The sequence below is a fragment of the Zobellella endophytica genome (assembly GCF_003012775.1).
In the GTDB taxonomy this organism is placed as follows: domain Bacteria; phylum Pseudomonadota; class Gammaproteobacteria; order Enterobacterales; family Aeromonadaceae; genus Oceanimonas; species Oceanimonas endophytica.
Genome location: NZ_PXYG01000002.1, coordinates 392,561 through 448,583, shown reverse-complemented (window position 1 = coordinate 448,583; position 56,023 = coordinate 392,561). Strand labels below are relative to the sequence as shown.

Genomic DNA, 56,023 nt, shown 5'->3' with positions numbered 1-56,023 from the left:
GGCGATATCGAGTCGGTCGCCGACCGACAGCGCCGGCCGCGTCGGCTCGGGTGCCAGCGTGAAGCCCATGGTCATGCCCGGCCAGCCGAGCTCGGGGATGTCCGGATGCGTCAGCGTCAGGGTCTCGCCGTCGATGGCCTCCAGGCGGGCGCGGGTGCGGTAAAGGGGGTCCGCGTTCGCGGCCACATCCGGTTCGGTCGTCCCGAGCCGGGCCTCGATGCCCTTGAGGCTCGCCTCCGAGTCGATCAGGAACTGGCCGGAGAGCACGATCTGTTGCCCCTGGTCGAGGCCGGCGAGGATCTCGGTCATGCCGTCCTGCTCGGCACCGGTGGTCACTTCCAGCGGGCGGAAGTCGTCGCCCTCTACCGCCATCACCAGGGTGCGCTGCCCGGTACGAACCAGGGCTTCGGTCGGCACCAGCAAGGCCGTGCGCGCCTCGGGGGCGGCCAGTGTCATTTGCACGAACATGCCCGGCACCAGTTGCCCCGTCGGGTTGTCCAGCTCCACGCGCGCCTTGCGCGTCCGGGTGGCGGAGTTCACTTCCGGCAGCAACGCCTGCACGGTGCCGGTGAATACCTCGCCCGGCAAGGCGGGCGTGCGGGCGCTCACCGGGCTGCCCCGGTGCAGCATCGTCGCCTGGCTTTCCGGCACTTCGGCCTCCACCCACACCGTCGCCCATTCATTGATGCGGGCGAGCAGCGTACCCGGCATGACGGTGCTGCCTTCGCGAGCCGGGAGTTCCGTCACTATGCCGCTGGCCGGGGCGATCAGGGTGAACCGGGGTTGTATCTGGCCGGTGCGCTCGACCAGGGCAATCTGCTGGTCGTTCATGCCCGCCTGGCGCATGCGCTGGCGGGTGGTGTCCACCAGCCCGGCCAGATCCTGCCCCTGCATCCGGCGCAGGCCGAGGTAGTCTTCCTGCACCGCTACCCAGTCGGGCACATAGAGCTCGAGCAGGGGCTGTCCTTCGGTGACCGCATCCAGGGTGGCGCGCACATGGAGCCGCTCGACAAAGCCGGTGGCGCGGGCCGTCAGGGTGAACTGGCCGCGTTCGTTCCAGCTCACCTTGCCCACCGCCGAGACCGTCGGTCGCAATTGCCCTTCGGACACCTCGCCGGTACGCAGCCCCAGGTTCTGCCGGATGCGCGGACTGACCGTCACGGTGCCGTCGTCGGCGTTCTCGCTCCCCGCATAGGCGGGGATCAGCATCATGTCCATGAAGGGGGATTTGCCGGGGGCGTCGAATTTCCTGCCCGGGACCATGGGATCGTGGTAGTAGAGGATGGTCCGGCCGGTACGGGGATCAACATCGCCGGCCTGCAGGCCGGCCTCGATATGCCGGCGGGTGGCGGCTTCGCCCTGCGGGATGCCCCAGGTCGAGGGATCTTCCGTGGCCGCCATGGGCGCGGCCCCGTCCACGGCGGCTTCGCCGCGGGACAGGCCCTGCTCCAGGCCCAGCCGATAGAGGCCGGCACCGGCGGCGCTCAGCACGGCGGCGGCAAGCAGGCTGAGTACGAGGGGGGTCTTGTTCATGGGTTCTGCTCCTCGGCAATCGATTCGGTATGCCCGTCAGGGCCGGGGTACGCCTCCGGGATCAGGAAGGCCAGCTCGGCCCAGAGGGCGGCGGTCTGCATCTCGATGCGCAGCCGCTCGATGCGGGTGTCGACGGCCATGCGCCGGGCCTCCAGCACCGCGGCCAGTGAGCCCTTGCCGCCGCGATAGGCGGCCTGGGCCGCCTGGGTGCGGGCCTCGGCCAGGGGCAGCAGGGTGCGGTCGTAGTCGTCCAGCCGGCTCAGGTTGCTGCGCCAGCTTTCCCGCAGGCGCCGTACCTCGAACAGGTGTTCACGACGTATTTCCTCCCGCTCGTTGCGCCGCTGCTCGACGCTGGCCAGCCTGGCGGCCAGCTCCCGGTCCTGCCGGTTTTTCCGATCCCACTGCAGGGGGATGGCGACGCCCAGCGACACCATGTCGCCGAAGGCGTCATCCCGTCGGCTGTACCTCAGCGACCAGGTCCAGTCGATGCTCTTTTCCTGGCGGGCCACTTCCACCTCGGCCTCGGCCACCCGGGTCCGGGCATCCAGCAGGGCGAGTTGCGGATGGGCTTCTATCTCGTGGACAGGCGCCAGGGCGGTGCCAGGCACCTGCCTGATGTCGGGGAGGTGGCCCAGGGTGGTCGTGGCGTCATCGCCCACCCAGCGGGACAGCAGGGTATCGGCGTTGTTCAGGCCCGCACGGGCTTCCAGCAGCCGGTCGTCGAGTCGGGCCACCGCCGAGCGGGCCAGGAACAGCTCCGACTGGGTGGCGCTTCCGCCCCGGTAGCCGGCCTCGACCGCCTCGACCACGAGGTTGGCCTCCTTCCGTTGTCGTTCCAGCAGCGCGAGCAGTTGCTGCTGGTAGTGGCGTGCCAGCCAGGCACGGGCGGTTTGGGTGCGCAGCGTGGCGAGCTGCAGCCGCCGGGTGGCGGCGGCGGCATCGGCCTCGCGTTCGAAGCGAGCCCGGCGAGCCAGCCGTTTGTCCGCATCGGTAAAGGTCTGCGACAGGCCGACGGACTGCATGGTCATGAAGTCGTCGTCCAGGCTGAAGCGCATGGGGCCCTCTGCCGGTACATTGTCCAGCGACAGGCGCAGCTCCGGGTCGGGCAGGCGGCCGGCGGCCACGGCCTGCTCGCGCAAGGCGCGGGCCGAGGCATCCTGGGCCAGCAGCCCGGCCGAGTGCATCTCCGCCGCCTGCAACGCGGCCTCGAAGGTCAGGGGGGCGGGCAGCGGCGACTGCGCCACCACCGGCTGGGTGGTGCCCGAGATCAGCGCCACAGCCAGGGCTGCCATGCTCAGGCGGGAGCGCCGGCGCCGGACGGCGTGGCGCAGGAGAAGCCGTTTGGCTTCGCCAGGATGAGAATAGGAGTACATAGGCCAATTCCATGTGTAAGGGTGCCCGCGTGCAAACGACGCGGACAAGGCACGGCAACAGGCCCAGCCTGCTGCCGCATCAGGTCAACACAGGGTCAGCCGATGCTGGGCGGTCGCCAGACGGAGGAGGGTTCGCGGGATCTTAACTGAAGCAGCGGATGGCCCGCCGGTTCGGTGGCAGTGGGGGGCGATGCGGTCAGGTTAACCGGGGCGAAAAGACAGGATCCGGACGAACCGCAAGGCATGTCGGTTTTGCACGGCTCGCCCGTTTTGACCTGGGTGTCGGCCTCGTTGCAGCAGGGGTGCTCCTCGGCGGACATCGCCATCGGGGACGCCGGTTGCTCATGCTCCATGGGGCAGGGAAGCATGGCGACGCGCGGGGCCGCGATGCCCTGGAAGGCAACGAATAAACTGATGAGCAAGGCCAGGAAGGTGCGTGTCATGGGGCGATTCTACACAATTGGGTCTCGAAAAAAATCTTTTTAAGAGGAGGCAGTATTGATATATGTCATGGCTCCGCGGCCTTGTATCCGGTGGCGGCCCGGCTCACACTATCTTTCCTTTGCTGGAAGACAAAAAAAACTTGACCTTACCCTTATGGTAAGGATGAAAGTAGAGATCGGATACACTACCAACGAGGATTCCATGATGCTGACCTTTACCCTGCCCGAGATGAGCTGTGGCCATTGCACCGGTGCCATCAGCCGTGCCCTGAAAGAGCTGGATCCGGCGTGCGAGCTGGAATTCGACCTGCCGGCGCACCGCCTGCGGGTGCAGAGCTCCGCCGACCGGGACGAGGTGATCGAGGCGCTGATCGACGCCGGTTACCGGCCGGCCTGAGCCGGACAAACGCCGCCGTTTGCAGCTTTTTGCACCTTGCTGGGGGAGCGCAGGCGGCTCGCCTGCTTCCCCGCGCAGCGGGAACCCCATGCGGGCGGGCCGCCCGCCCCAGGGTGGCAGGCAATATTCAAGCCATGGCGGCATCCCCTGCACCAAGCATCGTCGCTGGCCAGTTTTTAAACCAAATGATCCATGACGGAGGTTGCCATGAATATCGGTGAAGCGGCGCAACGGGCCGGGGTGTCGGCCAAGATGATCCGCCACTACGAACAGACCGGGCTGCTCAAGCCGGCGGCCCGCTCCGCCGCCGGCTACCGGCAGTACAACAGCGAGAACGTCGAGGTGCTCAGGTTTATCCGCCAGGCGCGGGTGCTGGGCTTTTCCATCCGCCAGATCGATGACCTGCTCAGGCTGTGGCAGGATCCGCTCCGCTCCAGCCGGGCGGTGAAGCAGGTGGCCCAGCAGCACCTGCTGGAGGTGGAAAACAAGATGCGGGAGCTGGCGGCGATGAAGGCCACCCTGGAGCGGATGATTGCCGCCTGTCCGGGCAACGAAGACCCGGACTGCGCCATCCTGGAGCAGCTGTCCGCGTCGGAACAACAAGCGGCGAAAAAAGACGGCCGGGAGCCTTGACCTTGCCATCATGGCAAGCTTGATAGTGAAGGCAGCTTAACAACGGAGACGGATCATGACAGCACTACCTCACGCCCGGCCCGCCGCCGATGGGCAGGATGTTTTTCATCTGAAACTGCCGATCGAAGGCATGACTTGCGCTTCCTGCGTGCGGCGGGTGGAAAAGGCCCTGCTCGGTACCCCCGGGGTGCGCTCGGCCTCGGTCAACCTGGCATCGGAAAGCGCCGAACTGGCGCTGGCGGCGGGTACCGAAGTGGGCGAGGTGATAGCGGCACTGGAAAAAAGCGGCTACCACAGCCGCACCGAGCAACTGGAACTCGCCATCATCGGCATGAGCTGCGCCTCCTGCGTGGGCCGGGTGGAGAAGGCGCTCGCCCGCCTGCCCGGGGTGCTGTCGGCCAGCGTCAACCTGGCCGCCGAACGGGCCCGCGTCGAACTGCTGGCCGGCAGCCAGGATGCAGGCGCGCTGATCGACGCCATCCGCGAGATCGGCTACGAGGCCCGTCCGCACGCCGCCGGGGGGGAAGACGACGGTGCGCGCAAGGGCCGTGAGCAGGCCGGGCTAAAGCGGGCCTTCTGGCTGTCGGCGGGACTGACCCTGCCGGTGTTCGTGCTGGAGATGGGCGCCCATTTCGTGCCCGGCATGCATCACTGGATAGCGCAGACCCTGGGCCAGACCCTCAACTGGAACCTGCAGTTCCTGCTCACCAGCCTGGTGCTGTTCGGCCCCGGCCTGCGTTTCCTGCACAAGGGCCTGCCGGCGCTGATGCGCGGCGCGCCGGACATGAACTCCCTGGTGGCGCTGGGTACCCTGTCGGCCTGGGGTTTCTCGGTGGTGGCTACCTACGCCGGCCACTGGCTGCCGGCGGGTACCCGCCACGTCTACTTCGAGGCGGCGGCGGTGATCGTCACCCTGATCCTGCTCGGCCGTTACCTGGAATCGAGGGCCAAGGGCCGCACCGGAGAGGCCATCCAGCGACTGCTGAGCCTGCAGGTCAAGACCGCCCGGGTGTGGCGCGGCGATGAGGCGGTGGAAGTGCCGCTGGCCGAGGTGCGGGCCGGCGACCGGGTGCAGGTGCGCCCGGGGGAGCGCATCCCGGTGGACGGGCGGGTGCTCGAGGGCAGCTCCTACGTGGACGAGTCCATGCTCACCGGCGAGCCGGTGCCGGTGGCCAAACAGGCGGGCGACGAAGTGGTGGGCGGTACCGTCAACAAGAACGGGGCGCTGGATTTCGAGGCCACCCGGGTGGGCGGCGACACTCTGCTGGCCCAGATAGTGCGCATGGTGGAGCAGGCCCAGGGGGCCAAGCTGCCGATCCAGGCGCTGGTGGACAGGGTCACCGCGGTGTTCGTGCCGGTGGTGATGGGCATGGCGGCGCTGACCTTCGCGCTCTGGCTGTGGCTGGGCCCGAGCCCGGCGCTGACCTTCGCCCTGGTCAACGCCGTGGCGGTGCTGATCATCGCCTGTCCCTGCGCCATGGGCCTGGCCACGCCCACCTCCATCATGGTGGGCACCGGGCGCGCCGCCGAGCTGGGGGTGCTGTTCCGCAAGGGCCAGGCGCTGCAGACCCTGCGCGAGGCGAAGGTGATCGCCCTCGACAAGACCGGCACCCTGACCCTGGGCCGGCCCGAGCTGACCGATCTGCTGGTGCAACCGGGCTTCGACGAGGCCGAGGTACTGGCGTTGGTGGCGGCGGTGGAGCAGCGCTCCGAGCACCCCATCGCCGAGGCGGTAGTGCGCGCGGCGAAGGCGCGGGGACTGAGCCTGGCCGCGGCCGCCGAGTTCGAGGCGCTGCCGGGGCTGGGGGTGAGCGCCCGCGTTTCCGGCCGGCGGGTGGAAGTGGGCGCCGATCGCCTGATGCAGCGCCTGGATCATGATCCGCAGGCGCTGGCCGGGCCGGCGGCGGAACTGGCCGGGGCGGGGAAAAGTCCGCTCTATGCGGCCATCGACGGCAAACTGGCGGCGATCATCGCCGTGGCCGACCCGGTCAAGGAGGGTTCGCACGAGGCCGTCGCCGCCCTGCACCAACTGGGGCTGAAGGTGGCGATGATCACCGGCGACAACCGCCGTACCGCCGCGGCCATCGCCCGCCAGCTGGGCATCGACGAGGTGGTGGCCGAGGTGATGCCGGACGGCAAGGTGGCGGCGCTGCAGGCGCTGCGTGAGCGCTTCGGCGCCGTGGCCTTCGTCGGCGACGGCATCAACGACGCCCCGGCGCTGGCCGAGGCGGAGGTGGGGCTGGCCATCGGCACCGGTACCGATATCGCCATCGAGGCGGCGGACGTGGTGCTGATGAGCGGCGATCTGCGCGCCGTGCCCAATGCGCTGGCGATAAGCCGGGCCACCCTGCGCAACATCCGCCAGAACCTGTTCTGGGCCTTCGCCTACAACGCCAGCCTGATCCCGCTGGCGGCCGGCGCCCTCTACCCGGCCTTCGGCCTGCTGCTGTCGCCCATGGTGGCGGCCGGCGCCATGGCCCTGTCCAGCGTCTTCGTGGTGGGCAACGCCCTGCGCCTGAAAAGGGTGAAGCTGTGAGCCGGCAGCCGCTTGCTGGCACTGCTATCAGACGGCATCGGGGCTTGAAAGAGGCAACAGGGATGGCCTCTTCTCTACGTAAAATCAGACAGCCAGGGTTGTGACTAGAAAGTCAGGCCGTGCGGCTACAGCCAGAACCCCGACAGCATAAAGGCCGGGATCAGCACCAGTAGCGGACACTTGAACACCCGCAGGGCCAGCAGGCCCAGGGCGGCGGCGGCCAGGGCCGGGGCGCCGGTCACGCTGGCGACAAACACCGGCTGGTACAGCGCCGCCAGCAGCAGCCCCACCACCGCCGCGTTGATCCCCGCCACGGCGCCGGCCAGCCGCGGGCGGGCCGCCAGCGCCTGCCAGCCGTGCTGCAGCGCCAGCACCAGCAGGAAACCGGGCAGGAAGACGCCGAAGGTGGCGACCAGGGCGCCCAGCACCGGGGTGGCGGGCAGCAGCCCGGCGCCCAGAAAGGTGGCCAGGGTGAACATGGGGCCGGGCATGGCCTGGGCCGCCGCGTAGCCGGTGAGGAAGGTTTCCTGGCTGATCCGGTCGGCCAGCAGCCCCTGCAGCAGCGGCAGCACCACGTGGCCGCCGCCGAACACCAGGCTGCCGGCCTGGTAGACGTCGGCGAAGAGGGCGGCGCTGCCGCCGAGCGACAACAGCGGCAGTACCAGCAGCAGGCCGGCGAACAGCAACAGGAAGGGCCAGTTGGGGCGGATAGTCCGGTGCTGATCCGGGGTTTCACCTGCCGCCCGCCGCAGCCAGAGGGCGCCGGCCAGGGCCGCCGCCAGCAGGGCGAGGAACTGGGCGAACAGGCCGGACAGCAGCCACAAGAGCGTGGCGGTGAGCACGGCGATGGTCAGGGTCAGCCGCTGGCGGCAGAACTGGCCGGCCATGGTCAGCACCGCATCGGCCACCACCACCAGGGCGAACAGCTTGAGGCCGTTGATGATTACCAGGGTGGCGGGCTGGCTGGCCCAGGCCTGGCCGGCCAGCGCCAGGGCGAGCATCAGCAGGAAAGAGGGCAGGGTAAAGCCGATAAAGGCGGCGACGGCGCCGCCCAGGCCGGCACGCTGGTAGCCGATGGCGAAGCCGAGCTGGCTGGAGGCGGGCCCGGGCAGGAACTGGCACAGGGCGAGGGTGGAGGCGAAGCGATCCTGCGGGATCCAGCCGAGTTGTTGCACGAAATGACGTTGAAAATAACCGATATGAGCAGCTGGGCCACCGAAGCTGACCCAGCCCAGCTTGAAGAACTGCCAGAACACCTGAAACATGCGCGCTACCCGTTTTTAGACATCTGTCGCCATGATAATGGCTAAGTGTTGAATTTCTATGATGATGTTGCACGTATTCCGACGGAATACCCTGAGTGGAGTGAGGCCGGGGACGGTTGAAAAATGTTTTGTTGTTGATATGCGTCAATAAAATCTTTCTTTAACAATGCGGGGGGGGACCCCCTTGGGTATAGTCTGCGCTTTGGTAACAAGGAGACTACCCAACCATGGCCGGACGTCCGACCACGATCAGGCGCTATTTACTGAATCGTACCCTGCTGTTCTCGGTGATCGGCTTCCTGTTGCTGCTGCTGGTTGCCAACCAGGCCTACCAGAGCAGCATCCGGGAAAATGCCCGGCAGGTGGCGGCCTCGGTGGCGGAGAACACCTTCAATTCCATGTACCTGATCATGAGCCAGGGCTGGACCCGCAACCAGCTGGAGTCCTTCCTCGGCCAACTGGCGGACGGCAACGACGGCGGCAGCTTCCATATCGGCCTGTACCGGGGCGAGCTGGTCAACGAACGTTTCGGTGATATCGATCAGCCGACACCGGATGTGGCGCTGCAACAAGTGCTGCAAAGCGGCAACATCGCCGCCTTCGACCGGGGCGAGCACCTGCGCTACCTCTATCCGCTCAACGCCAGCGAGAACTGCCTGGCCTGCCACACCAACGCCCGGGTGGGGGATACCCTGGGGGTGATCGAAGTCGGCCAGGATCTCTCGCCCCAGCTCGGGCTGGCCAACCGCAACCTGCTCTATTACCTGCTGCTGCTGTCGCCGCTGCCGCTGCTGTTCGCCTTCTGGGCGGTGCGCCGGGTCAGCCTGCATATCAACGACTCGGTGCAGCACCTGTCCCGCAGCATAGAGCAGGTGGAAACCCTGTCGGACCTGTCGCGCATGGGGGAGGATCGCCGCCAGTTCCGCTTCAAGGAGATGAACAACATCTTCGGCCAGGTGGAGCAACTGGCGGACAAGCTGCGCAACATAGCGGTGGACAAGGATCTGCTGGAATTCGAGATCCGGCTGCTGGAAAAATTCGTGATCACCTCGGAAGTGGTGCGCGACTGGCGGGAATACGTCAACGTGCTGATGCTCGACATCAACCGGGTGCTGGACATCTACACCATGTTCTCCATCTTCAAGGTGGACGACGAGCTGTTCGACCTGGAGATTTTCTGGCTGCGCCCGCCCAGCCCCCGCACCCGCGACATGATGGAACAGGCGGTACTGGCCCGGCTCAGGGCCCGGGATTCCTTCTTCAGCCACAGCGAGTTCAAGCTGCACCACAACATGGTGCAGGGAGGCGGCGAGGCCGTGATCGAGCTGGACGCCCGCGACATCGAGCTGCAGACCAAGTCGCTGCTGGTGGAAACCCCCAAGATCGGCGGTATCGTCGGCATCGGGGTGCAGGCGGACATCGTCAAGGACAAGACCAAGGTACTGGTACTGGAGAGCATCCTCTCCACCCTGCTCAACGTGGTGGGCTCGGTCAAGGCCATCTACAAGTACACCCGGGATCTGGAGTACTACGCCACCCGGGATCCGCTCACCAACCTCTACAACCAGCGCATGTTCTGGGAGCTGCTCGACTACGAGCTGGATCGCAGCCGCCGGCACGGCTACCCGGTGGCCATGCTGCTGCTGGATCTGGACAACTTCAAGTCGGTCAACGACGGCTACGGCCATGCCTGCGGCGACCGGCTGCTGACCGAGCTGTCACTGTTGCTCAAGCGGCAGCTCGGCAACGGCGACGTGCTGGCCCGCTACGGCGGTGATGAGTTTGTGATCGTGCTGCCGGAGGCGGATCTGGACAAGGCGGAAAAGGTGAGCCAGCAGGTGCTGAAGGCGCTGGACGGCTTCGTGATGGAGCACGAGGGCGGCGCGCTCAAAACCACCTGTTCCATCGGGGTGGGCATCTACCCGGATCATGCGGATCACGCCAAGGAACTGTTCATGTTCGTGGACAACCTGATGTACCGCGCCAAGGCCCAGGGCAAGAACCGGGTTAGCCTGCCGAAAGAGCAGGATGTGGCGGACATCTTCCGCGACATGAGCGAAAAAACCCAGTTGGTGAACCAGGCCATCGAGCAGCGTACCCTGCTGCCGGTGTTCCAGCCCATCCTGCCCATGGACGACGGCGAGCCGGGGGCGGTGGAGGTGTTGAGCCGGATCCGGCTGGCGGACGACAGCCTGATGAACGCCGGCGAGTTCATCGAGATCGCCGAGTCCATGGGCAAGGTGCACCTGCTCGACTACATCGTGATGGAAAAGGCCTTCGGCCAGGTGCGCGACACCGGCTACCGGGGCCTGTTGTTTATCAACCTGTCGCCCCGGGCGGTGCTGGTCGGCGACTTCCTGGCCCGGGTCAACGCCCTGGTACAGCAGTACGCCATGAGCCCGGGGCGGGTGGTGTTCGAGATCACCGAGCGGGACACGGTGAAGAGCATGACGCTGCTGGAGAAGTTCATCCGGGCCCTGAAGGATGCCGGATTTTTACTGGCGATCGACGATTTTGGCTCAGGTTTTTCCTCATTTCACTACCTGAAGCACCTGCCCATCGACTTCGTCAAGATCGAGGGCGAGTTTATCGCCAACATGGCCAACGACAGCCGGGACATGGCCTTTGTCAGCAGCATCACCCAGCTGGCGCGCCAACTGGAGGTAAAGACGGTGGCCGAATACGTGGAAACGGAAGAGGTGCTGGCGCTGGTGCGGACTACCGGCATCGACTATGCCCAGGGCTTTTATATCGGGCGGCCGAACCCGAGCCTGGCGGCGGTGATGGCGAGCCGGGGCTGAGCCGTTCTGGTTGCGCAATTGAGTCTATACTTCTGAATTGTCATTTACCCAGCGAGAGGAAGGCGATGATGATGAAGACACTGTTGGCAGCCCTTATTGCCGTCGGCCTGGCGGGGTGCAATACCTTTGCCGGCGCCGGCCAGGATATTCAGCGCGGCGGACAGGCGGTGGAAGAAGCCGCCCGGGATGTGCAAAGCGATATGTAACAAGCGGGGGCGGTGAATACCGCCCCGCGCAGCCCACCGTACCAGAGATCTCCCCCGGAAGACCCGGCCACCACTCCCGCCCCGGGCTAACCGGCCTCGATATGCTGCAGTATGCGTCTGGCCCGGGCCATGACCGGCGCATCCACCATGTTGCCCCGCACCGCCACCACGGCGCCGTTGACCCGTCGTTCGGCCTCCAGGATGCGCCTGGCCCAGGCGATTTGTGCCGTGGTCGGTGCCAGGGCGGCCCGGGCCGGCGGCACCTGCTTGGGATGGATCAGCAGCACGCCGCCGAAGCCTTGCTTCATGCTCTGGCGGGTATAATCCGCCAGCCCCTGCTGGTCGTGAATGTCGGTATAGACGGCGTCCAGCGGCGCCGCCAGGCCGTTGGCCCGGGAGTGCATCACCAACTGGCTGCGGGCGAACAGGAAGGGCGACTCGTCGTGGGGCTCGCCTTCCGGCGGCGGGTAGTCCATGCCCAGGTCCACCGCCAGATCCAGCTTGCCGAACAGCAGCCGTACCACGCCGGTGGCCGAGGCGATGTCATCCAGGCGGGCGAAGGCCTGGGCCGATTCGATAAAGGGCAGCAGGGGCTTGTCGGTGATGTTGGCGAGCTCGCTCAGGGCGCCGGGATCCTCGGCCTTGGGTACCACGATGGCGGCGATGGCCGAAGAGCGGCAAAGAATGGTGTCCTGGTTGAACCAGGGGCTGCCGGTGCCGTTGATGCGCACCAGCACCGAGGCGGCGGGGCGGCTTTCCAGCCAGCCGGCCAGGGTATTGCGGGCGCCGTCCTTCTCCGCCGCCGGCACCGCGTCTTCCAGATCGATGATGACCGCATCGGCACCCGAGGCCATCGCTTTCTCATAGCGTTCCGGCCGGTTGGCCGGCACGAACAGCAGGGTTTGCAGGGTATTAAGATCCATATAGTTGCCCCTGTACCCGGGCAGGATGGCCCGGGGGCTGTGCAAAGGTGCTTTCTATTTAGACCCAAGCTTGGCCGACTGTAAACACCCGGATGGGTGTTGTGCGATCGGCGCGGCTGTTTGACTTTCGTCTGGAACCTGTTTGAAATCTTTCGTAGCGGGTTATGAGGGGGATATAGCAAGGCCGGCTGCTACCGCGGCGAGGATCTGTGTGTCGAGTCGGTCGGGTTGGCGAGCCTATGAGTCACATCCTCTGTGTATCGAGGTCATCATGGCGGTTGATGGTGGCTGCAATGATCGACCGGCCTCTCGGCCGGTCGACTCCTCACCCGTTAATCAAGTGGACTTTCAGGTGTCGGCTGGTGCCATCACACGCTGACGTTCGTGCATTGCCTGCCGGTCCTGCCTGTCGGTAGGCACCAGCCGGATGTTGAATTCCACCTCGGTGACCGGACCGGTCACGCCATGGCGTTCGCCTTCCGCTGAATGTGCTACCGGGCGTGCTGCTACAACCAGCTCATCGCGCGTGGCAAAGGCGAAATCGTCATAGGTGTATTGATCGCCGGCCAGGTTGATTTGGGTGGTCAGGTGCTTGTGACCGGATGCTGAGATGAAAAAGTGGATGTGTGCCGGGCGCTGACCGTGACGACCCAGTTGGGTAAGCAGGGCCTGGGTCGAGCCCTGGGGCGGGCAGCCGTAGCCGGACGGGATGATGGACTGTGCCACGTAGCGCCCCTCGGCGTCGGTCTTGATGCGACGACGCAGGTTGTATTCGCTTTGCGAGGAGTCGAAGTAGGAGTAGGCGCCCTTGCTGTTGGCGTGCCATACATCGACGATGGCATTGGCCAGCGGTTGGTTGTTCTCGTCGGTGACCACCCCCTTGAGCAACATGATCTCTGCACCGGTCTCGGTACCGTCGTCCAGGCGGGCGAAGCCTTCACTCATTGGCGCGCCGGCCACGTACAACGGACCTTCGATGGTGCGCGGGGTACCGCCGGCCAGGCCGGCTTGTTCGTCTTCGGCATCCATGCGGATGTCCAGATACTTGTCCATGCCCAGACCCGGTGCCAGCAGGGCGGCTTCGCCGTTTTTACCCAACTCGTTGAGGTAGTACACGGCACTCCAGAACTCCTCCGGGGTAATGTCCAGATCTTCGATGATCTGAAAGACATCGTGCACCACACGGTGGATGATGGTCTTGACTCTGTCGCGACCACCGGACCGATCGAACCCTGCTACTTTTTCCAGCAGCTCGATGACTTCTTGAGTTTCCATGATTTTGACTGACATTGCTCTAGCTCCTTGCGTGTTTGTGACTTGTTTGGTCGTGGAATAGGACCGATGGTTTAGCGGTCATCCTCGTGAATGGACGAGGGATGCCGGCACAAGGGGGCAACACCGATGTCCATATAAGGGAACAGGGGCAGCCCGCTTATCAGCTCCTGCAGTTCGGCGTTATCGGCCACATCGAAGATGCTGACGTTGGCGTAGCTGCCGGCTATCCGCCACAGGTGGCGCCACTTGCCCCGGGCCTGCAGCGCCTGAGCGTAGGCCTTCTCCCGCGCCTTGATGTCGGCAATAACGTCGGCCGGCATGTCATGGGGGATAGTTACCTTCATCTCGACTTTAAACAGCATGATTCCTTCTCCGTCTGGACATCTTTGCGTCGGTGTTTATTTCCGGCGGTACTCATTTTTTTCTGCTGTAGTAGGCCAGCTTGTCTTCATCTATCTCCATGCCCAGGCCGGGGCCGGCGGGCAGTTCGACGCCGTTGTCATGAAAGTTCAATCGCCTGACCACGATGTCGTCCTTCATCAGCAGCGGGCCGAACATCTCGGTGCCCCAATGAATTTTTTCGAGCGTGGACCAGGCATGCAGCGCGGCAACGGAGCCGATGGTGCCTTCCAGCAGGGTGCCGCCATAGAGGCCGACCCCCGCCGCTCTGGCCACGGTCGCCACTTCCAGCGCCTGGAGCGGTCCTCCCGCCTTGGCGATCTTCAGGGCCACCGCGCCGGCAAAACCGGCGGAGGCCAGGCTGAACATGTCGGAGGAATCGGCCACGGCTTCGTCGGCCAGAATGGGAAGGTGGAACTTTTCCGACAGGCGCACCAGCGCCGCCAGATCCGTCATCGGGGTCGGCTGCTCGACCAGGTCGATGCCGGCCGCCTGCAGCTCGGCCATGCCTTTGGCGGCGCTCGCTTCATCCCAGGCCTGGTTGACGTCGACCCGTACGCTGGCGCTGTCGCCCACGGCGGCCTTGATGGCCGCCACATGGCGCACGTCGTCCATCAGCGCGCGGGCACCGATCTTCAGTTTAAAATCGCAGTGGCGCCTGGCCGCGATCAGGCCCAGGGCTTCATCGATATCTTTTGCGGTATCGCCGCTGGCCAGGGTCCAGAGTACGGGAATATGCCGCTGTACGGCGCCGCCCAACAGGTCGGAAACCGGGCGGTTCAGGCGCTTGCCCTGCATATCCAGCAAGGCGGTCTCGATGGCGGACTTGGCCAGGTTGTTGCCTCGGGTGTGGCGATTCAGCCTGACCCTCAGGGAGTTGATGTTGTCTGTCGGCTGGCCGAGCAGAAGGGGAGCCAGATAGGTATCTATGGTCAGCTTGACGCTTTCGGGGCTTTCCGGGCCGTAGGCCAGGCCGCCGATGGTGGTGGCCTCACCCAGCCCTTCGAGACCGGCAGAGTCTTTCATCCGTACGATAACCATGGTCTGGACGCCCATGGTGGTCATGGACAGCTGGTGCGGGCGTATGGTCGGGATGTCGACCAGGATGGCCTCAACAGACTGAATAGTTGCCGACATGTCGTCTCTCCTGTTCGCTTTTTAATTTATTCATGGCCAGTTTTCCTTATATACGCTTGAACAGGGCGGAACGGGGCTGCTCCTGGGCGCCGTCGGCGGCGGTGAAGAAGCGTTCCATATGGATGTCCCGCTCGAACAGCCGGCTTTGCATCAGGGTGGTGATGGCGGCGTCGATCATCGGCGGCGGCCCGCACAGGTAGGCCTTGTTGCCGCCGCAGCGCTGCTCGAAATAGTCGGCGACCGCTTCATGCACGAAGCCGGTGAAGCCCTGCCAGTCGTCCTCCGGCAGCGGGGCGTTGAGCGCCGGTATGTAGTGGAAGTGGTCGTGCTCGGCGGCCAGCCGCTCGAACAGTTCCCGGTTGTAAAGCTCGGCGACGTTGCGCGCGCCCTGGAACAGGTAGAGGGGGCGCTGGTCGCCCTCGGCCAGCAGATCCAGGATCATCGACTGGGGGCTGGACAGGCCGGAGCCGCCGGCGATAAAGATGGCGCCCCCCTCGTCGGACTTGCGCACGAAGAACTGGCCATAGGGGCCGGATAGGCTCAGCCGGTCGCCCACCTTGAGCTCCTCGTGCAGCCAGCTGGTGGCGGCGCCGCCCTCGACCTTGCGCACATGCAGTTCTATCTCCCGCCTGGCGGCGGGCGGGTTGGCCAGGGAGAAGGCGCGGCTGCCGGTTACCCCGGGCACCTGCAGGTTGATGTACTGGCCGGCCTGGAAAGTCATGTCCCGATCCAGCTCGATGCGGATGCCGCGGATGGTGGGGGAGAGGGCGGTGATCCCGGTGACGGTGCCCTGGTAGTCCTCCACCGGATGGCCGGCGAAGTCGGGATCCACGTCGATGTCGGCCTCGATCACCAGATCGGACTCGGGCTTGCAGCAGCAGGCCAGCACCTTGCCTTCTTCCCGCTCCACGTCCATCAGGGCGAAGGGCGAGGCCTCGCCCACGTCGGCGAAACCGTCGACCACCTGCACCTTGCAGGTGCCGCAGGTGCCGTGGCCGCAGGCGAAGGGCAGCCACACCCCCTGACGCAGGGCGGCATCCAGTATGGTTTGTCCTTCTTCCACCTCGATCACATCGCCGGTGGGCTCTATGGTGACTTCGTAGCTCATAAGTCCTCCTTAAACACCTGTGCCCTTGTAGCCGTTCAGCCCCGGGGTCCTGAACCGCAGCAGCGATTTGTGATCGAAGCCCAGCTGCTCCAGGGTCTGCTCCCGGGAGGGATGCAGCGGCTCGCCGTTGAGCCGCCACTGCACCCGGCTCCAGTCGATCTGTTCGAAATCCGGATGCTGGCCGAAGCCTTCCGGCATCACCTTGTCCAGCAGATCGCCGAAGCTCATGGCCGGGGGCAGGGGAAAGGTCTTGGCCGAGCAGAACAGCAGGTGCTCATCCCAGCCGATGTACACCAGGATATTGCCGCCGAAGTTGGCCCGGGCGTCCCTGACTTCACCCTTGTAATCTTGCTTGAGTGCGATAACCGCCATGATAACTGTCTCCTTGTTGGGGGGCCGTGGCCCCCGGTTGCCGGGCCCGGGTCAGGCCACGCCTTTCCACTGTTTCCAACGACGCTCGTCGGGCGAGTCCTTGATGTCCATGTTGTCGGCGCCGACATTCATGCGGTAGTACTCGCTCAGCACCTCTTCCAGGCCCGGACCGCCGCAGTTGCCCTGCAGTATCTGGTGCACCGGCAGCCAGGACTGCACGAACTTTTCGGGCTCGTCGCAGAAGATGTCGTGGCAGCCGTCGGAGCACATGTGGTAGCGCTCGCCTTCGTGCATGGCGGAGCGGTAGCTGATCTGGCCCGGATCGCTGTCCATCTCGGTAAAGGTCATGGGCACCTGGCACACCTGGCACAGTTGCGGCAGGCCGTTGCTGTAGAAGCGCTTGCCCTCGGCCTCCATCTGTTTGGCCAGCTCCCAGCGGGGGCGGTAGTACTTGTCGAAGGTGTCCGGGTACTTCTCGCTCAGCCAGTCCAGCTCCTCGTCGGTGGGGATCCAGGTATGGAAACCGGCGGCGTGGCCGAAGTTGTAGAAGATCCACCAGGCCTGGTGGGAGATGTGCTCTTTCTCCTTCTCGATCACTTCGCTGTACTTGGGCATGCGGATGCCGTAGCGGGCCAGATCCTTGAACAGGGCGCCGCCGGCTTCCTCGAAGTAGACCTCCCAGGCCTCCTTCCAGGACATCACCTTGTTGGGCAGCATGTAGTCCATCATCATGGCCACGATGGACAGCAAGCGGGTGCCGCGCCAGAACCATTTGTCGATCCACTTCTGCACTATGGGCAGGTTGTCTTCGTGCTGCTCCAGCAGGAACTTGATGATCTCCAGCCCCAGGGTCATGTGGCGGGCTTCGTCGGACTGGGCGCTGAAGCCGAAGGTGACGGTGGCCATGTCGCCGTTATGGGCGGCGCCGGACATAAAGGGCACGAACAGCAGGTTGGTCAGCACATATTCGAACGAGAAGCTGATCGCCAGCAGGAACTCGAATGGGCCGGCGGAGCGGGCGTCCTCGAAGAAGGACTTGGGCACCGACAGGTACCACACCCGGTCGTGCATGTGGGTCCAGTCCTGGAAGCCGTCGAAGAACTTGTTGTAGTGGCTCATGGCGTGGATCTGGGTCTGCACATGGCGCAGTTCGTCGATGGACTGCATCTGACAGGCGATGCGCGCGCCGATGCCGCCGAACTGGCGCCCCACGTGGGCGTAGCCCTGGTACGCCTGGTATTCCAGCGGGCTGACCCCGGTCAGGAAGATCTTGATGGCGTTGACGTAGCGCGGATCCGAGATGTTGAGCTGGCCATTGTTCTGGGCGAAGGCGTCGAAGATGGCGTACAGCTTCTTCTCCTTCTCGGCCTGGTATTTCCAGTAGGCGTCCATGGTCAGGCGGAAGGGGTCTTCCCACTTCGACCAGTCGGTGATCTTGATGCCTTCGAACTCCTCGAAGGGAAAGGCTTCCTTACGGTCCTGGTAGGAAAACTCCCAGTCCAGATCCCGGGTCAGCAGACGGTACTTGTCCTTGATGTTCAGTTTTTTTGCAGCCATGAGTCGTTCCTCCCTTAACTGTTCCAGCTCAGCGTGAGCTGCTCGTCGTCTTCATCCACATTGCCGCCCAGGGTGATCAGGTTGAGGTGCAGCTCCTGCACGTCCCAGTCCCGGCCCAGCTTGTCCTCGACGGTGGCCCGCTTGATCACCAGCCGATCCTCGTTTTCGATGCGGATCATCGCCGGCTGATGGTTGATGGTGGCCTCGGGGTTGTCTTCCTCTATGGCCTCGACGATGTAGCGGGACATATCGTTGTCCTGCAGGGCGAGATAAACCTTTGACATGGTCTTGCTTCCTTTACTGGTTAAGGCCGGCTTTGGCGATGCGTTTGTCGAGTTCGGCGAGGGCGGCATCCAGGGCGCCTTCGCCCAGCATGTCACCGGCCAGGGGGGCCAGGGCTTCGGCGGCCTTGCTCCGCCAGTGATGGGCCCATTGCTGCAGCTGCTGGCGGTTGTGCTCGCTTTCGCCGGCGGCGACCTTGAACACGCTGTCGCTCCAGCGGCCCAGATCCTTGTGGCAGTCCTGCATGAATTCGGTGAGCAGGCCCAGGTCGCGGCCGCCGTTGGCCACCAGCCAGGCGTCGAGCCGGCGGTAGAACAGTTCGTTGAGCAGGGTGTCCAGCACCAGGGCCTGGGCCACGAACAGCTCGAACCAGTCCTTGGTGACCAGGGTTTCCTCGCACAGGGCGCGTACCCCCTGCCAGGCCGGATCCTTCATCCAGTGCTCCTTGGCCCGGGCCAGGGCCAGGGCATCGCCGCTGTTGTCGTCCAGCAGCAGGCCGATGCGGGACAGGTACTGGGCCATGCCTAAGCGATCCATGCCGGCGAACAGCTGGGCCTGGGTGATGGCGGTGCCGTAGCCGTAGTCGGCGCCGTACATGTGGTTGAGGTTGGCGGCCTGCTCCACATGGCGCAGGGGCAGCAGGAAGCGGGTGATGGCGGCCTTCAGCTCGTCGCCCAGGTTGGCGGCCAGCTCGCGTTTTTCGAAGAAGGCGTAGTTGTTCTCGGCCCCTTCCTGCATGCGGGCCCGTTGCTGCACATAGGCGCCGTAATAGAACTGGCGCGGATCCCGGAAGCCGTACCAGTCGGCCATTTCGATGGCGGTGCGGCTTTTGTCGTTGAGCTCCTTCTCCGGCTGCCACAGGGGACGGTAGTGGAAGTTGGCCTCGGCCTGCACATCGTAGGTGGCTTCCTGATAGCGGGTCGCCGGCTTGTCGCCGAAACGGCGGCTGATATTGGCGAAGGTCTGGCGTATCGGCTCCACCGATGCGGTTTTGATTTCCAGTGTCATCTGCTTGCTCCTTGCTGGGGATTGGTTACTGGGCCTGGTCGCGGTTGCGGCTCATCAGGGTTTCTTCGCCGTAGCGCCACTTGTCCAGCTCGGCGTCGATGGCCTCGGTCTGCTCCCGGGTCATGGTCACCACCCGGTTGACGGCGCAGAAGGTGTCGAAGGCGTCCCGCGGCAGCACCAGTTCGACGAACAGGCCGGGATCGTCGATGGCGAAGTCGAACTCGACAAAGCGGGCGTCCGGGGCACTGCGTACACGGATGTACTTGGTCAGCCTGCCGCTTCCGTCCTGGCTCTGTGCTGACGGTAATGGGGTCGTCATCCTTACACCTCCTGTCTGTCTCTTGGCCTTGGGCAACCTTTTGTTAACCCATGCCCCAATAGAGCAACGCTTGTGCCAAACCGTGAGGTACGCAGGGTTATTTATTTATGTTTTTGATTATTATGATTTTATTTTTATTTCCGGTGTTGTTGGAGCGACATGGGAAACGGGGGTAAGGAGCGCTGAATTAATCATTTGATTAACTTTGTTGCTTTGGTGTTAGTTATTTAATCAATTGATAACCTGGGGTCGGCCCCATACACTAGCCGGCAACAGACAGTGCCGGCCACCGCCCCGGACGGGGGACTGATCGCAGCCATGGACAGGGAGCAAAGTGCCCGATGAGAGATCTTGAAAGCCTGAAGATCCCCGAAGCCGGAGACCTGATCGCCGGTATCCGCTTCGATGGGGAGCAGGGAAAAATCTGGTTCAACGAACAGCGCATGCTGTTGATCCACGCCACCGTGATGGGGTTGTTGCGAAAGGAGTTGATTGAGACCCTTGGGGTGCAGCGGGCCAAGCGCTTCCTGATGCGCTTCGGCTATCACTCCGGCATGAAGGACGCCGAAATCGCCCGTAAGGTACGTCCTCATATCGCCCGGGAAGAGTGCTTTATGGCCGGGCCCCAGATGCACGGCATCCGGGGCATGGTCAAGGTGGTGCCCACCCGGCTGGAGCTGGACATGGACTCGGGCCACTTTCTCGGCGAGTTCGACTGGTTCAACTCCTACGAGGCGGACGTGCACCAGAACGAGTTCGGCCACGCCGATGAGCCCATCTGCTGGACCCTGCTCGGTTACGCCAGCGGCTACACCAGCTATTTCATGGGACGGACCATCATCTACAAGGAAGTGCGTTGCGTGGCCATGGGCGACGCGCACTGCAGCATCGTCGGCAAGCCGGCCCAGGAATGGGAAGACCAGGCGGAAATCGAGAAATTCATGCTGCCGGACCCGGTGGCGGAAGAGCTGTTCGCGCTCAGGAGCGAGCTGGTCAAGCTGCGCGACAGCGTGGGCGACGAGTCCGAAGACGACTACCGGGTATTCAACTCCATCGGCCAGTCGGCCGCCTTCCGCCAGGTGTGCAAACTGATCCAGCGGGCCTCCCACAGCCGGGTGACGGTGTTGCTGCTGGGGGAAACCGGGGTCGGCAAGGAGGTGTTCGCCCGCGGCCTGCATGTGGCCAGCGACCGGGCCGACCAGCCCTTCGTGGCGGTGAATTGCGCCTGCATACCGCCGGACTTGATAGAGGCGGAGCTGTTCGGGGTGGAAAAGGGCGCCTATACCGGCGCCACCCAGAGCCGGGAAGGCAAGTTCGAGCGGGCCGACGGCGGCACCATCTTCCTGGACGAGGTGGTGGAGCTGTCGTCCCGGGCCCAGGCCAGCCTGCTGCGGGTGCTGCAGGAAGGCGAGCTGGAGCGGGTGGGGGACGTGCGTACCCGCCGTATCGATGTGCGGGTGGTCACCGCCACCAACGAAGATCTGCAGCAGGCGGTGCGGGAGGGGCGCTTTCGGGCGGATTTGTTCTATCGGCTGAATATCTTTCCGGTGCATATTCCGCCGCTGCGGGAGCGCAAGGAAGACATACCGCTGCTGGTGCAGCATTTCCTCAATCGCTACCAGGCCATGTACAACAAGCGCATCCTGGGGGTGACCGACAAGGCGCGGGAAGCCCTGCTGGCGTATGAGTGGCCGGGCAATATCCGCGAGCTGGAAAACCTGATAGAGCGCGGCATCATCCTCACCGACAACAACAACGAGATAGAAGTATGCAGCTTCTTTCCCGCTTTCAAAGACAACGGTTCGGCGGTGGGCCGGGTACGCCTGGACGGCTCCCTGCGGGAGACGGCCGCCGAGGCGGACGATGAGCCGGATGACTGGTGTACCCGATTGCTGACCGAGGACTTCAGCCTGGAAAACCTGGAGCAGAGCCTGATCCGCCACGCCCTCAATACCGCCGAGGGCAATGTGTCCAGGGCGGCCCGCATCCTGGGCCTGACCCGGCCGGCGCTGGCCTACCGCATGAAGAAACTGGAGTAGGAGTAAGGAGAGCCGGCGCGGGCGGGCTCCCGCGGCTTAGAACCTGCTCAAAGTCTGCTGCGTGTCGGCCCTGCTGCGTTAAAAACAGGCTCGGAATGCTCATTTACAGCTCGTAAACTCCGCTTCCTCGCCTGTTTTTGCCTTGCATGGCTCTAGCTCGCGAGACCTTGAACAGGCTCTTAAAACACCTTGGTCAGGGTCAGGCGGAACAGATCGCCGCTGGGCCCGTTCTTCACTTGGTATTCATTGAGGTAGGCGGCGTTCAGGCCCAGCATCAGCGAGGGCCAGAAATAGCCGGCCTCCACCCCCAGGGCGTGTTTTTCGGCCTTGCCGGTGCCGGCCGGCACTCCCTTGCTGTTTTCCAGCTGCCAGGCATCGTAACCGACCAGGCCCAGCTCCAGGCCGTTGTCCAGCCGTTTGCCGAGGCCCCATTCCACCAGCCAGCTGTCGCCCGGGGTGATGCCGGTCTCGTCCTGTTTCGACTTGATCTCGTAGCGGGAGAGGGCGGAGGCGGACCAGCTCTTGGCCGCGTCGAAATGGTAAGTACCACCCAGGGTCAGCATGGTGGTCTTGTGGCCCTTGCCGATGGAGGCGGGCTCGGTGCTGCTGTAGTCGCCGGTATCCAGCCAGATTCCGGCGGCGAACACCGCGTCCCACTGCTGGCCGTGCCAGCCCAGCACCACCGGGCCGACAAAGATATCACCCACGCCGGACTCCTTGCTGTTGGCGAAGTCGAAGTCGTTGCGCTGCACCGGAATGATGGTTTCGAAGCCGTAATCGGCGCCGAGCAGTTTTTTCTCGGTAATGTGGATAAAGCGGTTGGCCAGGGCGGTCACATTGCCCTTGAGGGGGGCGGTGTCGCCATTGGGCAGTGTGATTTCGTCAAAATCGTAGTGCACCAGATAGCCCCGGTAATAGGTGCCGGCGGGCGGCACCACCGGGCCCTTGATGCCCTCCACCCCGGGCACATAGTGGCCGTTGGCGGCCAGGGCCGGGCCGGACAGGGCGGCCAGGGCCAGGGCGACCGCTTTAACCAGCCTGGTCTGTTTTGGTTTGCTCCCCGGTATGGTTGCGCATGCTAGTGTCATAACTTCTCCTTGTTGTTGATATGGGCGGTCGACTCGGTTCAGTGAAACCGTCAACGCGGCGCCGGCTTGTTTATCTAAACAGATGAGTAACGCACTGTTGATATTTAATCAACAATCGTGCCACTGTGGCACGATGTTTAATGGTTTGTTTTATATGGGTTTTTAGGAATAAGTCGGAAAAGGGGAGCGAAAAAACTTGGTGAAATGATGAAGTGGCGGGCGAGGGGTTGATGAAATGATAAAGCCGCCATGCCACGGGGAGTGGCATGGCGGCGGGCCCTCAGAGCTGCTGGTGCGGGCCGAACACTTCGTAGTGCAGCTGCTCGTCGGCGATGCCCCAGCCGGAGAGTTGCTCCTTGACCATGGCCATAAAGGGCAGGGGGCCGCAGAAGTAGTAGTGGGCGCCGGGCAGCAGGATGCTGTCCTTGACCTTGTTCAGATCCATCAGGCCGGTGGCGTCAAAATCTTCCGCCGGGCGATCTTGGGCGGCGGGCTCGCGGTACCAGACGTGGGTCTCCAGGTTGGCGTGGGCCTGGCGGCGTTGCCGGATATCGTCACCAAAGGCGTGCTGGGCGCCGTTTTCGCAGGCGTGCAGCCAGTGGATGGGCGCCGGGTGGCCCTGGGTGAGCAGCTGATCCAGCATGGCGCGCATCGGGGTCTGGCCCACGCCGCCGGAGATCAGCACCACCGGGGTGCCGGCATCCACCGCCATAAAGAAGTCTCCCGCCGGCGGCAGCAGCTGCAGCACATCGCCCTCGGCTACCTTGTCGTGCAGGAAGTTGGAGCCGGTGCCGCCGGGCTCGCGCTTGACCGCGATGCGGTAATCCCGGCCGTTGGGGGCCTGGCACAGGGAATACTGGCGGTATTCCTTGTGGGCTAGTTCGGCCGCATCCAGGTGCAGGCTGAGGTACTGGCCGGGCAGGTAGTCGGCCACTGGGCCGCCGTCGGCCGGGACCAGCAGGAAGCTGGTGATCTGCTCGCTCTCGGCCTGCTTTTCCTTCACCACAAAGGCGCGGGTGCCGCGCCAGCCGCCGGTTTTGCTCTCGTTGGCCCGGCAGATCTGCTCCTCCCGGCCGATAAAAATATTGGCCAGGGCGCCGTAGGCCTGGGCCCAGGCGTCGATCACTTCGGGGGTGGCCGCGTCCGGGGCCAGCTCCTTGATGGTTTCCAGCAGGTGGTGGCCGACGATGTCGTACTGGCCGGGCTGGATGGCAAAGCCGGTGTGCTTGTGGGCGATGCGCTCCACCGCCGCGCTCAGCACCACTGGGTTGTCGATATTTTTGGCATAGGCCAGTACGGCGGCGAACAGCGCCGCCGGCTGGCGGCCGGACGCCTGGTGGCTCAGGTTGAACACGTCCTTCAGCTCCGGGTTGTCGCGGAACATGCGCCGGTAGAAGTGCTCGGTCAGGGCGGTGTTGGCCGACTCCAGCAGGGGAATGGTGCTCTTGATGATGTCGATGGTGCGTGCGTCCAGCATTTTGCTTCTCCGTTTTAATTAATATGTGAGGTGCAACTTTTCGCGTATCTTATAGGTACATTTGATATGCATCAATAAGATCCTGCGGCTTTTATGCATGGTCCGGCCAGTGGAGAAGCGGAGAAAACGGCATTTTCCCTTTGCAACAGCGGGCTTAGCGACAACAATACTGTTATTTGCCAACGAATGAGGACGCCCCCATGACCCAAGATTCCCGCCTGCAGCAGGTACTGGACGCCATCGACGCGGAAAACCGCCAGGATCCCCACCAGGAGCAGGCCGACGGCCAGAGCTGGCCCAAGGAATACCTCTACAGCCTGCGTATGAGCGAGCAGCTGGCCCGATTTGCGCCGAACGCCTCCGAATTGCTGCAAATCGCCGCCCGGGCCCAGCACATCCGGCGCTGGACGGTGCCCCGTACCGACTACCCCATGGACAGAGCCGGCTACAAGCACTGGCGCACCGATCTGGCGAAATATCACGGCGAACTCACCGCCAAACTGATGGAAAATGCCGGTTATGGTGAGGAAGATCAGGAACGGGTGAAGGCCCTGCTGCTGAAGAAGCAGCTCAAGCGCGACGACGAGGTGCAAACCCTGGAAGACGTGATCTGCCTGGTGTTCATCCACTATTACCTGGAAGACTTCGCCACCAAGCACGAAGAGGAAAAACTGCTCGACATCATCCGCAAAACCTGGGGCAAAATGTCGGAAGCGGGCCACGCCGCCGCCCTCAAGGTGCCGCTCAGCGCGCCGGTGCAGAGCCTGGTGGGCAAGGCCCTGGCGGCCTGAGCCGGACGCTCAGCACCTGGCCTTGCCGAAGGTGGCCGAGGGCAGCTCGCCAAAGCGCTGCTGGTAGTCCTTGGCGAAGCGGCCCAACTGGGTAAAACCGCAGTCCATGGCGATGCTGGAGACGCTTTTTCCGGCATCGGCCTGCTGCAGGCGCCGGCGTACTTCCTCGTAGCGCAGGTTGCGAAAGTGCGCCACCGGCGAGCAGCCGTAGAACTGGTGAAAGTCTTTGTACAGCCGTTCACGGCCGATGCCCACCAGTTGTTCAAAATCCGACAGCGTCAGCGATTTATCCAGATTTTTCTGCATCATGGCTTCCAGTTCGTGCAGGTAGGCGGGCCTGTTGAGCTGCCTGTCTTCCAGCTCGCGGGAATAGTTATGCGGCTGGGCATAGAGCAGGCCGGTGATCAGGGTGTCCTGGAAGGACGCCCAGACGTGGGGAAAGTCGAACAGGCTGCTCTGGTTTTGCAGCATGCCCTGCAGGGTGGCGACCGTGTTCCACCAGTCGCCCATGCCCTCGTTCAGCCGGATCCCCGGCTCGAAGATCACCGCTTTGGTGATTTCTCTGTGCAGCAGCGACGCCAGTTTCTGCTCTACCGCGGTGCGGGAGATGCGCACCAGCTGCTTGCGGCAATCGGCGCCCAGTATCAGGCTGACCGGATGGCCGGGGGAAATGATCAAACCCAGCTCAGGGTTGGATTCAATTCTGTCCTTTTTGTGTTCGACATACTGGCTGCCGGCCAGCGGCAGGCTGATGCTGTAGCTGTGCAGCAGATCCTGGGTTTTGACATGGGCGGCGGTGGAATATTCGATCACGCCGAAGGATAGCTGGCCCAGCACGGCACCCTGGTGGCGAAACAGCAGCTCGTTGGGCTTTAGAATTTCCAGATCGTGGGGGCCGCAGACGCTCCTCATCCAGTCGCGGGCCGAACTGATGCTGTTCAGCTCCGCGGCCAGAAATTGTCGCTGTACCCTGTGGTGGTACTGGCTCATGGTATTCCCTCTCGGACAGTGCTTCCGGCCTCGTCATCACCGGCATCCGGCCGTGATGAGTTAATAATTTTTTATTTTTTAACATCTGTTTTACGCGGCATCTTGTGCTCTTTGCCCGCGGCTGTCAACCAAGGGCGGGCAGGAGCGCCGCCTGACACCGGCCTTATGAAGGCTCACTTCGCTTAACATTTTCGACCCATAAAAACTGCATATCGTTAACCGGCAAACTGAATATTGCCCCTTTCCCCGGAGCGCTAGATTGGCAGCCATAGCAATCAGGTTCAAAAGGAGAGGACCCCATGAGCACCCAGAGAAACTTGGCCCAGTGGCAAGCGTTCATCGAAAACAGCCTGGACTTTCGTCCCGATGAGGGCGTGTTCCGCATCGCCCGGGACATCTTTACCGACAGGGAACTGTTCGATCTCGAGATGGAGCTGATTTTCGAGAAGCAGTGGATCTTTGCCTGCCACGAAAGCCAGATCCCCAACCCCAACGACTTCATCACCATGCAGGCCGGCCGCCAGCCGATGATCATCACCCGCGACGGCAAGGGCGAGATCCATGCGCTGGCCAATACCTGCCAGCACCGGGGGGCGACCCTGACCCGGGTGTGCAAGGGCAACCAGTCCACCTTTACCTGCCCCTTCCACGCCTGGTGCTACAAGTCCGATGGCCGGCTGGTGAAGGTAAAGGCGCCCGGTGAATACCCCGCCGACTTCGACAAGTCCAGCCGCGGTCTGCGCCAGGCGCGCGTTGCCAGCTACAAGGGCTTTGTCTTTATCAGCCTGGACACCGAGTCCGGCCTGAGCCTGGAGGATTTTCTCGGCGACACCCGGCTGTTCTTCGACATGATGGTGGAGCAGTCCGCCACCGGCGAACTGGAGGTGCTGCCCGGCCAGTCCACCTATACCTTCAATGGCAACTGGAAGCTGCAGAACGAAAACGGCCTGGACGGTTACCACGTCAGCACCGTGCATTACAACTACGTCAGCACGGTGCAGCATCGTCGTGAGCTGGAAGCCCAGAAACAGGGCGCCAGCGGCGACACCCTGGACTACAGCAAGCTGGGCGCCGGCGACAAGGACACCGACGACGGCTGGTTTTCCTTCCGCCATGGCCACAGCCTGCTGTTCAGCGACATGCCCAATCCCCAGGTTCGCCCCGGTTACCGGACCGTGATGCCGCGCCTGCTGGAGCAGCTGCCGGAAGAGCGGGCCAGGTGGACCATGCACCGGCTGCGCAACCTGAACATCTACCCCAGCCTGTTCTTCATGGATCAGATCAGCTCCCAGCTGCGCATCATCCGCCCGGTGGCCTGGAACAAGACCGAGGTGATCAGCCTCTGCCTGGGCGTCAAGGGCGAGTCGGACGCGGATCGGGAAAACCGCATCCGTCAGTTCGAGGACTTCTTCAACGTCTCCGGCATGGGCACCCCCGACGATCTGGTGGAGTTCAAGGAATCCCAGCGCGGCTTCGAGGCCCGGCTCTCCCCCTGGAGCGACATTTCCCGGGGTTACGAGAGCTGGCAATACGGCGAGACGCCCAACAGCAAGGTGCTGGGCATCACGCCTGCGATCACCGGGGTCGAGTTCACCCACGAAGGGCTCTATGTGAACCAGCACGGCGCCTGGCAGCAGATGATGCGGGAAGGACTGAAGCAAAAGGTAAGTCAGGAGGAGGCGTAAACCATGGAACATCAACAGTCACTCGAGCAGTTTTTTTACCGGGTTGCCGAGTTCTGCGACAACCAGGACTGGGACAACTACCTGGAGCAGTTCGCCCCCGAATGTGAATTCCATATTCCCCAGTGGGACAGCGAGCACAGCTATACCCAGGATCCCAAGCGGGAAATGTCGCTGATGTATTACCCCAACCGGGGGGGCATCGAAGACCGGGTGTTCCGCATCCGAACCGGCAAGTCGGCGGCCTGTACCCCCATGCCGCGCACCCTGCATCTGGTCAACAACCTGCGCTACCGGCAGGGCGAGGATGGCCGGTTCCTGGTGAAGGTGAACTGGGTTACCCATTACTACCGTTTCGGCGAGAGCCACCACTTCTTCGGCACCGCCCATTACCGGCTGCGCCGGGAAGGGGACGCCTGGAAGATCACCTACAAGCAGTCCATCTTGCTGAACGACAGGATTGATTCGGTGCTGGATTTTTATCACGTCTAACTGGGCCGAGGTTGTTATGTCTTATTCTGCCGCCATCGTATTCCGTGATGGGAACACCCGCTTCATCGAAGTGAAGGAAAACGAGTTTCTGATGGATGCCGCCCTGCGCCAGGGCGTCAACCTGCCGGTCGACTGCCGGGAAGGGGTTTGCGCCACCTGCCGCGGACGCTGCGAGTCCGGCGAGGTTGAACTGGAGTATGTGGATGACGAGGCCCTGAATGAAAAGGAACTCGAGGCCGGCCATATCCTGGCCTGCCAGACCCGACTGAAGTCGTCCGGCTCCTTCTATTTCGATGTGGACTCGACCCTGTGCAGCGTGTCGACCGAGCTTTTCGAGGGTACCGTCAGCGCCTTCAAGCAGGTATCGGACGCCGCCGCCCTGATCGAGATCAAGCTGGAAGGCGAGGGCGGTCGGCTCAAGTACCTGCCCGGTCAGTACGGCCGGGTGCAGGTGCCGGGCACGGACGAGTGGCGGGCTTACTCCTTCGCCAACCACTCGACGGAAGAAGGCTTTGTGCGTTTTCTTATCCGGCTGCTGCCGAGCGGGGTGATGAGTGATTACCTGCGCCAGCGCTGCCGGGTGGGCGACGCCATCCGCTTCGAGGCGCCCATGGGTGCCTTCTACCTGCGGGAAGTGGAACGCCCCCTGCTGATGGTGGCCGGCGGCACCGGCCTGTCCGCCTTCCTCAGCATGTTGGAGCGGCTGGTGGCCAGGGGGGATTGCCCGCACGCCATTCGCCTGTGCTACGGCGTGACTCAGGATCAGGATCTGAGCGAGCTGGAGCGGCTGGACTCCTTCAAGGAAAAGCTGGCCGACTTCGACTACGAGGTCATCGTGATGAAGCCTTCCGAGCACTGGCCGGGCAAGCGTGGCGTGGTGTGCGACCTGTTCGACCAGGACTTTTTGCAGCAGCCCTTCGATGCCTACCTGTGCGGGCCGCCGCCGATGATCGACGCCACCCAGACCTGGCTGGAAGTCAATCAGGTGGCCGATCACCAGCTCTATTTCGAAAAATTCGTGTCCAGCTGATCCGGCGCCATGGTCACTACGCATTCTGGAGATGTATCAATGAAAAAACTCAAGGCGGCCATTATCGGTCCGGGCAACATCGGCACCGACCTGCTGATGAAGATGCTGCGTTCCGACTGGATTGAGCCGGTCTGGATGGTCGGCATCGACCCCACCTCGGAGGGCCTCAAGCGCGCCCGCGAGATGGGCATCAAGACCTGCGACACCGGCGTCGACGGCCTGCTGCCCCACGTGCTGGCGGACGACATCCGTATCGCCTTCGACGCCACCTCGGCCTATGTCCACGCCGAGAACAGCCGCAAGCTCAACGAACTGGGGGTCATCATGATTGACCTCACCCCCGCCGCCGTCGGCCCCTTCTGCGTGCCGCCGGTCAACCTCAAGCAGCACGCCGAAACGCTCGAGATGAACGTCAACATGGTCACCTGCGGCGGCCAGGCCACCATCCCCATGGTCGCCGCCGTGTCCCGGGTGCAGCCGGTCGCCTACGGCGAAATCATCGCCACCGTCGCCTCCCGCTCGGTCGGCCCCGGCACCCGCCAGAACATCGACGAGTTCACCCGTACCACCGCCGGCGCGGTGGAGTCGGTGGGCGGCGCCCGCCAGGGCAAGGCCATCATCATCATCAACCCGGCCGAGCCGCCGCTGATGATGCGCGACACCGTGCACTGCCTGGTGGACGGCGAGCCGGACCAGGCCGCCATCACCCGCTCGGTGCTGGACATGGTCGAGCAGGTGCGCCAGTACGTGCCCGGCTACAAGCTGGTCAACGGCCCGGTGTTCGACGGCAACAAGGTGTCGATGTTCATGGAAGTGGAAGGCCTGGGCGATTTCCTGCCCACCTATGCCGGCAACCTGGACATCATGACCGCCGCCGCCCTGCGCACCGCCGAGATGTTCGCGGAAGAAGCGGCCAGCGGCGCCATTACGTTGCCGGCCCGGGGCTAAGGAGACAAGCGAGATGAACCTGAACAACAAGAAGGTCGTGCTGCACGACATGAGCCTGCGCGACGGCATGCACGCCAAGCGCCACCAGATTTCCCTCGAGCAGATGGTGGCCATCGCCACCGGCCTGGACCAGGCCGGCATGCCGCTGATTGAAGTGACCCACGGCGACGGCCTGGGCGGCGCCTCGGTCAACTACGGCTTCCCCGCCCATACCGACGAGGACTACCTCAAGGCGGTGGTGCCGCGGATGAAGCTGGCCAGGGTGTCGGCGCTGCTGCTGCCCGGCATCGGCACCGTCGACCACCTGCGCATGGCGCGGGACCTCGGCGTGAGCACCATCCGGGTGGCCACCCACTGCACCGAGGCGGACGTGTCCCAACAGCACATCGGCCTGGCGGCCAAGCTGGGCATGGACACCGTCGGCTTTTTGATGATGGCGCACATGGCCAGTCCGGAGAAGATCCTGGAGCAGGCCCGGCTGATGGTGGACTACGGTGCCAACTGCATCTACGTCACCGACTCCGCCGGCTACATGCTGCCCGATGACGTGACCGCCCGCCTGGGGCTGCTGCGCGCCGAGCTGCCGGCCACGGTGGAGCTCGGTTTCCACGGCCACCACAACATGGGCATGGCGGTGGCCAACTCGCTGGCGGCCATCGAGGCCGGTGCGGTGCGCATCGACGGCTCGGTGGCGGGCCTGGGCGCCGGTGCCGGCAACACCCCGCTGGAAGTGCTGTGCGCGGTGCTCGACCGGCTGGGTGCCGACACCGGCATCGACCTGTACCGGATTATGGACGTGGCCGAGGACCGGGTGGTGCCGATGATGGACCAGCCCATCCGCGTCGACCGGGATGCGCTGACCCTGGGCTACGCCGGGGTGTACTCCTCCTTCCTGCTCTTCGCCCAGCGCGCCGAGGCCAAGTACGGCGTGTCCGCCCGGGACATCCTGGTGGAGCTGGGTCGTCGCGGTACCGTCGGCGGCCAGGAAGACATGATTGAAGATCTGGCCCTGACCCTGGCCAAACAACAAGGACTGAAGTGATGAGCAAGCTGACCCAAGCACAGATTGAACACCTGGCCGAGCACCTGGAAACCGCCGAGCTCGAGGCTTATGAGGTGACCAAAATCACCGACGACTACCCCGAGATGAGCTACCAGGATGCGTTCGACATCCAGTGGGAAATCCGCCGTCGCAAGGAGGCCCGGGGCACCAAGATAGTGGGCATGAAGATGGGCCTGACCTCCTGGGCCAAGATGGCGCAGATGGGGGTGGAGCATCCCTGCTACGGCTTCCTGGCCGACTACTTCAGCGTGCCGGACGGTGGCGACATCAAGTTCGATGAGCTTATCCACCCCAAGATTGAAGCCGAGCTGGCGTTCGTCACCAAGGAAGAGCTGAAGGGCCCGGGTTGCCACATCGGTGACGTGCTGCGTGCCACCGACTTCGTGCTGCCGGCGGTGGAGGTCATCGACTCCCGCTACAAGGACTTCAAGTTCGACCTGAAGAGCGTGATTGCCGACAACTCCAGCTCCAGCCGTTTTATCACCGGCGGGCGCATGGCCGAGGCGAGCGAGCTGGACCTGAAGACCCTGGGCGTGGTGATGGAAATCAACGGCGAAGTGGTGCAGACCGGCGCGGGCGCGGCGGTGCTGGGTCACCCGGCGGCCTCGGTGGCGATGCTGGCGAACATGCTGGCCGAGCGCGGCGAGGTCATTCCGGCGGGCAGCTTCATCATGATTGGCGCCATCACCGCGGCGGTGCCGGTGCAGAAGGGCGACAGCTTCGTGGTGCATTACCAGGGGCTGGGCAGCCTCAGCGGGCGGGTGGTGTAACCCGCACGACAGAACGACAGAACGACAACCGACAGAGCTACAGAAGGACACGCCGCCATGCCGATAGTACTGGTGAACATGATGGAAGGGCGCAACGACGCCCAGAAGGAAGCGGTCATCGAGGAAGTGACCGCCGCCCTGGTGCGGGCGCTGGACGCGCCGCGGGAGTCGGTGCGGGTGCTGATTAACGAGCTGCCCCCGCAACACTTCGGCATCGGCGGCCAGTCGGCCAAGAAGTTGGGGCGTTAGCCGCGATTGTCCCCCGGACACTGACTACGAGCCCGATAGCAAGCACACAACAGGAGGCCAGGATGCCCCACTACACCATTACCCTGCACCACCCGGACCAGGCCAGCGAACGGTTCCCGGTCCAGGCCGGGCAAACCCTGCTCGCCGGGGCCGAGGCCGGGCTCACGCGGCCGGTGCCGGTGGGCTGCCGAGGCGGCGGTTGCGGCCTGTGCCGGGTGCGCATCCTGCAGGGCCCCTACCAACGGCAGTGCATGAGTCGCCGTCATGTCGGCCCCGGGCAGGCACAACTGGGCTATGCCCTGGCCTGCAAGGTGCTGCCCGAGGGTGACCTGGATATCGAGCTGGCCACCCCCTGCCCGGAGACACCGGCGGCCCGGCTTTGCAACGGACATGGATAAAGGAGTAAGGACGATGAAAAAAGGTGTAATCCGCCCCGGCCACGTGCAGCTGCGCGTGATGAACATGAACGACGCCCTGGCCCACTACCGGGACCTGCTCGGCCTGATTGAAACCGACCGGGACGACCAGGGCCGGGTGTACCTCAAGGGCTGGACCGAAGTGGACCAGTTCTCGGTGGTGCTGCGCGAGGCCGACGAGCCCGGCATGGACTTTATGGCGTTCAAGGTGCTGGACGAGGCCACCCTCGACAAACTGCACCAGGACCTGCTCGCCTACGGCGTGGTGGTGGAGGACATCCCGGCCGGCGAGCTCAAGGGCTGCGGCCGCCGGCTGCGCTTCGTCGCCCCCACCGGCCACCACTTCGAGTTGTTCGCCACCAAGGCCCAGCCCGGCCGCTACGGCATCGGCAACCACAACCCGGAAGCCTGGCCGCGCGACCTCCAGGGCATGAAAGCCCAGCGCTTCGACCACTGCCTGCTGTACGGCGACGACCTGGACGGCACTTACAAGCTGTTCCACGAGGTGCTCGGCTTCGACCTGTGCGAGCAGGTGCTGACCCCGGACGGCGAGCGGGTGGCCCAGTTCCTCACCGTGTCGATGAAATCCCACGACGTGGCCTTTATCAAGCACGCGGAGAAGAACAAGTTCCACCATGCTTCCTTCTTCCTGGAAACCTGGGAAGACGTGCTGCGCGCCGGCGACCTGATTTCGATGACCAACACCTCCATCGACATCGGCCCGACCCGCCACGGCATCACCCACGGCCAGACCATCTACTTCTTCGACCCGTCGGGCAACCGCAACGAGGTGTTCTGTGGCGGCGATGCCTTCTACCCGGACCACCCGCCCATCACCTGGGACGCGGACAAGCTGGGCAAGGCCATCTTCTACCACGACCGCCAGCTGAACGAACGCTTCCTGACCGTGCTGACCTGAGCGAGAAGCTGGAAGCCGGAAGCTGGAAGCTGGAAATCAACACCGTCACTCCCGCGCAGGCGGGAGTCCAGGCCCCGGGCGCCGGGGCGACCCATGACGAGAGCAATGCCATGACTGAATTCAAGCATTTTATTAACGGCGAGTACGTCGCCTCCCGCAGCGGCAAGACCTTCGACAACCGCTGCCCGGTGGACAACCGCCTCATCGGCCAGGTGCACGAAGCCGGCCGCGACGAGGTCGACGCCGCCGTCAAGGCCGCCAAGGCCGCGCTCAAGGGCCCCTGGGGCCAACTCACCCAGGCCCAGCGCACCGCCCTGCTGCACAAGGTCGCCGACCGCATCAACGAGCGCTTCGACGAATTCCTCGAGGCCGAGTGCCGCGACACCGGCAAGCCCTACAGCATCGCCAGCCACATCGACATCCCGCGCGGCGCCGCCAACTTCACCGCCTTTGCCGAGACCCTGGCCAACCACCCCACCGAGGGCTTCCGCCTGGACACCCCGGACGGCAAGGGCGCGCTCAACGTCGGCCACCGCACGCCCAAGGGCGTCATCGCGGTTATCGCTCCCTGGAACCTGCCGCTGCTGCTGATGACCTGGAAGGTGGGCCCGGCCCTGGCCTGCGGCAACACCGTGGTGGTCAAGCCCTCGGAAGAAACCCCCGCCACCACCACCCTGCTGGGTGAGGTGATGAACGAGTGCGGCGTGCCGCCCGGGGTGTTCAACGTGGTGCACGGCTTCGGCCCCGACTCCGCCGGCGAGTTCCTCACCAGCCACCCGCTGGTGGACGCCATCACCTTCACCGGCGAGACCCGCACCGGCGAGGCCATCATGAAGGCCGCCGCCGTGGGCCTGCGCAATATCTCGCTGGAGTGTGGCGGCAAGAACCCCGGCATCGTGTTTGCCGACTGCGACCTGGAGAAGGCGGTGGAAGGCACCATGCGCTCGGCCTTCGTCAACTGCGGCCAGGTGTGCCTGGGCACCGAGCGGGTGTACGTGGAGCGCCCTATTTTCGACGCTTTCCTGGCCCGCATGAAAGAGGAAGTGGCCAAGCTCAAGCTGGGCCGGCCGCAAGACCCGCAGGCCAACTTCGGCCCGCTGGTGAGCCAGGAGCACCGGGACAAGGTGCTGTCCTACTACCGCTTGGCGGTGGAAGAGGGTGCCACCGTGGAAATTGGCGGCGGCATCCCGGACATGGGGGCCGAGCTGAATGACGGCGCCTGGGTCGAGCCGACCATCTGGACCGGCCTGAGCGACGACGCCCGGGTTATCCGCGAGGAAATCTTCGGGCCCTGCTGCCATATTCGGCCGTTCGACAGCGAAGAGGAAGTCATCCGTCTGGCCAACGACACCGACTACGGCCTGGCGGCGGCCATCTGGACCGAGAGCAGCAGCCGGGCGGTACGGGTGGCGGAGCAGATGGAAGCGGGCATCGTGTGGGTGAACAGCTGGTTCCTGCGTGACCTGCGCACCGCCTTCGGCGGCGCCAAGCAGTCCGGCATCGGCCGGGAAGGCGGGGTGCACGGCCTGGAGTTCTACACCGAGCTGAAGAACATCTGTATCAAGTTGTAAGGACAGACCATGAACCAGGAACAGATTATCCACCACGGCGACGAGCTCTACCGGGCCCTGCGCCAGCGCGAGACCCTGGCGCCGCTCACCGACCGCGCTGCCGACATCAGCATCGACGATGCCTATCACATCTCGCTGCACCTGCTCGACCGCCGCCTGGCCGACGGCGAGCGGGTCATCGGCAAGAAAATCGGGCTCACCTCCCGGGCGGTACAGACCATGCTCAAGGTGGATCAGCCGGACTTCGGCTTCCTCACCGACGCCATGGTGTACAGCCAGGGCCAGGAGGTGCCCATTGGCGAGCAGCTTATCCAGCCCCGGGCCGAGGGCGAAATCGCCTTTATCCTCAAGCGCGACCTGATGGGGCCGGGGGTGACCGCCGCCGACGTGCTGGCCGCCACCGAGTGTGTGCTGCCCTGCTTCGAGGTGGTGGATTCGCGTATCGAGAACTGGCAGATAAAAATCCAGGACACCATCGCCGACAACGCCTCCTGCGGGGTGTTCGTGCTGGGCGACACCGCGGTGAGCCCGCGCAAGCTCGACCTGGCCAGCTGCGGCATGGTGGTGGAAAAGAACGGCGCCATCATCAGCACCGGCGCCGGGGCGGCGGCCCTGGGCAGCCCGGTGAACTGCGTGGCCTGGCTGGCCAACACCCTGGGGAAGCGCGGCATCGGCCTGAAGGCGGGGGAGGTGATCCTGTCCGGCGCGCTGGTGCCGCTGGAGCCGGTCAAGGCGGGGGACTACCTGACGGTGTCCGTCGGCGGCATCGGCAGCGCCTCGGTGCGCTTTAGCTGAGTTCCTCGTGGGGCCGGCAAGTCCGGCCCCTGAAGAAGCAACTGTGAGTCATAAACGGACTGAATAACATCTTAATGGAGTTGAACATGACCAAATTCAAAACAGCCCTCACCCTGGTAGCGGCCGCCTCCCTGGCGCTCGGTTCCCTCAGTGCCCAGGCCCGGGATTTCCGCCTGGGGCTGATTACCCCGCCGGCCCACCTCTGGACCCAGGCCGCCACCGACTTCGCCCAGGAACTGCGCGATCAGTCCCACGGCCAGCACCGGGTAGCGGTGTTTCCCTCCCAGCAACTGGGCAACGAAGCCCAGATGGTGCAACAGCTGCAAACCGGCGCCCTGGACATGGCCTTTCTGACCATCGCCGAAATCTCCAACCGGGTACCCGACTTCGGCGCCCTCTATGCCCCCTACCTGGTGGATGACATCGCTCAGGCCGCCGCCCTGTTGCGTTCCGACGCCGCCACCCAACTGCTGGATCAACTGCCCGGCAGCGTCGGCGTGGTGGGCATCGGTTACGGCATGGCCGGTATGCGCCAGGTACTGAGCCGGGCCCAGGTGGAAGGCCCCGAGGATCTGCAGGGCAAGAAGCTGCGCATCACCCCCTTCGAGCCCATCCGCGACTTCTATACCGCCCTGGGATCGGCGCCCACCCCGCTGCCCCTGCCCGGCGTGTACGACGCCCTGGCCAACGGTCAGGTCGACGCCATTGACATGGATTTCGACTCCATCCTGGTGCTGAAATTCTACGAGCGGGCCAACCACCTGCTGATGTCCAACCACATGATGTTCCCCATGGTGGGCGTGGTGTCCGGCCGGGTGTGGCGCGAGCTGAGCGATGACGACAAGGCGCTGATCCAGAACCTGATGAAGGCCCAGCTGGACAAGGTGATCGATCAGTTCCAGCAACAGGAGCGGGATCAGGAGCAGCAGCTGCGTGATCTGAACATCCAGATCGTCGAAGCGGATCGCGCCACCTTTACCGACGCCATTCAGCGTTGGGAAGCCACCTGGTCCAAGAAAGCCAAGGCGCTGGATGGACTGCGCCAGGCTGCCCAGGATATCAAGGGTAGCTGAGCCGATTCGTAACAAGGAGAGCCCCGGCATGCCATGCCGGGGCCGGGGAGAGTGGAGTAATGCTTAAGCGCATATCGGATAGGGTAGCGTCGGCGGAAATGACGGTTGCGGCCTTGCTGGCCGGGGCCGTCACCTTGCTGGTGCTGCTCAATATCGTCACCCGGGCCATGGGGCAGGCGATTTACTGGGTGGACGAGCTGGCCATTTATTGCATGGTATGGATGACCTTTATCAGCACCTCGGCGGTCTTGAAAAAGCGCCGGGGTGTTTCCGTTACCATCCTCACCGACCTGCTGCCGGTCGCCCTGCGGCGCTGGCTGACGGTGTTCAGTGATGTGATGATACTGGGCTTTGCCCTGATCCTCTTCGTGCTGTGCTGGCGTTGGTACAGTCCCCTGGCCCTGATGCAGGCGGGGTTTGATTTCCAGGCTTTTCAGTCGGAAACCTTCAATTTTATGTATTCGGAAAACACCAACACCCTGGGCATCAAAAAGTTCTGGGTCTGGCTGGTGCTGCCGGTGTTCTCCCTGTCCCTGGGAATTCATGCCCTGCTCAACCTGCTTGACAGCCTGAGCGGCTCACAACAGAAGATGACGGGAGAGCCCACATGACCCTGGTTGTATTCCTGGTACTGCTGTTTACCGCCGTGCCCATCGCGCTGGTATTGGCGCTCACCGCCATCTGGTATATCGGCTCCTCCGGCAATACCGTGCTGTTCGAGTCTTATCCCCAGCAGCTGTTCGGGGCCATCGAAAGTTACGGCCTGCTGGCCATCCCCCTCTTTATGCTGGCCGGCGAGCTGATGAACGAAGGCGGCCTGACCAAACGACTGATCAACCTGGCGCGGATCCTGGTGGGCGGTTTCCGGGGCGGGCTGGCCTACATCAACCTGGTGGCCAACATGATGATGGCCGCCATTATGGGCTCGGCGGCCTCGCAGATCGCCATCATGTCCCGGGCCATGGTGCCGGCGATGGAGAAGGAAGGCTACGACAAGCCCTTTTCGGCGGCCATTACCGCCGCCGGTGGCTTGTTGTCGCCCATTATTCCCCCCTCCATGCTGTTCGTGTTGTTTGGGGTGCTGGCCCAGGTGCCCATCGCCGAGATGTTTATCGCCGGCATCATCCCCGGACTGATCATGTCGTTCTTGTTCTTTCTGGTCATCAGCCTGATGGGGCTGGTTCACCTGTACCCGAAAGGGGAGTGGCCCAGCCGCGAGCAGGCCCTGGAATATCTGCTGATGGGACTGCCGGCGGGATTGATCCCGGTGCTGATCATCGGCGGCATCCTTACCGGCCTGGCCACCCCGACCGAGTCGGCGGCGCTGGCGTCGCTGGGGGCCCTGCTGATCGGCAAGTTTGTGTACAAGGATCTGCAGTTCTCCCATCTGTTCGGCATCCTCCGGCGCACCGCCATCAACTCCGGCATGGTGATCCTGCTGATCGCGGCCGCCGGGGTGTTTGGCTGGGTGATCGTGTTCGAGGAAATTCCCCAGAACGCCGCCGCCTGGATTGCCGGGCAAACCTCGGATCCCTTCGTGTTCCTGCTGATGGTGGTGGGCATACTGCTGCTGGTGGGCATGGTGCTTGACGGCATTGCCGCCCTGATCCTGGTGGTGCCCATACTGCTGCCCATCGCCCAACTGCAGTTCGGTATCAGTCCCTATCAGTTCGGGGTGGTGGTGTGCCTGACCCTGGTGATGGGCCTGCTGACCCCGCCGGTGGGCGCCGGGCTCTTTATCGCCTCCTCCATGACCGGATCCTCCCCCCTGAGCATCTTCCGCGCCCTGCTGCCTTTCCTGCTGGCGACCCTGGTGACCCTGGTGCTGCTGAGCTGGAAAGGCAGCCTGGTGACCATGTTGTTGTGATGGTGGGAGGATAAGGCATCGACAGACGTTGTTGACATATAGAAGGAAGCTAAATGAAAACATAAGCGTTGATTTTCGGTGTTGTGATGGGCTTTAGAGGGCCGGAGATGACGGTAACCATCCTGGTGTCGTTGATCATGTTGCCATGAGCAGGATCGGATAAAGCACTGACAGGTGGTTTTGACATTTATAAGGAAGTTAAATGAAAACATTAACGTTGATTCTTGGTGTTGCATTGGGTCTCGGAGGGCCTGAGATGACTGTAGCCTCCGAACAAGTCGATTTAATCGTGCACAATGGGGTTATTCACAGTATGGATACCGCAGATGAGCCTGCACAAGCCGTGGCCGTGTCGGGAGAGCGGATCCTGGCCGTCGGCAGCAACCAGGATATCCTTGCTCTGGCGGGGCCGGATACCCGGCAGATTGATGCCGGCGGTAAAGCGGTGATCCCCGGTCTCATAGATACCCATATTCATCTTGATGAGGTCGGCGCCAACATCCAGAAAATACAGACCAATGATGTGACTGAACTCCGGCAGTTGCTCGAGCGGATTTCTCAAGCCGCAGACAGGCTCCCGGATGGTGCTTGGATTGTCGGAGCGACCGACTGGCATGAAAGCCAGTTGCTGGAGCGTCGTTTTCCCACCCGCAAGGAACTCGATGCAGCCGCGCCTAATAATCCCGTGTTTCTGCAGCGCGGCGGCATTAATGCCGTGATCAATAGTGCCGCCATGGATATGGCCGGTATTGGCGAGCAGGATCCGGATCCTGCCGGTGGCAAGTACGACCGGGGGGTGGACGGTCGCTTCAGCGGCTGGATCCAAAGCTTTGGCAAGGTGAAGGAAATTGCGGGTTTGCTCCCGCAAGCAGATGAGGCAGAGTTGCGTGAACAGCTGCGAGTTGCCATGACAGCACTTGGAAATAAGGGCGTCACCACTGTTCGTTCACAGCATGTCAGTCCCGAGTTAGTAAAGGTCTGGCGTGCTATGGCGCAAGAGGAGCAGACTGGTTTGCGGGGCGTGCTGATGATGGAGATTAGTCCAAGGGCACCACTGCAAAGTGATATAGCCATGCTGCAGGGTAATGCTCTGGAGCAGGGCCAGGGTAATGATATGTTGCGTATCGGCGGCTTGAAAGTGACCTACGACGGCGGTGTCGAAACTTCCTTGCTGAAAACCGATTTTGCCAATATCCCCGGCTTTAAAGGGATCGAGGTGACTCCTCTGACCAAAATCCGGGCGCTCTCGGAGTATGCCTGTGAGAATGGCTGGCGTCTCTCCGTACATGCGATCGGCGATCAGGCGATTGCCAACGTATTGCAGGTATGGCGTGAACTGGATCAGCATTGTCCGATTGGCGCTCTCCGTTGGGGGCTGGAACATCCCTATCTTCCGAGCCCAGATGATCTTGGGCTGATGAAACAGCTAGGCATAGTGCCGCATACTCAGGCACCTCACAACTATACTCTGGGGGCCGGCTGGGTTGAGTTCTGGGGGGAACAGCGTGCCAATAGTTCCATTCCCAACCGCACCTATATAGATGCCGGATTGTATCCTGCCGGCGGCAGTGACGCTCCCGTGGCACCCTACGACCCTTTTCTTGCGATGTGGGTGGAAGTGACGCGCCAAACTGCGGCGGCAGGTATTCTCGGAATAGCAGAAGCCGTTACTCCGTTGGAAGCATTAAAAATGCATACTATTTGGGCGGCGTACGGGCTAGGAATGGAAGATAGCATCGGCTCGCTCACTGCTGGAAAATATGCGGATATGGTTATTCTTTCGAATGACCCTTTGACGGTAGAGCCTGAAAAAATCCGGGAAATATCTGCCGAATGGACTATCTTATCCGGAAAGGTAGTCCACCATCCCTAGATAGCTGTTCCGTATAGTAGATCAGTGACAGCAGGAAGCTCAGTCCCGTGTGTGCGATCTGTTCGGTCGCCAAACAAAACACACCGACATCCAAGGGACCGAGTTGTAGTAATTCAGACCCGATCTGACAGTTACCGACTTCTCTGTCCGGGTCTGTCAGATCTCAATCAGCCCAGATGTTGCCACCGGGCACAATGTTTCTTTGGTTGAATGTGCATCCGGATTTTCCCGGATCCTGGCGTTTTGCATTCCAGTCCTTCCTCCTGCATCAGTCGGGCAAGCCGGTGGCGGCTTTATCATTTCTGATCAGCGGTCTCTGAATGCGCCATGTGCCCTCGCTCAGCCGGCTGTTGGCCGGTGCTCACGTATCCGGGCCTGCAACGCTTTGTCTTCTGCTGTCGCTGACTGGACGGCCGTTCACACGCTTCTCTCAGACAAGCATTCTCACGCAGCAACTGTTTCTATTCCTTTGCAGGTGCTGCTCATCAACGTTGCAACCGTTCAGTGCCCCGCCGATGGTGATACCTGGCGGTAACCTGTTGGCGTTGACTCCTTTCCGCGCGGCTGCTTGGATGACTGTCTGTTCAGACTCGACTACCGGCTTGAGTGCCGTCTTTTTAAACACAGCGGCAGAGGGATTGTTTTTCTTCTGACTTATCCTTCCTGAAGATAAATGCAGCTTTCAGCCAAAGTGTGAAGAATAAAAAAGCCCGCCGGTAATCACCGGCGGGCAAGGTAATAAATAACAGTAGGTGTGGGCGTTATTTAGAACTGATACTGGGCGCTCAATTGTAGGCGGCCGGCGTCCCGCTTGTCATTACCTATGGTCTCAAGATCGATAAGTTGATATTCTGCACCGACCATCAGCCTGTCAGTTACATCCCATATAATGTTGGCGAAGGCATAATCCACTTTATCGAAGTGAGCATCATAGCCGCTGTTTTTAGGTAGATCCTGTTCCAGCCTGGAATAACCGACGGAACTGAACCACTTGGGATTCCAATTGTGGTTTAAAGAAACACCACCACCCTGAATATCAACGGTTTCCAAGCTGCCGTTGCGCACATAAACATCGGGGGCATTCTTGTGACCGATATTGCCCGGGTTGCCCATATAATTACCGATGCCCGAGCCGATGGTGTAGCTGCCGTTCAGCTTGGTGCTGGCCAGCAGTGGCAGGCTGAACTGGGCCTGTACCCCATAGCCGGTGGCCTTGTCGTCCAGGGTGCCGATATTGTCGTTGGTCGACAGCTCGCGCACCACGCCCGACAGCGACAGCAGGCGCCGGTATTCGTAGCGCAGGGTCAGGTCCGGCAGCCGGCTTTCCTCGCTGGCGATAGCCAGGTCGGGGCGAGCAATCACGGTATCCGGATCTTCCAGCGCCACTGACAGGGCACCATCGCCCAGCTTGTGGGTGTAACGGAGCTGACCTTGGCGCTCCATGGAATAGCCGATGGGGTTGCCCAGCGCCAGGGTGCGGGTACCGCCCACGAAGCCCATGAAGTTACTCCAGGTCTGGCCGGCCAGGAAACCCGCATATTCACCGTAGGCATGACGCAGGCTCAACTTGCCATCGGGCAGGAAATGCACCTCGAGGTAAGTATTCAGGTTGCCGTAGTCGGTCTGGGTGTGGGTACGGAAATTGAGCCTGCTTTCATAGGCGGTAAAGTCGGTGCGGCCATCAGTGGCGTTGGCCGCCGGGTTCAACAAATTAAAGGGACTGGTGGCATCACCCAGGTCGTAATCGGCATCGTACATCATGTCCAGCTTGATGTAGCCTCCGAAGGCGATATCGGTCTTGGTGCCGGGGATATTGAAGGTGGTGCGGTGGTTCCAGGGCGGACCCACCCGGCTCGGCTCGCCGGTGACGACGGGCTGGCCCGCTTCCACCACCGGCATGGCCGCCGCCACTCCTGCATTCAGCATTCCTGTCGCCAATATCATAGCTAGCGCCACTTTATTTTTTCTCATGTTCAACTCACTCCATGGTTGTTGTTAATATCAATGGACTTCCATATCTTTTATGAATGTTTTTATATTGGTTTGCGCATCAAACAAAACAGCGTAAAGCAAGGTCGTGCTTGGGTTTTAATGATGTAATGCACAGGCGTAACTTCCGATTGAAGGAAGATTGCGACAGAGTTTATTCTTACACTTTTCTTGTAAGTATTGGAAATAAGGCAGTCACGAGCCCTGCTTTAGTAAGGCCGTTACAGTAAACCTTCAAATCATTACTTACAGATAGTGGCTGTGTGTCATCACAATCCTTTTTGGTGTGGGTTGGTTTTTCATATCGCCAAAGGGGACGTTTTGCTTGGGATACGGTAAGCCAAGAGCCTGATTGTTATGGTTGCTACTCTAATCTGTTGACTCAGGGGGAAATATTCAGTTCTCTTGTTAATGATATGCAGTTTTTATGGTTCCATAACATGGAAGTAAGTAGCTCGGAAAGGCGGAGACGTGCTGTCGGCCGCCCCGTCTGCCACTACGAGCCATGAAGGTATTGCTGTTGTTTAAAAAACATTCACCACCTTGGCCCGGAAGGTGGTAATACCACTCTGATCAGCGGGTGACTGGCGCCACCCGTGTCAGGCAGTCGGCGAAGCGGGCGGCGGGGGAGTCGGGGGCCTCGTCCCTGCGCAACAGCAGCTGCCAGTCCAGGTGGAGCCCTTCTTCCGTCACCCGCATCGTGTTCAGCCCGCCCTGGGCCAGGTAGGGTGTTAGCACCCACTCCGGCATGATGGTCAGCCCGAAACCTTCCTTCACCAGGGCGATCACCGCCTCGGTCACCCCGGCCCGGATCACCCGGGCCGGCAACAGCCGGTAGTGGCTGAACAGCTGCTCGTATTCCCGTCCCTTGCCCGGCTGGGTGTGGTAGGTCACGTAGGTGTGGGCCGCCACCTGCCCGGCGCTTACCCAGTCTTCTCCGGCCAGTTCATGCCCCGCGGGCAGCACCAGCCGCATTTCGTCCCGGAACAGCCGCCGGCACTGGAAGCCCTCGGGCGGCTGGCCCGAGGTCAGCGCCAGGTCGATGCGCCCGGTGCGCAGGGCGGCGTAAGGATCGAGGGATACATCGGGGATGATCTCCACGCTGATGGTGGGCTGCTCCCGGGCGAAGGCGGCCAGGCAGGCGGGCAGCCAGTGGTAGCCGCCGTAGGCCTCGTTGCCCAGGCGCACCACGTGCTCTATGCCCACCGACAGCTTGTTGATGTCGGCCTCGGCCCGCTCCAGCTCCGCCAGTACCAGCCGGGAGGAATGCAGCAGCCGCTTGCCGGCGCTGGTGGGCACCAGTTTCTTGTGCTGGCGGTAGAACAGCTCGGTGTTGAGCAGCCGCTCCGCCTCCTTGATGCGGTGGCTCAGGGCGGACTGGGTCAGGCCCAGCAACTGGGCGGCCTCCACCAGGCTGCCGGCCTCGCTCAGGGCCACCATCATCTGCATATGCCGGGTACTGACTCGAACGCTCATATATTAATTTATTTAATTAAAAAGTGAATTTTAATGAAATTTACACCAAGGCAGGGGGCGGCGTAAACTCAAGTTATCTTCAATTGTTAACAGGATGTTGGTTATGCGCGGCAAGGAATCGATCACCGCCCGCCAGGGCATGGTGGATCTGGACAACGAAGGGGTGCACTGGAAACAGGACCTCAGCTACGGCCAGTACCTGGATCTGGACGCCCTGCTCCATTGCCAGCGGCCCCGCTCCGCCGAGCACGACGAGATGTTGTTTATCGTCATCCACCAGGTGTCGGAGCTGTGGATCAAGCTGTGCCTGCACGAGGCCCACGCCGCCGCCGAGCATATCCGCCGGGACCAGCTGCAACCGGCATTCAAGATGCTGTCGCGGGTGGCGCGGATCCAGGAGCAGTTGATCAAGGCCTGGGAAGTGCTGGTGACCATGACCCCGGCCGACTATGCCCGCTTTCGCGGCAGCCTGGGGCAGAGTTCGGGCTTCCAGTCCTACCAGTATCGGGAGCTGGAGTTTTTGCTCGGCAACAAGAACGCCCGCATGGTGGAGGCCCATAGGGCCCACCCGGAGCATTACCGGCACCTGAGCGCCGTACTGGCAGCCCCCAGCATCTACGACATCAGCCTGCAATTGCTGCACCGGCGTGGTTTCGCGCTGCCCGCCCACTGCCTGGAGCGGGACTGGTCCCGGCCCTACCAGGCCTGCGCCGAGGTGGAAGCCGCCTGGTCCCGGGTCTACCAGCACACCGAGCAGCACTGGGATCTGTACGAGCTGGCCGAGAAGCTGGTGGACATGGAATACAACTTCCAGAAATGGCGCTTCAGCCACATGAAGACGGTGGAACGCATCATCGGTCACAAGCAGGGCACCGGCGGCACGGGCGGTGTTTCCTACCTGGTGAAGGCGCTGGACCTGACCTTCTTCCCCGAACTCTGGGCGGTGCGCACCAGTATCTGACGAGGAATACCGATGAGCCGAATTTGGGACATCTCCCAAACCCTGCGCGCCGGCATACCGGTGTGGCCGGGCGACACCCCCTACGGTGCCGAACCGAGCTGGGTGATGGAAAACGGCTGCCCGGTGAACGTGGCGAGGCTTAGCTTGTCCACCCACACCGGCACCCATGCCGACGCGCCCCTGCATTACCACGCCGAGGGCCAGGCCATGGCCGAGGTGGCGCTGGAGGCCTATATCGGCCCCTGCCTGGTGCTGGACGTGACCCATGCCCGCGGCCGGGTGGAGCCCGGCGATCTGCCCGCCGGGCTGCCGGCGCGGCTGGAGCGGGTGCTGCTGAAAACCTGCGGCCGTTTTCCCCATGAGCAATGGCGGGCGGACTTTACCGCCGTGGCCGCCGCCACCATCGATCTGCTGGCCGAGCGGGGCACCCGCCTTATCGGGGTCGACAGCCCCTCGCTGGACCCCCAGGACGCCAAGACCCTGGACGCCCACCAGCGGGTCTGGCGGCACCGCATGGCCATCCTGGAAGGGCTGGTGCTGGACGACATCGAGCCCGGCCATTACGAACTGATAGCACCACCGCTGAAACTGGCGCACCTGGATGCCTCACCCGTGCGCGCCCTACTGAGGAGTATTGATACATGACCACCCTGACCCGCGATCACCTGGCCCGGTTGGATCGGGACGATCCCCTGGCCCCTTACCGGCAGCAGTTCGAGCTGGAAGAGGGACTTATCTACCTGAACGGCAACTCCCTGGGCGCCCTGCCCGGGGCCGCCCGCCGGCGTGCCGCCGAGGTGGTGGAGCAGGAGTGGGGCCGGGGCCTTATCCGCAGCTGGAACACCCACGACTGGATAAGCCTGCCCGAGCGGGTGGGGGACAAGATAGCCCGCCTGATCGGTGCCGACCGGGGTGAGGTGGTGGTGGCCGACTCCACCTCGGTCAACCTGTTCAAGCTGGCAGCGGCGGCGCTGGAGATGCGCCCGGGACGCGGCAAGATCGTCTCCGAACCCGGCAACTTCCCCACGGATCTCTACATCCTGCAGGGGCTGGAGCGGTTCCGGCCCGGCGTGCGGCTGGAAACGGCGCCGCGGGAGGCGCTGGAAACGCTTATCGACGAAGACACCGCCCTGGTGGTGCTGACCCATGTGCACTACAAGTCCGGCGAGATGTTCGACATGGCCGCCCTTACCGCCCGGGCCCGGGCCGTGGGCGCGCTGATGCTGTGGGATCTGAGCCACAGTGCCGGCGCCGTGCCGGTCGACCTGAACGGCGCCGGCGCCGACTTCGCCGTGGGCTGCGGCTACAAGTACCTGAACGGCGGCCCCGGCGCTCCCGGTTTCCTGTTCGTGGCCCGCCGCCACCAGGAGGCGTTCCGCCAGCCCCTGAGCGGCTGGTTCGGCCATGCCAATCCCTTCGCCATGCAGGACAGGTTCGAGCCGGCCGCCGGCATCCGGCGCGGCCTGTGCGGCACCACCGGGGTGCTGGCCACCAGCGTGCTGGAGGTGGGGGTGGAGCTGATGGTTTCCGCCGACATGGGGCAGATCCGCGCCAAGTCCCGCCGGATGGGGGAGATCTTCATCGAGCTGGTGGAGTCGCACTGCGGGGACTTTGGTTTCGGGCTTGCCTCGCCGCGGGACGCCGAACGGCGCGGCAGCCAGGTGTCGCTCACCCATGAGCAGGGCTTCGCCATCATGCAGGCGCTGATCGCCCGCAACATCATCGGCGATTTCCGCGCCCCCGACATACTGCGCTTCGGCTTTACTCCCCTCTACACCCGCTACGTGGATCTGTGGGACACGGTGCAGGCCCTGGCCGAGGTGATGCGCCGGGAAGAGTGGAAGCAGCCCGAGTTCCGCAAACTGACCACGGTGACCTGAGCCCGGCAACCAACCTCATTACCCCCAAGGAGAACACCGTTATGGAAAACAACAGTCTGACCCGGCCGCTCGGCGGCCTGGGCCAGGTGGCCGCGTCCACCGCCGCCAGCCCCCAATGGTCCGGCCGCATGGCCTTCGTGCTGGCCGCCACCGGCTCGGCGGTGGGGCTCGGCAATATCTGGAAATTCCCCTACATCACCGGCGAGCACGGCGGCGCCGCCTTCGTGCTGGTGTACCTGGCCTGCATCCTGGTGATCGGCATCCCGCTGCTGATGGCCGAGGTGATGATAGGCCGGCGCGGCCGCCACAACCCGCCCCATGCCATGACCGCCCTGGCCGGGGAGGCGGGGGCGTCGCCCCGCTGGCGCTGGCTCGGCTGGGTGGGGGTGCTCACCGGTTTTTTGCTGCTCAGCTTCTACGTGGTGGTGGCCGGCTGGGCGGTGGCCTATATCTTCGACACCGGCGCCGGCACCTTCAACGCCGCCTCCGGCGAGCAGGTGGGCGCCCACTTCGGTGCCCTGCTGGGATCGCCGCTGACCCTGATCTTCTGGGGCAGCCTGGTGCTGGCACTGACCCTGGGGATTGTCGCCCTGGGGGTCCGGCAGGGGCTGGAGCGGGCGGTCAACCTGATGATGCCCGGGCTCTTCCTGTTGCTGCTGGTGCTGGTGGGCTACGCCATGACCACGGGCCACTTCATGCAGGGGCTGGCATTCCTGTTCAACCCGGACTTCGGCAAGCTCTCGGGCAACAGCGTGCTGGTGGCCCTGGGCCACGCCTTCTTCACCCTGAGCCTGGCCGGGGGAGGCATGATGACCTACGGCGCCTACCTGCCCGGCAAGGTGTCCATCGCCAAAACGGCGCTGACCATCGGCCTGCTGGACACCCTGGTGGCGCTCTTGGCGGGCATGGTGATCTTCCCCCTGGTGTTCGCCAACGGCCTGGAGCCGGGCGCCGGCCCCGGGCTGCTGTTCGTGACCCTGCCCATCGCCTTCGGCCAGATGCCGCTGGGCGCGCTGTTCGGCGCCCTCTTCTTCGTGATGCTGTCGGTGGCGGCGCTGACCTCGGCCATTTCGCTGATCGAGCCGGCGGTGGCCTGGCTGACCGGGCGCTACAGCATCAGCCGGGCGCGGGCCTGCCTGGGCTCGGGGGTACTGATGTGGCTGCTGAGCCTGGGCACCGTCTTCTCCTTCAACCTGTGGGAGCAACACACCCTGTTCGGCAAGACCTTCTTCGGCGGCCTGGACTACCTCACCTCCAGCTGGATCATGCCGTTGTCCGGGCTCTTTATCGCCCTGTTCGCCGGCTGGGTGATGAGCCGCACCGCCACCGAGCAGGAACTGGGCCGGGGCCCGGGCTACCGGCTGTGGCGCTTCACCATCCGCTACCTGAGCCCGGTGTTTATCGTGCTGATGTTCCTCAACGCCATCGGCGCCTTTGGCTGAGGCGCTCCGGGGGCCTGGGTTGCCGCCATGGTTTTGGGGGCACGCCTGCATTAAGGGTGGTAACGAGGTGGACGAAGGCAGAGCCTAATCCGCGATGCCTGTTCTGTCTCGCGCCTTTTTAACCCTGCGGTGTGGCAGGCCAGTCCGGGGGGCCTGGCGCGAAGGCAGGCGGGCCGCCTGCACTCCACCAGCAAGGCGCACATCTGCAGACGGCGGTGTTTTCCTGCCGGTAAGAGTGGCGGAATTGGTATACGCCTGACCGCTTGACTTTTAAACCATATGGTGCCTTAGGCATTCTGAAACATTCCCATATGTCGTAGGTGCTTCAGCGCAAGCTGGGCACGGCTCGAAAGTGGCCATTCGGCGCGATAGATGAGCCACAGTTTGTCGACCACAGGCGCACCGCCCTTGACCACTAGGATCTCCTCTTGGCGAGCAAAAGCCTGGCGCGCATGGCGCGGCAGCACAGTGAAGCCGAAGCCACGAGCAACCGGCTCTAGGATTAGGCCAATCTGATTGCTGAAACCGCGCAATGGCAGAGTTCGAATGCCGGGATGACCGGGGAAATGTCGGCTCAACAGGCGGGTTGCCATTGCCTGCCCATCGGGATGATCGATGAAGCCCAAGCGCTGTAAATCCGTCCATTCGTGTACCTTCTTCTGAGCTGGTGCGACCAGTTCCAGCGGTTCCTCATCGAACAGCGTTGCGATGAGTCGTGGGTCATCAGGCTTCAGACTGACCAAGCCCAACTCGTAGCGGTTGCTCAAGACGGCATCGAGTACCTCATCATCCGGGGCAAAGCGATGGCGGATCACAAGCCCAGGCTGGACCTGTTGCAGGTCAAGCAATTTGGTGTAAAGGGACAGACCGATACTGCCGGGGCTGATCAGGCTGATCTCGCCATGCTCAGCATCTGCTTCCGACAGCCGCAACTGCAGGCGCTTGTCGGCCTGTTCAACCTCCCGGCAGTAGGCCAAGAAGGCATGTCCTGCCGGTGTCAGCTCAAGCTGACGTGGACGGCGAATCATCAAGGGGCCCAGTTGTGACTCCAGATGACGCATGTGCTGGCTCACCGCTGCCTGGGTCAAGCCAAGATGGTTGGCCGTACGGGTAAAGTTACCCTGTTCGGCAAGCGTCGTGAAAGTACGTAGCCACTGCGGATTAAGCATAACAAACTCTTATCATTTATATAAGCAGGCGATGGTTTTCATTATACTATGGGCGGCCTAGACTGCTCGCTCAACCATTGTATGGAGCAGACAGTATGACTGGAACCTATCCGCGTAACTTTTCCCACATAGGTCTGTCGGTGACCGACCTTGATGCAGCCGTTTCCTTCTATACCGAGGTACTGGGTTGGTACCTGATCATGCCACCGACCACCATCCATGAGGATGACTCGGCTATCGGGGTCATGTGTACCGACGTCTTCAAGGCTGGCTGGGGATCCTTCCGCATTGCCCACCTGTCAACCGGCGATCGTATAGGTGTAGAGATCTTCGAGTTCGCTAATGCCGAACGACCGGAGAACAACTTCGAATACTGGAAAAGTGGCGTCTTTCATTTTTGTGTCCAGGATCCGGATGTGGAGGGGCTGGCCGAACGCATCGTCGCTGCCGGCGGTAAGCAGCGGATGCCGGTGCGCGAGTACTTCCCCGGTGAGAAGCCGTACCGTATGGTCTATATGGAAGATCCGTTCGGAAATATTCTTGAGATCTACAGCCACAGTTACGAACTAACCTACTCGGCTGGGGCCTACGCATAAACGCTAATGGTCCCGGTTTTTGCATACCTATGCAGCTAATACAGGGGATGTGCACGGGAAGCGTGCTGCACCCTTGAAATTTAATGAAACTGCCATTTTTAGGGGGGATCCCGGTAGAGTGGCAGTATCTGGATAAATCTCCAAGCTAGGAGGAACTATGTCTAGAATCAGATTGAACATGTTGCTGACGGCATCAATGTTGGCAAGCGCTATTGCTACGTCGGCTTATGCAGGTAATACCGAACTCTCCAACAATAATGTTTCCAACAATGTAAACAACTCGTTTACTATTGGAACTACAATGAGTGACCTATTTGCTGGCTACATTGTCGCATTTGACGAAGGTACACGTAATCTACGCATTCGTTCCAGTAATGGCGATGAGATATCCATCCGACTTGGAAGTAATATTTACGCTGAGATGATCAGAAATCTTGGTGAGGATTACAAGAGTGCGGGCAGCAACTGGAGCGAAAGCCTTGTACCAGGCCGATACATCTATGTCTATGGAATCAAGTATCCAGTGGGAGGATCAGCAGGGAATTATATCGAAGCGAAACGTATCGTCTTTCCCTCTACCAACGATGGCCAGTATGTCTTTGAAAATATTAACTGGTGGAAAACACAGATCAGCCAACTGGCTGACTTCTACATTAAATCTCAGTTTGGTGAAGGTGAGATAGATTTTCGTAAATATCGAACCAACCTCTCTCTGGAGGGCCAAAAATTAGGTGATGGCCTTCAAGAGGCAGCAACTCTCTCGCGACTCGTTTATGGTTTCGCAACAGCCTACCTGTTGACCGGGAATGATAAATATTGGGAGGCTGCTCAAAAAGGTACACAATATTTACGTGATAATTTCAGAGTAGAGCATGATGGGGAAATATATTGGCTTCATGCGCTCAACCTTCTACAGGATGGTACAGTTGATAAAATAACTGGCTCTCAGTTTTCTGATGACTACGAGGCTATTCCCCTTTACGAGCAAATCTATGATCTTGCAGGGCTAACTCAAGCGTATCGAATTATCGGTGATCCGGCTATTCTTGATGATATTAATCGTTCGCTTGCATTCTTCGATAGCAAGTTTCGTGATAAGTCTAAAGCCGGAGGCTACTTCTCGCATATCGACCCAAGCACGTTTTCGGCGCATGCGGAATCACTTGTAGATAACAAAAGCAGGAAAAACTGGAATTCGATTGGCGATCACGCTCCGGCATACCTTATTAACCTTTGGCTTGCGACCGAGAACGAACACTACGCCGAGTTACTTGAGGATACCTTTGACACAATAGCCAGCCGTTTTCCTGCCGACGATGACAGTCCGTTTGTCAACGAACGTTTCTTCTCTGACTGGCAGGTGGACCGTTCTTACAAGTGGCAGCAAGACCAGGCAGTTGTTGGACATGACTTGAAGATTGCCTGGAACCTGACCCGCATGAACAGCCTAACGCCGAAGCCGCAATATTCTACCTTGGCTGGGGAACTTGCCGATGCTATGCCCCTTGTAGGGTCCGATCTACAACGTGGCGGTTGGTATGATGTTATCGAACGTAGTGTGCATGATAATACGAATGCACATCACTTGGCCTTTCACGATAGAAAAGCATGGTGGCAGCAGGAGCAGGCAATTCTTGCTTATCTGATTATGGCGGGTGTAACGGGTAACGAGACTTATATGAAACATGCTAGGGAAGCACTTTCTTTCTACAATGCATGGTTTCTCGACCACGAAGATGGTGGCGTATATTTCAATGTTCTGGCAAACGGTTTGCCTTATCTCAATGGTGTAGAGCGTCAGAAGGGCAGCCACTCAATGTCCGGCTACCATGCGTTTGAGCTGGCATACTTATCAGAGGTTTATAGTAAGCTACTGATTCAAAGGGAGCCTCTTGATCTTTACTTTAGACCTGTCGAAGGGGGCTTCCCCGATAACATTCTACGCGTACAACCTGATATCCTCCCTAAGGGGAAAGTAAAAATTTCCGAAGTCTGGGTTGATGGAGAGTCTTATCAAAATTTTGATGCTGACAAGCTTACTATCTCACTTCCACCGGAGCGTGGCAATATCCAAGTTAAGGTCAGGCTGAGTGCAATCTAGAAAATGGATTTCTTATCGTCTGTATACTAATTTCAATTATCTTATAAAAGGAACACTTGTTATGAAATGGTTCACTGTTTTCGGACTGCTTACCTTTCTCGTTTTTTCTTTTCCGTCGATCGGAACGGCTGCTCAAGAAATGAGCGTAACCAGAGAGGCTCCTGACGTTTCCGGCCCCTTGAAGGGTAGGATTGGTGTCGTCGTAGAATCTCACTTCGACGAGCTCGAATTGGTCAAGTTCCAAGAGTTTTTTCCTGCTAATGGTTATGAAGTTGTATTCATGTCGTACCTATGGGATCAACCTGAACTGACGTTCACTGGCAATGATTTTACGCATCAAGTAGTCGTTAATACCGATATCACAAAAGTTGATTTATCTGAGTTTGACGGCATTATCTTGATTGGAGGTTATGCCATGGATCGTCTTAGGTACGAGACGAAGGTTAATCCGGATGGTACCTCCAGTGCACCCGCGGTGGATTTTATTCGCAAGGTTATCGAGACTGATCGGATAAAAGTTGGCACGATCTGCCACTCACTTTGGCTCTTAACTGCGGCTCCAGACCTTTTGTCAGGAAAAAAAGTAACTGCTGCACACAATATTCTAGCTGATGTTCGAAATGCTGGCGGTATTATACAGATCGTAGACAATCAGGCCGTCGATACCTTTGTGGACGGTCACCTCATCAGCGGAAAGCATCCTGAAGTTGTTGATGAGTTCATGCAGGTTTACCTTTCAGAGATTGAGAAGGATAATTAATCTGAATAGCTGTTCATAATAACGGGTCATTATCGGCAGAGAGTGGGTACTGCTAATTTGTGCCAGGGATGGTGCGGTGGTTGATATCTGAACGGGTTTCTTCAACAAGGGTAAGGTGTTCGAGCAGGGTCATGGTCAGGCTCCTTCGGCAAGAGGCGCTGATTAGATCACAGACGATCCACACGTTCAAATTTCATTAACAAAGTATTCTCTCGCCCTGGGCTGTCTGGCGAGCTTTCTGTAAGCAACACGCGCTTTCGTACTACCAGTTCAACTACCGGCGCTACAGCATCAGCCGGGCGCGAGCCTGCCTGGGCTCGGGGGTACTGATGTGGCTGCTGAGCCTGGGCACCGTGTTCTCCTTCAACCTGTGGGAGCAACACACCCTGTTCGGCAAGACCTTCTTCGGCGGCCTGGACTACCTCACCTCCAGCTGGATCATGCCGTTGTCCGGGCTCTTTATCGCCCTGTTCGCCGGCTGGGTGATGAGCCGCACCGCCACCGAGCAGGAACTGGGCCGGGGCCCGGGCTACCGGCTGTGGCGCTTCACCATCCGCTACCTGAGCCCGGTGTTTATCGTGCTGATGTTCCTCAATGCCATCGGCGTCTTTGGCTGAGGCGCCGGTCTTCCGAAGCGCTCCGCCTAGGGTGTTGCCGGCTCCTCCGTAAACATCCGTTTTACCTCCGCCATCACCGCCTCGGCTACCGGGGTGGGGGAAAAATGATGGGAGTGGGCCAGCACCAGCCGCTGCGACGGCAGCGGGTTGGCGATGGGGCGGCACACCAGGCGGGCGCCGTCCTGGGTCTGCTCCGACAGCGGACGGGTGATCAGCAGGGCGACCCCCAGCCCCTGGGCCACCATGCCGCGCACCATTTCCAGCGAGGTGGTGCGGTAGGCGATACGGGGCTCCAGCTGGTATTGCCAGAAGGGCGACATCAGAAACTCCCGGCTGTGCGGCAAGTCGATCTGGATCAGCGCCTCCCCGGCCAGATCCTCCAGTGACACGGCCTGCTGCCGGGCCAGCGGATGCGTCGGGGGCAGGGCGGCGTAGAACCGGCACTCCTTGAGCAGCTGCACCCGGGGGCGTTCGGTCATGCCCAGATCGTAGGTCAGCGCCAGCTCGACCTGGCCGGTGTCCAGCATGCGGCTGATGGAGCCGAGATCCCCCTCGCGCAGTTGTACCTCCACCCCGGGCAGCGTTTCCCGCAGGCGGCGCAACAGGCCGGGCACATAGGGCGGCCCCAGGGAGCTGAAATAGCCGATGGTGATCTGGCCGCGCAGCTGGGGGCCGGCATCCTGCGGCTCGGCGAACATCTCGGCGCGGGACAGCAGGGCCCGGGCTTCTTCCAGCTTGCCGCGGCCGAAGGGGGTGATGGCCAGCCCCCGTGGCGGGTTGCGGATAAACAGCTCGGCCCCCAGCTCGGCTTCCAGGTTGCGCACGATCAGCGATACCGACGGCTGGGACAGGTGCAGCTGGCGGGCGGCGGCGGCGGTACCGCCGTTTTCGGCCACCGCCACGAACACCTTGAGTTGATGCAGGGTTATCACTACTAGAAAAATCTATATTGAATATATGTAACTAATATTTTACACAATATTCACCCGCTGACAAACTCAGAGCCAAGACTTCACCACCACTCTGAGGCCCATACCATGGAACAGCAGCACCAGCGTCAGCCCCTGGCCGGGATTAAAATCGTCGATCTCACCCGGGTCCTGTCCGGCCCCTTCTGCACCGCCCTGTTGTCGGATCTGGGTGCCGAGGTCATCAAGGTAGAACCGCCGGGCGGTGATGAATATCGCCATGTGGGTCCCTTTGAGCAGGGAGAAAGCGCCCTGTTCACCCTGATGAACCGCAACAAGAAAGGGGTGGTGGCGGATCTGAAAAACCCCGGGCACCTGGCCCGCTTGCTGGAGCTGGTGCGCGAGGCCGACGTTCTGGTGGAAAACTTCAAGCCGGGGGTGGCCGAACGGCTGGGGGTGGGCTTTGCGGCCATCAAGGCCATCAACCCCGACATCATCTACGCCAGCATTTCCGGCTTCGGCCAGCAGGGCGAGTCGAGCGGCCTGCCGGCCTACGATCTGGTGGTGCAGGCCATGTCCGGCATCATGGCCATCACCGGCGAGCCCGACGGCGAGCCGACCAAGGTGGGCGAGTCCATCGCCGATCTGGCCGCCGGGCTCTATGCCTCCTGGGCCATACTGGCCGCCCTGTTCGACCGGCAGCGCAGCGGCGAGGGGGTCCACCTGGATATCGCCATGCTCGACTGCCTGTTCTCGCTGATGCCGACCCCGGTGGCCCAATGGATGTTCGGGGGCGAGGCACCGGGGCGGGTCGGCAACCGTCATCCCTTGTCCACGCCCTTCGGCTCCTTCAACGCCGCCGATGGCCGGGTCATTATCGCGGTGCTCAACAACCGCCAGTTTGCCGCGCTGTGCGCCGTCATGGGCCGGCCCGGGCTGGCGCAGGACGCCCGCTTCGGGTCCGACGAGGCCCGCACCCGCCACGAGCCGGCGCTGCGCGACCTGATTGAAAGCTGGCTGTCCGGCCACAGCGTGGCGTCGGCCATCGCCAGCCTGGCGGCGGCGGGCATTCCCGCCTCGCCGGTGCTGGACATGGGCGAGGTGCTGGCGCGGGCCCGGCAGGGCGAACGCCGGCTGCTGCGCACCCAGCGGCACGCGCGCCTGGGCGAGATCCCCATGATGACGCAGCCGGTACGGGCCAGCGCCTGGGCCAGCCCGGCGCCGGCAACGGCCCCCGCCCTGGGGGAACACGACGCCGAGTTGTTCCGACCCTAAGCCGGCCCATTCCCACTTTCATTACGCCACACCGGCGCGGCCGGTGGGCCCCGTTGCGCCCTGGCGTCAGGGGGCGACGGCATACCGACAACCCAAGGAGAGGATCACCATGAACATCACCATTACCGAAGACGATCGGATGCTGGCCG

The 56,023-nt window shown here is 62.3% G+C and carries 53 protein-coding genes (2 of these 53 cut by a window edge); 32 read left to right on the top strand and 21 right to left on the bottom strand.

Annotation, left to right across the window (positions count from 1 at the left end; translation table 11 throughout):
• The 3 genes from C7H85_RS07310 to C7H85_RS07300 all read right to left on the bottom strand — a co-directional run.
• Nucleotides 1-1,533: the 5' portion of an efflux RND transporter periplasmic adaptor subunit gene (locus C7H85_RS07310; RefSeq protein ID WP_106729053.1), read on the bottom strand. It extends 81 nt beyond the left edge of the window; only the first 1,533 of its 1,614 coding nucleotides appear in the window; it begins with the start codon at nucleotides 1,531-1,533; the stop codon falls past the left edge of the window.
• Nucleotides 1,530-2,906 (bottom strand): TolC family protein, encoded by a 1,377-nt coding sequence (locus C7H85_RS07305; RefSeq protein WP_106729052.1) that lies wholly within the window; start codon nucleotides 2,904-2,906, stop codon nucleotides 1,530-1,532. Before C7H85_RS07305 ends, C7H85_RS07310 begins: the two co-directional genes overlap by 4 nt.
• A gap of 95 nt (nucleotides 2,907-3,001) precedes the next feature.
• Entirely contained in the window at nucleotides 3,002-3,349 is a 348-nt protein-coding gene (locus tag C7H85_RS07300) for a hypothetical protein (protein ID WP_106729051.1), read from the bottom strand.
• Between the two features lie 202 nt (nucleotides 3,350-3,551).
• Between C7H85_RS07300 and C7H85_RS07295 the strand changes: the two genes are divergently transcribed.
• From C7H85_RS07295 to C7H85_RS07285, 3 genes are all read left to right on the top strand, one after another.
• Entirely contained in the window at nucleotides 3,552-3,746 is a 195-nt protein-coding gene (locus tag C7H85_RS07295) for a heavy-metal-associated domain-containing protein (protein WP_245879594.1), read from the top strand.
• A 207-nt stretch (nucleotides 3,747-3,953) separates the two neighbouring features.
• On the top strand, nucleotides 3,954-4,379 hold the full coding sequence (gene cueR / locus C7H85_RS07290) for a Cu(I)-responsive transcriptional regulator (protein ID WP_106729050.1): 426 nt from the start codon (nucleotides 3,954-3,956) through the stop codon (nucleotides 4,377-4,379).
• 55 nt (nucleotides 4,380-4,434) lie between these two features.
• Entirely contained in the window at nucleotides 4,435-6,915 is a 2,481-nt protein-coding gene (locus C7H85_RS07285; RefSeq protein WP_106729049.1) for a heavy metal translocating P-type ATPase, read from the top strand.
• A 125-nt stretch (nucleotides 6,916-7,040) separates the two neighbouring features.
• On the opposite strand, the gene chrA is transcribed toward C7H85_RS07285, so the two are convergent.
• Entirely contained in the window at nucleotides 7,041-8,180 is a 1,140-nt protein-coding gene (gene chrA, locus C7H85_RS07280) for a chromate efflux transporter (protein WP_106729048.1), read from the bottom strand.
• Between the two features lie 227 nt (nucleotides 8,181-8,407).
• Between chrA and C7H85_RS07275 the strand changes: the two genes are divergently transcribed.
• Nucleotides 8,408-10,981 (top strand): putative bifunctional diguanylate cyclase/phosphodiesterase, encoded by a 2,574-nt coding sequence (locus C7H85_RS07275; protein ID WP_106729047.1) that lies wholly within the window; start codon nucleotides 8,408-8,410, stop codon nucleotides 10,979-10,981.
• A gap of 71 nt (nucleotides 10,982-11,052) precedes the next feature.
• The gene (locus C7H85_RS07270) at nucleotides 11,053-11,187 is read left to right on the top strand and encodes an entericidin A/B family lipoprotein (RefSeq protein WP_342749332.1); all 135 of its coding nucleotides are present in this window, start codon (nucleotides 11,053-11,055) and stop codon (nucleotides 11,185-11,187) included.
• 86 nt (nucleotides 11,188-11,273) lie between these two features.
• Here C7H85_RS07270 and C7H85_RS07265 read toward each other — a convergent pair whose 3' ends face one another.
• The 10 genes from C7H85_RS07265 to C7H85_RS07220 form a co-directional block, all read right to left on the bottom strand.
• A complete protein-coding gene (locus tag C7H85_RS07265; RefSeq protein WP_106729391.1) occupies nucleotides 11,274-12,110 on the bottom strand; it encodes an HpcH/HpaI aldolase/citrate lyase family protein in 837 nt (278 codons plus the stop codon).
• 348 nt (nucleotides 12,111-12,458) lie between these two features.
• Nucleotides 12,459-13,400 (bottom strand): catechol 1,2-dioxygenase, encoded by a 942-nt coding sequence (catA, locus tag C7H85_RS07260; RefSeq protein ID WP_106729045.1) that lies wholly within the window; start codon nucleotides 13,398-13,400, stop codon nucleotides 12,459-12,461.
• Nucleotides 13,401-13,456: 56 nt separating this feature from the next.
• Nucleotides 13,457-13,747, bottom strand: a complete 291-nt coding sequence (catC, locus tag C7H85_RS07255; RefSeq protein ID WP_106729044.1) for a muconolactone Delta-isomerase — start codon at nucleotides 13,745-13,747, stop codon at nucleotides 13,457-13,459.
• 52 nt (nucleotides 13,748-13,799) lie between these two features.
• Nucleotides 13,800-14,921: a muconate/chloromuconate family cycloisomerase gene (locus C7H85_RS07250; RefSeq protein ID WP_106729043.1), complete on the bottom strand. Its 1,122-nt coding sequence runs from the start codon at nucleotides 14,919-14,921 to the stop codon at nucleotides 13,800-13,802.
• A 46-nt stretch (nucleotides 14,922-14,967) separates the two neighbouring features.
• Nucleotides 14,968-16,029: an NADH:ubiquinone reductase (Na(+)-transporting) subunit F gene (locus C7H85_RS07245; RefSeq protein ID WP_106729042.1), complete on the bottom strand. Its 1,062-nt coding sequence runs from the start codon at nucleotides 16,027-16,029 to the stop codon at nucleotides 14,968-14,970.
• A gap of 9 nt (nucleotides 16,030-16,038) precedes the next feature.
• Nucleotides 16,039-16,401, bottom strand: a complete 363-nt coding sequence (locus C7H85_RS07240; RefSeq protein ID WP_106729041.1) for a phenol hydroxylase subunit P4 — start codon at nucleotides 16,399-16,401, stop codon at nucleotides 16,039-16,041.
• A 51-nt stretch (nucleotides 16,402-16,452) separates the two neighbouring features.
• A complete protein-coding gene (locus C7H85_RS07235; RefSeq protein WP_106729040.1) occupies nucleotides 16,453-17,958 on the bottom strand; it encodes an aromatic/alkene/methane monooxygenase hydroxylase/oxygenase subunit alpha in 1,506 nt (501 codons plus the stop codon).
• A gap of 14 nt (nucleotides 17,959-17,972) precedes the next feature.
• Entirely contained in the window at nucleotides 17,973-18,242 is a 270-nt protein-coding gene (locus C7H85_RS07230) for an MmoB/DmpM family protein (protein WP_106729039.1), read from the bottom strand.
• Between the two features lie 13 nt (nucleotides 18,243-18,255).
• On the bottom strand, nucleotides 18,256-19,248 hold the full coding sequence (locus C7H85_RS07225) for an aromatic/alkene monooxygenase hydroxylase subunit beta (RefSeq protein WP_106729038.1): 993 nt from the start codon (nucleotides 19,246-19,248) through the stop codon (nucleotides 18,256-18,258).
• Between the two features lie 25 nt (nucleotides 19,249-19,273).
• A complete protein-coding gene (locus tag C7H85_RS07220) occupies nucleotides 19,274-19,567 on the bottom strand; it encodes a phenol hydroxylase subunit (RefSeq protein WP_106729037.1) in 294 nt (97 codons plus the stop codon).
• 341 nt (nucleotides 19,568-19,908) lie between these two features.
• Here C7H85_RS07220 and C7H85_RS07215 point away from each other — a divergent pair, with 341 nt between their 5' ends.
• Nucleotides 19,909-21,606 (top strand): sigma-54-dependent Fis family transcriptional regulator, encoded by a 1,698-nt coding sequence (locus C7H85_RS07215; RefSeq protein ID WP_106729036.1) that lies wholly within the window; start codon nucleotides 19,909-19,911, stop codon nucleotides 21,604-21,606.
• Nucleotides 21,607-21,785: 179 nt separating this feature from the next.
• Here C7H85_RS07215 and C7H85_RS07205 read toward each other — a convergent pair whose 3' ends face one another.
• Both C7H85_RS07205 and hmpA read right to left on the bottom strand, forming a co-directional pair.
• The gene (locus C7H85_RS07205) at nucleotides 21,786-22,694 is read right to left on the bottom strand and encodes a SphA family protein (protein WP_106729035.1); all 909 of its coding nucleotides are present in this window, start codon (nucleotides 22,692-22,694) and stop codon (nucleotides 21,786-21,788) included.
• Between the two features lie 280 nt (nucleotides 22,695-22,974).
• On the bottom strand, nucleotides 22,975-24,171 hold the full coding sequence (hmpA, locus tag C7H85_RS07200) for an NO-inducible flavohemoprotein (RefSeq protein ID WP_106729034.1): 1,197 nt from the start codon (nucleotides 24,169-24,171) through the stop codon (nucleotides 22,975-22,977).
• 200 nt (nucleotides 24,172-24,371) lie between these two features.
• Between hmpA and C7H85_RS07195 the strand changes: the two genes are divergently transcribed.
• The gene (locus tag C7H85_RS07195) at nucleotides 24,372-24,962 is read left to right on the top strand and encodes a DUF4202 domain-containing protein (RefSeq protein ID WP_106729033.1); all 591 of its coding nucleotides are present in this window, start codon (nucleotides 24,372-24,374) and stop codon (nucleotides 24,960-24,962) included.
• Nucleotides 24,963-24,971: 9 nt separating this feature from the next.
• On the opposite strand, the gene C7H85_RS07190 is transcribed toward C7H85_RS07195, so the two are convergent.
• Entirely contained in the window at nucleotides 24,972-25,952 is a 981-nt protein-coding gene (locus C7H85_RS07190; RefSeq protein ID WP_106729032.1) for an AraC family transcriptional regulator, read from the bottom strand.
• Between the two features lie 299 nt (nucleotides 25,953-26,251).
• On the opposite strand from C7H85_RS07190, the gene antA reads away from it, so the two are divergent.
• The 15 genes from antA to C7H85_RS07115 all read left to right on the top strand — a co-directional run bounded on the left by antA (nucleotide 26,252) and on the right by C7H85_RS07115 (nucleotide 40,700).
• A complete protein-coding gene (antA, locus tag C7H85_RS07185) occupies nucleotides 26,252-27,637 on the top strand; it encodes an anthranilate 1,2-dioxygenase large subunit (protein ID WP_106729031.1) in 1,386 nt (461 codons plus the stop codon).
• A gap of 3 nt (nucleotides 27,638-27,640) precedes the next feature.
• On the top strand, nucleotides 27,641-28,126 hold the full coding sequence (gene antB / locus C7H85_RS07180; RefSeq protein WP_106729030.1) for an anthranilate 1,2-dioxygenase small subunit: 486 nt from the start codon (nucleotides 27,641-27,643) through the stop codon (nucleotides 28,124-28,126).
• 16 nt (nucleotides 28,127-28,142) lie between these two features.
• Nucleotides 28,143-29,156: an anthranilate 1,2-dioxygenase electron transfer component AntC gene (antC, locus tag C7H85_RS07175; RefSeq protein ID WP_106729029.1), complete on the top strand. Its 1,014-nt coding sequence runs from the start codon at nucleotides 28,143-28,145 to the stop codon at nucleotides 29,154-29,156.
• A 39-nt stretch (nucleotides 29,157-29,195) separates the two neighbouring features.
• Nucleotides 29,196-30,104: an acetaldehyde dehydrogenase (acetylating) gene (locus C7H85_RS07170; protein WP_106729028.1), complete on the top strand. Its 909-nt coding sequence runs from the start codon at nucleotides 29,196-29,198 to the stop codon at nucleotides 30,102-30,104.
• Between the two features lie 13 nt (nucleotides 30,105-30,117).
• Nucleotides 30,118-31,146, top strand: a complete 1,029-nt coding sequence (gene dmpG / locus C7H85_RS07165; protein WP_106729027.1) for a 4-hydroxy-2-oxovalerate aldolase — start codon at nucleotides 30,118-30,120, stop codon at nucleotides 31,144-31,146.
• Nucleotides 31,146-31,937: a 2-oxo-3-hexenedioate decarboxylase gene (dmpH, locus tag C7H85_RS07160; protein WP_106729026.1), complete on the top strand. Its 792-nt coding sequence runs from the start codon at nucleotides 31,146-31,148 to the stop codon at nucleotides 31,935-31,937. The genes dmpG and dmpH overlap by 1 nt, the downstream gene beginning before the upstream one ends.
• 57 nt (nucleotides 31,938-31,994) lie before the next feature.
• Nucleotides 31,995-32,186 (top strand): 2-hydroxymuconate tautomerase, encoded by a 192-nt coding sequence (locus C7H85_RS07155; RefSeq protein ID WP_106729025.1) that lies wholly within the window; start codon nucleotides 31,995-31,997, stop codon nucleotides 32,184-32,186.
• A 62-nt stretch (nucleotides 32,187-32,248) separates the two neighbouring features.
• Entirely contained in the window at nucleotides 32,249-32,584 is a 336-nt protein-coding gene (locus C7H85_RS07150) for a 2Fe-2S iron-sulfur cluster-binding protein (RefSeq protein WP_106729024.1), read from the top strand.
• Nucleotides 32,585-32,597: 13 nt separating this feature from the next.
• Nucleotides 32,598-33,521 (top strand): catechol 2,3-dioxygenase, encoded by a 924-nt coding sequence (locus C7H85_RS07145; protein ID WP_106729023.1) that lies wholly within the window; start codon nucleotides 32,598-32,600, stop codon nucleotides 33,519-33,521.
• A gap of 110 nt (nucleotides 33,522-33,631) precedes the next feature.
• Entirely contained in the window at nucleotides 33,632-35,092 is a 1,461-nt protein-coding gene (locus C7H85_RS07140) for a 2-hydroxymuconic semialdehyde dehydrogenase (protein ID WP_106729022.1), read from the top strand.
• Between the two features lie 9 nt (nucleotides 35,093-35,101).
• Entirely contained in the window at nucleotides 35,102-35,887 is a 786-nt protein-coding gene (gene dmpE, locus C7H85_RS07135; protein WP_106729021.1) for a 2-oxopent-4-enoate hydratase, read from the top strand.
• 86 nt (nucleotides 35,888-35,973) lie between these two features.
• Nucleotides 35,974-36,960 (top strand): TRAP transporter substrate-binding protein, encoded by a 987-nt coding sequence (locus C7H85_RS07130; protein ID WP_106729020.1) that lies wholly within the window; start codon nucleotides 35,974-35,976, stop codon nucleotides 36,958-36,960.
• A gap of 59 nt (nucleotides 36,961-37,019) precedes the next feature.
• Nucleotides 37,020-37,571 carry a TRAP transporter small permease gene (locus tag C7H85_RS07125; RefSeq protein WP_106729019.1) on the top strand — a complete coding sequence of 184 codons (552 nt, stop codon included), beginning with the start codon at nucleotides 37,020-37,022 and terminating at the stop codon, nucleotides 37,569-37,571.
• Entirely contained in the window at nucleotides 37,568-38,827 is a 1,260-nt protein-coding gene (locus tag C7H85_RS07120) for a TRAP transporter large permease (protein ID WP_106729018.1), read from the top strand. Before C7H85_RS07125 ends, C7H85_RS07120 begins: the two co-directional genes overlap by 4 nt.
• 202 nt (nucleotides 38,828-39,029) lie before the next feature.
• The gene (locus C7H85_RS07115; protein ID WP_106729017.1) at nucleotides 39,030-40,700 is read left to right on the top strand and encodes an amidohydrolase; all 1,671 of its coding nucleotides are present in this window, start codon (nucleotides 39,030-39,032) and stop codon (nucleotides 40,698-40,700) included.
• A gap of 765 nt (nucleotides 40,701-41,465) precedes the next feature.
• Here C7H85_RS07115 and C7H85_RS07110 read toward each other — a convergent pair.
• Both C7H85_RS07110 and C7H85_RS07105 read right to left on the bottom strand, forming a co-directional pair.
• A complete protein-coding gene (locus tag C7H85_RS07110) occupies nucleotides 41,466-42,626 on the bottom strand; it encodes a DcaP family trimeric outer membrane transporter (RefSeq protein WP_245879593.1) in 1,161 nt (386 codons plus the stop codon).
• Nucleotides 42,627-43,262: 636 nt separating this feature from the next.
• Nucleotides 43,263-44,165, bottom strand: coding sequence for a LysR family transcriptional regulator (locus tag C7H85_RS07105; protein WP_106729015.1), 903 nt, complete (start codon nucleotides 44,163-44,165; stop codon nucleotides 43,263-43,265).
• A 103-nt stretch (nucleotides 44,166-44,268) separates the two neighbouring features.
• On the opposite strand from C7H85_RS07105, the gene kynA reads away from it, so the two are divergent.
• Genes kynA through C7H85_RS07085 form a run of 4 tightly spaced genes read left to right on the top strand, consistent with a single transcriptional unit; the run spans nucleotide 44,269 to nucleotide 48,448 of the window.
• Nucleotides 44,269-45,126, top strand: a complete 858-nt coding sequence (gene kynA / locus C7H85_RS07100; RefSeq protein WP_106729014.1) for a tryptophan 2,3-dioxygenase — start codon at nucleotides 44,269-44,271, stop codon at nucleotides 45,124-45,126.
• A gap of 12 nt (nucleotides 45,127-45,138) precedes the next feature.
• On the top strand, nucleotides 45,139-45,771 hold the full coding sequence (kynB, locus tag C7H85_RS07095) for an arylformamidase (RefSeq protein ID WP_106729013.1): 633 nt from the start codon (nucleotides 45,139-45,141) through the stop codon (nucleotides 45,769-45,771).
• Nucleotides 45,768-47,006 (top strand): kynureninase, encoded by a 1,239-nt coding sequence (kynU, locus tag C7H85_RS07090; RefSeq protein ID WP_106729012.1) that lies wholly within the window; start codon nucleotides 45,768-45,770, stop codon nucleotides 47,004-47,006. Before kynB ends, kynU begins: the two co-directional genes overlap by 4 nt.
• A 41-nt stretch (nucleotides 47,007-47,047) precedes the next feature.
• On the top strand, nucleotides 47,048-48,448 hold the full coding sequence (locus C7H85_RS07085; protein WP_106729011.1) for a sodium-dependent transporter: 1,401 nt from the start codon (nucleotides 47,048-47,050) through the stop codon (nucleotides 48,446-48,448).
• 287 nt (nucleotides 48,449-48,735) lie between these two features.
• Here C7H85_RS07085 and C7H85_RS07080 read toward each other — a convergent pair whose 3' ends face one another.
• On the bottom strand, nucleotides 48,736-49,617 hold the full coding sequence (locus C7H85_RS07080) for a LysR family transcriptional regulator (protein ID WP_106729010.1): 882 nt from the start codon (nucleotides 49,615-49,617) through the stop codon (nucleotides 48,736-48,738).
• Between the two features lie 95 nt (nucleotides 49,618-49,712).
• Here C7H85_RS07080 and C7H85_RS07075 point away from each other — a divergent pair, with 95 nt between their 5' ends.
• The 4 genes from C7H85_RS07075 (at nucleotide 49,713) to C7H85_RS07060 (ending at nucleotide 53,691) form a co-directional block, all read left to right on the top strand.
• A complete protein-coding gene (locus C7H85_RS07075) occupies nucleotides 49,713-50,213 on the top strand; it encodes a lactoylglutathione lyase family protein (RefSeq protein WP_106729009.1) in 501 nt (166 codons plus the stop codon).
• 1,024 nt (nucleotides 50,214-51,237) lie between these two features.
• Nucleotides 51,238-52,314 carry an AGE family epimerase/isomerase gene (locus C7H85_RS20315; RefSeq protein ID WP_425445063.1) on the top strand — a complete coding sequence of 359 codons (1,077 nt, stop codon included), beginning with the start codon at nucleotides 51,238-51,240 and terminating at the stop codon, nucleotides 52,312-52,314.
• 61 nt (nucleotides 52,315-52,375) lie between these two features.
• Nucleotides 52,376-53,074 (top strand): DJ-1/PfpI family protein, encoded by a 699-nt coding sequence (locus C7H85_RS07065; RefSeq protein WP_210433587.1) that lies wholly within the window; start codon nucleotides 52,376-52,378, stop codon nucleotides 53,072-53,074.
• A 329-nt stretch (nucleotides 53,075-53,403) separates the two neighbouring features.
• Complete coding sequence (locus C7H85_RS07060; RefSeq protein ID WP_106729007.1) at nucleotides 53,404-53,691, top strand: SLC5/6 family protein; 288 nt, start codon at nucleotides 53,404-53,406, stop codon at nucleotides 53,689-53,691.
• Between the two features lie 26 nt (nucleotides 53,692-53,717).
• Here the strand turns inward: C7H85_RS07060 and C7H85_RS07055 are convergent, their stop codons facing one another.
• Nucleotides 53,718-54,623: a LysR family transcriptional regulator gene (locus C7H85_RS07055; RefSeq protein WP_106729006.1), complete on the bottom strand. Its 906-nt coding sequence runs from the start codon at nucleotides 54,621-54,623 to the stop codon at nucleotides 53,718-53,720.
• 105 nt (nucleotides 54,624-54,728) lie between these two features.
• Here C7H85_RS07055 and C7H85_RS07050 point away from each other — a divergent pair, with 105 nt between their 5' ends.
• The gene (locus C7H85_RS07050; RefSeq protein ID WP_106729005.1) at nucleotides 54,729-55,874 is read left to right on the top strand and encodes a CaiB/BaiF CoA transferase family protein; all 1,146 of its coding nucleotides are present in this window, start codon (nucleotides 54,729-54,731) and stop codon (nucleotides 55,872-55,874) included.
• Between the two features lie 109 nt (nucleotides 55,875-55,983).
• Nucleotides 55,984-56,023, top strand: the start of a protein-coding gene (locus C7H85_RS07045; protein WP_094041441.1) for an acyl-CoA dehydrogenase family protein. Its footprint extends 1,100 nt past the window's final position; 40 of the gene's 1,140 nt are visible here — the first part of the coding sequence; it begins with the start codon at nucleotides 55,984-55,986; the stop codon falls past the right edge of the window.

Bases quoted from the DNA above. Each gene is read 5' to 3' on its own strand.
- kynA (WP_106729014.1), top strand. From the start codon at position 44,269: ATGCGCGGCAAGGAATCGATCACCGCCCGCCAGGGCATGGTGGATCTG.
- C7H85_RS07295 (WP_245879594.1), top strand. From the start codon at position 3,552: ATGATGCTGACCTTTACCCTGCCCGAGATGAGCTGTGGCCATTGCACC.
- C7H85_RS07155 (WP_106729025.1), top strand. From the start codon at position 31,995: ATGCCGATAGTACTGGTGAACATGATGGAAGGGCGCAACGACGCCCAG.
- C7H85_RS07120 (WP_106729018.1), top strand. From the start codon at position 37,568: ATGACCCTGGTTGTATTCCTGGTACTGCTGTTTACCGCCGTGCCCATC.
- C7H85_RS07110 (WP_245879593.1), bottom strand. From the start codon at position 42,626: ATGCTGAATGCAGGAGTGGCGGCGGCCATGCCGGTGGTGGAAGCGGGC.
- C7H85_RS07170 (WP_106729028.1), top strand. From the start codon at position 29,196: ATGAAAAAACTCAAGGCGGCCATTATCGGTCCGGGCAACATCGGCACC.
- C7H85_RS07050 (WP_106729005.1), top strand. From the start codon at position 54,729: ATGGAACAGCAGCACCAGCGTCAGCCCCTGGCCGGGATTAAAATCGTC.
- C7H85_RS07125 (WP_106729019.1), top strand. From the start codon at position 37,020: ATGCTTAAGCGCATATCGGATAGGGTAGCGTCGGCGGAAATGACGGTT.
- kynB (WP_106729013.1), top strand. From the start codon at position 45,139: ATGAGCCGAATTTGGGACATCTCCCAAACCCTGCGCGCCGGCATACCG.
- C7H85_RS07065 (WP_210433587.1), top strand. From the start codon at position 52,376: ATGAAATGGTTCACTGTTTTCGGACTGCTTACCTTTCTCGTTTTTTCT.
- dmpE (WP_106729021.1), top strand. From the start codon at position 35,102: ATGAACCAGGAACAGATTATCCACCACGGCGACGAGCTCTACCGGGCC.
- C7H85_RS07305 (WP_106729052.1), bottom strand. From the start codon at position 2,906: ATGTACTCCTATTCTCATCCTGGCGAAGCCAAACGGCTTCTCCTGCGC.
- C7H85_RS07240 (WP_106729041.1), bottom strand. From the start codon at position 16,401: ATGGCGGTTATCGCACTCAAGCAAGATTACAAGGGTGAAGTCAGGGAC.
- C7H85_RS07250 (WP_106729043.1), bottom strand. From the start codon at position 14,921: ATGTCGGCAACTATTCAGTCTGTTGAGGCCATCCTGGTCGACATCCCG.
- chrA (WP_106729048.1), bottom strand. From the start codon at position 8,180: ATGTTTCAGGTGTTCTGGCAGTTCTTCAAGCTGGGCTGGGTCAGCTTC.
- C7H85_RS07190 (WP_106729032.1), bottom strand. From the start codon at position 25,952: ATGAGCCAGTACCACCACAGGGTACAGCGACAATTTCTGGCCGCGGAG.
- antB (WP_106729030.1), top strand. From the start codon at position 27,641: ATGGAACATCAACAGTCACTCGAGCAGTTTTTTTACCGGGTTGCCGAG.
- C7H85_RS07130 (WP_106729020.1), top strand. From the start codon at position 35,974: ATGACCAAATTCAAAACAGCCCTCACCCTGGTAGCGGCCGCCTCCCTG.
- C7H85_RS07145 (WP_106729023.1), top strand. From the start codon at position 32,598: ATGAAAAAAGGTGTAATCCGCCCCGGCCACGTGCAGCTGCGCGTGATG.
- C7H85_RS07230 (WP_106729039.1), bottom strand. From the start codon at position 18,242: ATGTCAAAGGTTTATCTCGCCCTGCAGGACAACGATATGTCCCGCTAC.
- C7H85_RS07140 (WP_106729022.1), top strand. From the start codon at position 33,632: ATGACTGAATTCAAGCATTTTATTAACGGCGAGTACGTCGCCTCCCGC.
- C7H85_RS07285 (WP_106729049.1), top strand. From the start codon at position 4,435: ATGACAGCACTACCTCACGCCCGGCCCGCCGCCGATGGGCAGGATGTT.
- C7H85_RS07245 (WP_106729042.1), bottom strand. From the start codon at position 16,029: ATGAGCTACGAAGTCACCATAGAGCCCACCGGCGATGTGATCGAGGTG.
- C7H85_RS07060 (WP_106729007.1), top strand. From the start codon at position 53,404: ATGTGGCTGCTGAGCCTGGGCACCGTGTTCTCCTTCAACCTGTGGGAG.
- C7H85_RS07075 (WP_106729009.1), top strand. From the start codon at position 49,713: ATGACTGGAACCTATCCGCGTAACTTTTCCCACATAGGTCTGTCGGTG.
- C7H85_RS07215 (WP_106729036.1), top strand. From the start codon at position 19,909: ATGAGAGATCTTGAAAGCCTGAAGATCCCCGAAGCCGGAGACCTGATC.
- C7H85_RS07220 (WP_106729037.1), bottom strand. From the start codon at position 19,567: ATGACGACCCCATTACCGTCAGCACAGAGCCAGGACGGAAGCGGCAGG.
- C7H85_RS07080 (WP_106729010.1), bottom strand. From the start codon at position 49,617: ATGCTTAATCCGCAGTGGCTACGTACTTTCACGACGCTTGCCGAACAG.
- C7H85_RS07205 (WP_106729035.1), bottom strand. From the start codon at position 22,694: ATGACACTAGCATGCGCAACCATACCGGGGAGCAAACCAAAACAGACC.
- antA (WP_106729031.1), top strand. From the start codon at position 26,252: ATGAGCACCCAGAGAAACTTGGCCCAGTGGCAAGCGTTCATCGAAAAC.
- hmpA (WP_106729034.1), bottom strand. From the start codon at position 24,171: ATGCTGGACGCACGCACCATCGACATCATCAAGAGCACCATTCCCCTG.
- C7H85_RS07225 (WP_106729038.1), bottom strand. From the start codon at position 19,248: ATGACACTGGAAATCAAAACCGCATCGGTGGAGCCGATACGCCAGACC.
- cueR (WP_106729050.1), top strand. From the start codon at position 3,954: ATGAATATCGGTGAAGCGGCGCAACGGGCCGGGGTGTCGGCCAAGATG.
- C7H85_RS07300 (WP_106729051.1), bottom strand. From the start codon at position 3,349: ATGACACGCACCTTCCTGGCCTTGCTCATCAGTTTATTCGTTGCCTTC.
- kynU (WP_106729012.1), top strand. From the start codon at position 45,768: ATGACCACCCTGACCCGCGATCACCTGGCCCGGTTGGATCGGGACGAT.
- C7H85_RS07270 (WP_342749332.1), top strand. From the start codon at position 11,053: ATGAAGACACTGTTGGCAGCCCTTATTGCCGTCGGCCTGGCGGGGTGC.
- dmpH (WP_106729026.1), top strand. From the start codon at position 31,146: ATGAGCAAGCTGACCCAAGCACAGATTGAACACCTGGCCGAGCACCTG.
- C7H85_RS07150 (WP_106729024.1), top strand. From the start codon at position 32,249: ATGCCCCACTACACCATTACCCTGCACCACCCGGACCAGGCCAGCGAA.
- C7H85_RS07105 (WP_106729015.1), bottom strand. From the start codon at position 44,165: ATGAGCGTTCGAGTCAGTACCCGGCATATGCAGATGATGGTGGCCCTG.
- antC (WP_106729029.1), top strand. From the start codon at position 28,143: ATGTCTTATTCTGCCGCCATCGTATTCCGTGATGGGAACACCCGCTTC.
- C7H85_RS07115 (WP_106729017.1), top strand. From the start codon at position 39,030: ATGAAAACATTAACGTTGATTCTTGGTGTTGCATTGGGTCTCGGAGGG.
- dmpG (WP_106729027.1), top strand. From the start codon at position 30,118: ATGAACCTGAACAACAAGAAGGTCGTGCTGCACGACATGAGCCTGCGC.
- C7H85_RS07275 (WP_106729047.1), top strand. From the start codon at position 8,408: ATGGCCGGACGTCCGACCACGATCAGGCGCTATTTACTGAATCGTACC.
- catC (WP_106729044.1), bottom strand. From the start codon at position 13,747: ATGCTGTTTAAAGTCGAGATGAAGGTAACTATCCCCCATGACATGCCG.
- C7H85_RS07195 (WP_106729033.1), top strand. From the start codon at position 24,372: ATGACCCAAGATTCCCGCCTGCAGCAGGTACTGGACGCCATCGACGCG.
- C7H85_RS07235 (WP_106729040.1), bottom strand. From the start codon at position 17,958: ATGGCTGCAAAAAAACTGAACATCAAGGACAAGTACCGTCTGCTGACC.
- C7H85_RS07085 (WP_106729011.1), top strand. From the start codon at position 47,048: ATGGAAAACAACAGTCTGACCCGGCCGCTCGGCGGCCTGGGCCAGGTG.
- C7H85_RS07265 (WP_106729391.1), bottom strand. From the start codon at position 12,110: ATGGATCTTAATACCCTGCAAACCCTGCTGTTCGTGCCGGCCAACCGG.
- catA (WP_106729045.1), bottom strand. From the start codon at position 13,400: ATGTCAGTCAAAATCATGGAAACTCAAGAAGTCATCGAGCTGCTGGAA.